Below are 46762 nucleotides of genomic sequence, written 5' to 3' on the forward strand. Positions count from 1 at the left end.
TCCTACCTGATCAGCGACCACCAGGGCACCGCGATGACTGCCATCGCCGCCGGAACCCTCGCTATCACCCGAAGAAAGCAACTCCCCTTCGGTCAGCTCAGGTCCGAACAGTCAACAGCATTCGGCAACCGCGGCTTCGTCGGCGGAACCAACGACCCAACCGGCCTGACCCACCTCGGCGCCCGCGAATACGACCCCACCCTCGGCCGCTTCCTCAGCGTCGACCCCGTCATCGACATCAATGACCCCGCCCAAATGAACGCCTACAGCTACGCCCACAACAACCCCCTCACCAAATCCGACCCCGACGGCCTCCGCCCCGACGGCCCCGCCGGCGGCGCAAGCTACAACGACGACCGCTGGTCCGAGGACCGAGGCGGCAACTCCGGCTACACCTACAAGAGCGGCAAGTGGGTCTGGCACTTCACCCCCAAGTCCTGGTTCGACCCCCGCTACCAGGCATACCGGGCGAATCCCAGCACCTACAAGGTGTATCACTACAATGCTGCGGAAGCTGCTGCCGCCAAGAAGCAGGCGGAAAAAGATCGCATCGCACGCGAGGAAAAGGTGGCCCAGGAGCGACGCGAGATGGGCGTCAAGGAGACGCTCTCGGCGATGACCGTCGGGAACTTGAAAAAGTTGTGGAACAGCTATTCTGCGGGAGATTCTGCGGGGCGTTGCATTAGCCTTTCGGCGGGATTCGTAGTCGGGGGGACTCTTCAAGGCTGTCTGGTCACTACTAAGCGCCCCGACGGAAAGACCGACTATGGACTGTCTGGCAACTACGGCGCGGAGTTCATGTCATTCGGGACTGGCGTGCAGTACGAGATGTATGGCAGCAACGCTGACGATTTCGATCAGCTGCGAGGAGACAGTACCGGAGCTAACGCATCCATTGGACTAGGGGTGGAAGTCTCCGGCAGTCATGAATACGCCATAAATCGGTCAGGGAATTCTGTTAATGTAGTATCAAACAGTCGCGGAGAGCCCGTCACGGCCACCTCCTTGTCCGTAGGAGTCGGACTCGGGGTCGAACTTGGCGTACAAAGCTCATACGCCAATGGCATAATACCCCTGTTCACCTGGTAACTTCGGCGATCACTTGAGGCGCGCGGGCTACTGGCCCGCGCGCCTGCGGAGGTAAAAATGTACGAAATTATCCTTGCGGCTAGAACCTCACATTCTGTGAACTATGGAGAACTCATCGGGGGGGTAGTTGTCGCCATTATTGGATTCCTCCTGGCGCTTAACGTTCGAGGCTGCGCCGAGGTGGTCGCCGATTTCTTGGGGGATAAGGTGTTCTCGGCCTTCCATCACAATGACATCATCCTGAGGCTTCCTGCCGCATTCGCTGTGATAATGGGAGCGGTATTCGCTGTAAAGAACATCAAAATCCTATTCTTTGGGTTCTAGCCAATGGGGAATTCTGTACGCATACGATCCTCGCTTTGGCGACTGGAACGCACGTTGAACCAAATGAGGAAGGATGCAAATGGGAGCTAGAGCTCCACTCCGGTATCGATGGAAAATGGCCATTGGAGGAATGGTAACCATCGGCGTTTTCATCGCGTCCAACCCACTGCCGAACCCCTTCAATATTGTTGTTCCTGTGACTTTCGGGATAGGTTTCGGGAGTGCGATCGGCAGATCCCGAGAACAGGGATAGGCTGCGGCAGGCGAGAAATGTGCTACGGACACCGCAGCGCGGGCCCACGGCGTTCCCACCGCCCTCGCCGCAGAGGACATCAAGTGATGGGCCGACGGTGATGATGGGGGATGGCGTCACCGGCAGGTCTGCACCTTGGGCTGACTGACCGAAATTCCGTGTCCTTGCCTTGATCCGTCGCTCTGCCGCCCGCCTTCGCCAATGGCTTCGCTCTGATCGGCGGCCCTCTTGGGGCGATCCCTTCAACGACGCTACGCAGGCAAGGCAAGGCAAGGGATGACGGGCCCTTTTGAGGCGCCCGTCCGCTCCACGCCCCGGCGCGTCCCCGCGCCCCCTCACATTCGGCTGGGGAACGCCTCGTCCTGCGTAGGCACCGTCAGTTGGCCCGTCGTCAGGGCGTCCAGGACGTCGTCCAGGCGGAGGTAGCGGCCCTGTTTGATGCTCGGCGTGATGTTGGCAATCGTGCCGGCCTCGCGGATGTGGAAGATCGTCCAGCGTGTCCCGAAGGTGTCCTGCCGTTCACCGTCGCGCACGATGGCGCGGGTGCGGGCGCTCGCGGGGCGGGTTCCGTCGATCTGCTGGTTCACCGTCTCGACCGCGTCGACCCCGAAGACCAGGCCCGCGCCGCCCCGCTGGTACATGACCAGCATCTTGGGGCGCGCGAGCCCCACATGCGCGCCGCTGCCCAGTTGGCACACGTACGCCCCGTGCTCCTTCAGGTCCGCCGTGGTCCGGGCGTTCGCGGGCACGATCACCGCGTGCTCCTGGAGGGAGCGGAACCAGGCCAGGGCGGGCGCCTCGTGCCACACCAGCTTGCCGCGGTTGCGGTAGGCGGGGGCGGCGAGGAGGCCCCGTGCCGCCATCCGCTCGGCGCCGCGTGGGGGACGCCCCACCAGGGACCCGAAGTCGGCCCGTGTGATGACTTCCGGCAACCCCTCGAACCAGGCCGTCGAACCCTCGTTGCCGCTCATGTTCCCCCCGTACCTCGTTTCGGTTTCGCTCGTACGTGCATGCGTTCCCCCTGCGGTCCGAACAGGCTCAGGAACTCCACCGGGTCCGGGCCCGCCGCGCCCCACCAGTGCGGGGTGTGGGTGTCGAACTCGGCCGCCTCCCCCGCCGTGAGGATCAGGTCGTGGTCGCCCAGGACCAGGCGGAGCCGGCCGGAGAGCACGTACAGCCACTCGTAGCCCTCGTGCACCCGTTGTTCGACCGGGCCCGGAGGGGCCGTCGCGCCCGGCATGACCTGCTTGTACGCGTTCACGCCGCTGAGGTGGCGGGTGAGCGGGACGAAGGTCATGCCGTGGCGCTTGAAGGGCCGAAAGGTGACCCGGGGGTCACCCGTGTCCGGGGCGCCGACCAGTTCGTCCAGCTGGACCCCGTACGCCTTGGCGAGCGGGAGCAGTAGTTCGAGGGTCGGTTTGCGGCCCCCGGACTCCAGGCGGGAGAGCGTGCTGAGCGAGATCCCCGTCGTCTCGCTCAGCTGCGTCAGCGTCGTCCCGCGCTCGGTGCGCAGCGCCCGCAGGCGCGGGCCGACGCCCGTCAGGACGGACGTCAGTTCGTCGTCCTTCATGGGCCCGTCGCTGCCGCCGTCGTTCCGTTCCTTCTCTGCCATGCTTCCATTTGCCGACCCGGCAAGCGGCCTTGTCAACCGGAAGGGACACCGGAGGAGACCCCGGAGGCCCGTCAGGAAGCCCCGGAGGCCGCCCCGGTGGCGCCCACCGACCCGTCCGCCGGGCCGATCATCGCCATCGAGAGCCTGGTCAGCTCGCTGGTCAGCAGGTCCGGCGGCATCTGGCGCGGGTGGCGGCCGTGGTGGGCGAGCAGCTCGTCCACGGACCTGGTCAGGACCTTCACGACCACCTCCAGGTCCCCGTCCACCGCGTGCCCACGCCCTCGGGCGCGCTCCGCCTCGTGGCCCAGGAAGTCCGTCCACACCTGGCGCCACATCGTGAGGTGCTCGTCCATCGCCGGACTCACGCCCAGCACCTCCACGAACGCCACCCTGGCCGCGTGCGGGTCGGGCGTGACGGCCCGGACGTAGGCGGCGAACAGCCTGTGGACCCGCTCCTCCGTCGGACAGGTCTCCATGCCCTCGGCCGCCAGCTCGGCCTGCGACGCCTGCATACCGGCCATCGCGACCTGGTCGTACAGGTCGGTGAGCAGCGCCTCGCGCGACTCGAACTCACGGCGGAATTCCCTGACTTCCACCTGCGCCTCGGCGCACAGATGCTCGACCGACGTATGGGCGTAGCCGTACACCGCGAACAACGTCCGCCCGGCCGCCATCAGTTGCGCCCGGCACCACGCGGGGTCACGCACCGCCCTTACTCCGTCCCAAAGTTCCACCACGGCATCCACCACGGGTCCTCCTCAGTCCGTCCAGGCCCCCGCCGCCCACTCTGCTCGTTCCACCGCGTCTACGGCGGAACCGCCACACCGGCGAACAGCCTTACGCCTCACCGTTCCCCGGCATCCTTCTCAAGGACCGCCGCGACCCGCTCCCGCCAGGGCAGCCGGTCCGGCTCCTCGAAGTCCTCTCCCGGCCGCGACCGCGGCCACCTCGCCTCGTGCGCCTCCCAAGCCTCCGCCCGTGCGCACGTCGGGCACACCGTCTCGTCCGCCCGGGGCCGGAACACATGCTCCGGCCCTCCCCCCGCGCACGGCACGTGCGGCCGTACCGCAGGCGCGTACGCCGGTTCCTCCGGCAGCTTCTGTACGAGCCGGTGCCGTACGAACCCGAACGCCGACCGCACCCCGTCCGCGGGCAGTTCGCTCACCAGCGCGAGCCGCAGCTCCGCCGCCTTCACGCCGCGCCGCAACCAGTCGGCCGCCGCCCCGGACAGGGTCCGCGCCTCCCGTACGCCCAGGTGCAGTTGCGGGCTGGCGTGCCGCAGCGACAGCAACACGCGCTCCGCCTCCGCGACTTCGGGGGCCCGCACCACGGGCTCCGCCGGGTCGGCCGGTCCGGCTGGTTCGTCCGGTTCGGCTGGTTCGGCCGCATGCGCTTCGGAGGGTGGGTGGGAGAAGTTCTCCTCACGTTCTTCAACCTCCGGTTGGTAACCACCGACCGACCGAGTCCCCGGTTCACCGACCGTCGGATACTGATCACCCGGTGCCACCTGGGCGTTTGCGTCTCTCAGCCGCCGCGCCTCGTGGTCGGTGAGCGGTACGTTCGAGAACAGCTGGTCCGTCACCCACAGCCCGCCCTCACCCTGGCGGCGCCACTCGTGGACGAACCCGCATTTCTTCAACTGCTCCTTGGCCTTCTGGTACGCCCGCCCCTTGATCCCCAGCCTCTTGGCATGGTCACTCAACGCCAGGCCCGCACACCTCTCGGGCAGTCCCTGCACGTACGTGATCAAGATCTTCGCGTCACTGCTGAGCTTCGGATTGCGCACGATGTCGTGCGCCGCCTTCACATAGCCGTAGGAAGGCGAGATAGCATGCCAAAGCATTCTCGGTGGACCTCTTGCATCCATCGTTGGGTGAAGGCCCTCGGACCGGTGTTGGTAGCACCCCCGGGGGCCGCCCCATGCGCTGAAGCGCACGGAGCGTAATGACTCCGTCACCGTACAGCAGGAATCTCGTCCTCAACCACCTTCATCAGCAGCTCGAACAGCAGTGCCGTTTCCACGAACGGATCCTGCGCCGTCGGCCGCGAACGCCAGTCCAGCGGGTACGTCAGCCCGTCCAGCGCGGGCACTCCGACGAAGTCCGACCCCTTCCGTACGAGCGCGTCGACCCCCGCCGGCCACAGATGGGCACTCGCCGTGCCGGGCGGGACGAGGAAGTACATGCTCCGCTCCCCGATCCGAGACCGGATGATCGGGCCCGCCTGGAAGTCCGTGAACTGCATGATCTCGTACGCCACTTGCTCGCCCAGCAGCCCGGAGACCCGGATGGCGTCGAAGTGAATCCCCGCGTGCCGCAGGGCGTGCCCGCTCGCAGGAATCCACGAGGGCATCAGGTCCGGTGAATTTTTCGGTTCCATACGGAAAGCGTCGACGCCCGCACGTACCGTGACCAGGGACACAAGGCGTCTGTGCACTGTTGTGCACTTGGAGGTGGGGCTGTGCACTCCAGTAGTACCGGTGGCGGGACAGCCGAGATGTTCGGGGCGTTGTTGCGGCACTACCGCGAACTGGCCGGGCTGTCGCAGGAGGCATTGGGGCTCAGGATCGGCTTTTCCAAGTCGCAGGTGGCGATGGTGGAAAGGGGGCAACGCCCGCCGAAGGGGGACTTCGTCTCGAAGGCGGACGCGGTGTTGGACGCGCGCGGTGCGCTGATCAAGACGGCAACCCAGTTACAGTTCAGTCACCTGGCCACTTGGTTCGAGCCGTTCGCCGAAGAAGAGGCCAAGGCAACGATGAGGTACGAGTACGAGTGCCACGTCATGCCCGGTCTGCTCCAGACTGAGGCTCACGCGCGGGCCATGTTCCACGGAGCCTGCCCGCCCATCGAGGATGATGTGATCGAAGGCCGTGTCGAAGCCCGCCTGGCGAGGCAGGCTCTGTTGACCCGCACGCCGCTGCCGGACATCAGCTTTGTGCTGGAAGTCAGCGCACTTACTCGCCCCATCGGCGGGCGAGAGGTGCACCGCGCACAGCTCCAACACATTCTCGATGTCAGTCAGCTGCGGCATGTGCACATCCAAGTGATGTCGCCGCGTCGCGAGACACACGTCGGCCTGAGTGGTCCATTCGTCCTCCTGGAGACCGACGACCGGCGGCGCCTGGCGTACCTGGAGGTCCAGAGCCGGAACTTCCTTGTAGGCGAACAGCCGCACCTGGGAGACTTGTTCGCCACGTATGGCATGCTGCGAACCCAGGCTCTTGACCCTGAAGAGTCACGCGGGCTGATCAAGCAGATGGTAGAAGGACTATGAGCACTGACCTGACGTGGTTCAAGAGCAGCTACAGCGGCCCTGACAGCGGAAACTGCGTAGAGGTCGCCGCCTGCCCCCACACCGTCCACGTGCGTGACTCCAAGGACGTCACCGTCCCCGCCCTCACGCTCTCCCCCGGCGCCTGGTCCGCGTTCGTGCAGCACACCGCCGCCTGAGGCGCGCTTCCCGCAGTCGGCGCGGCCGGAAATTCGTTACGGTCCGCGCCCCGGCGCTGCCATCATGAGCCGATGGACGCCCCCGCTCCCGCCCCCATCGACCTGCGCACCTGGCCGCGCGCGCAGCACTTCGCGCACTACCGGGACCGCGTGCCGTGCACGTACTCGATGACGGTGGAGGTCGACGTCACCGGGTTCACGGCGGCGCTGCGCCGGTCGCCGCGCAAGTCGTACATCGCGCAGGTGTGGGCGCTGGCCACGGTGGTCAACCGGCACGAAGAGTTCAGGATGTGCCTTACGGGGTCGGGCGCCCCGGCGGTCTGGCCGGTCGTGCACCCGGCGTTCACGGTGTTCAACGCGGAGCGGGAGACGTTCGCGTGCGTATGGGCGCCGTACGACCCCGACTTCGGGGCGTTCCACGACCTCGCGGCCCCGCTGCTCGCGGAGCACGGACGGGCCACGGACTTCTTCCCGCAGGGGGCGCCGCCGCCGAACGCGTTCGACGTGTCGAGTCTGCCGTGGGCGTCCTTCACCGGGTTCAACCTCAACATCGGTGGCGGCTGGGACCACTTGGCGCCGATCTTCACCCTCGGCCGGTACACCGAACGCGAGGGCCGCACCGTGCTCCCCCTCTCCGTACAGATCCACCACGCCGCCGCTGACGGGTTCCACACGGCGCGCCTGGTCAACGAGCTGGAGGAACTGATGGCGGAGCCTTCGGGGTGGCTGACCGCACGGCGCGAGGACGAGGGCGCGTAAGAGGGCCTGACGCGGCTGAGCGAGACGCGACGCGGGGTGGTGCCGTCTCGCGCAGCCGCGAAACAGCACCACCCCGCTTCCTTCGGGTACGTCAGCCGATGTCCGGGCCGTTGTCGTTGGCCAGGTTCAGACCGAAGCGGGAGTTGAGCACCGGGGCGCCCAGGTCGACCGGGTTGAAGGCGGACGCGCCCGTCGCGGTCAGGCCCGTCGCGGTGCCGCGCAGGGACCACACCGCGCCGCCGTCCGCGACCGCGTCGAGGTCCTCGTCGGGAGCACCGGCCGCCAGGTCCGCCTTGCCGTCGTTGTCGATGTCGAGCAGCCGGACCGATGCGCCGAAGTGGTCACCGGTCTCCGCCACGCCCGGCACGCCGGCGGTCTCCTGGTGGAAGGCCTGCGAGCCGGTGCCGCTCAGACCGCCGGGGCCGCCCTTCAGCAGCACCACCGCGCCGGCTCCCTGGACTTCCCCGATGGCCTCGAACGGCACGCCTGCGGCCAGGTCGGCGTAACCGTCGCCGTTGACGTCACCCGCGCTGAGCCGGGCGCCGAACTGGTCGCCCTTCTCGCTGACCCCGGGCACGCCCGCGGTGTCCTGGGTGATCGTCGTGGTCCGGGTGGTGCTGGGACCGGACGCGGAACCGTAGTGGATCTTGATGGTTCCGGGGTCCGTGGCCAGGTCCGCCACGTTGCCGTTGGGGATCACCCGGGTGGCGAGGTCGGCCTTGCCGTCGTTGTCGAAGTCACCGACGGCGGTGGCCCCGGCGCTCGGGAGCGCGGTCGGTGACTTCGACAGGCCGTTCGGGGTGCCCAGCCACAGCTTGCCGCCGTCGGCGTGGTTGTCGCTCACGAAGAACGTGCACAGGTCGTCGATGCCGTCGCCGTTGAAGTCGCCGGCCGCGGTGTCCGACATGCGGCTGCCCGTGTCGGACATGAAGATCCGCTGCTCGCGGGTGGGTTCCCCGTCCCGGGTGAACGGCCCGTAGAGCACGCTGCGCTGGTCCCCGTCGTCCCCGCGCAGCATCATCAGGTCCGTCGTCCCGTCACCGTCGAAGTCACCGGCGGTGAGGTTGTCTCCCAGCTGGGTGTCGGGGGCATCCGGGATACGGACCGCGCCCTGCCCGGTGATGCCGCCGGTGTCGCCCCACAGGATGATGACGGAGCCGTTGACGGCGGCACCCGGGAGCATGAACCTTTCGTGGGTGACCAGTGCGAGGTCGGTCAGCCCGTCGTGGTCGAGGTCTGCGGCGAGCAGTCGGTAGCCGAAGCCGTGATCGTCACCGGGCGCCCCCGGCACGCCCGGGGTGTTCTGATCGATGACCGTGGTGTTCGCTGCCGTCAGACCGTTGGCCGAGCCGTAGCTGACGGCGATGTAACCGGCTCGGGCATGGCCGTCGACCGTGGCGGCGGGGGCGGCGACGGCGAGGTCCTGATAGCCGTCCCCGTTGAAGTCCTCGCGCACGGTGGTGGTGGCTGTGCTCCCGGGCGCGGCCGTACCCGCGGACGTACCGCCGGGAGCCGCGACGGCCGTACCGGCCGTACCGGCCGACAGTGCCGCGGCTGCGCAGACGGCTATGGCCAGCGTGGTGCGCATGCCCACAAAATCCTCCTTGGTCGCGTACGCGGAGCCAATGGCGTACGAGGTATGAGGGCTCGCATGGGAGACACGTACGACGGGGAGAAGGTTGCACGGCGAACGGACGGTGAACTCGGTTGCCGGGCAAGGCAGTCGGGGCGGTCGGGGGGCTGTCCTCGCCCCCCGCGCCGCTGTTGGGAGGGCCGGAAACGTCGGTACTGCGGTCATCCCGATCGCGTCATGGCTTCGTAACCGCGGCTCCCGTTGGTCGCCGCATCGGGCAGAGTCATGATCAAGTACGGATGCGAGCCAGCCATGACCAAGCTTCGGCCGCATCACCACGACCGTTCACGACCCGTTGGGGGAACCCGCCATGCTTCGCAGCCACCTTCGCAAGACCGTCCTCACCGCCTCCGCCCTGCTGGCCACGACGCTGCTGCTCACGTCCTGCCAGGACGGGGACGCGGAAGGCGTCGGCGCGTCGGACGCGCCCTCGGCGTCCGAGTCGGCAGCCACGGGCGGGGCCGGCGGCAAGGACGGCGGCGACGGCGCGCAGTCGGGCAAGGGCTCGGGCGACAAGGTGAACGGCACTTGGGCCGGCGCCGTCTCCTACGTGGCGCCGGGCAAGTACTTGGTGACCCGCAAGGGGGAGGCGGGGCAGGCGTTCTTCACCTCGGAGGACACCGACATCGAGGGCGCGGGCAAGATCTGCGGCGACGCGGACGGCCAGGCGGCGACCCCTTGCAGCGAGGACCAGCTCGAAGCGGCGGCCAAGAAGGGCTTCGGCGCGACGGTCAAGCTCGAAAACGGTGTCGCGGTCAGCATCATCGAGGACCACGCCGACAGCGGCGGCGGGACCGACGACGACTCGGGCAAGGGCGAGGCGTCCGGTCTCTTCACCGGGACGCTCGGATACATGGCTCCGGGCAAGTACACCCTGACGAAGACGTTCGAGGGCCCGGACCGCATGTTCTTCACCGCCACCACCACCAAGATCAACGGCGCCGGGTGGATCTGCGGGGACCCGGACGGCCAGTCCACCAAGCAGTGCACCGAGGACGAACTCGAAGCGGCGGCCAAGAAGGGCGGCATCATCGTCGTCGTCGATGTGAAGGACGGTGTCGCCGTCGCGATTGACGAGAACCACAACTGAGTCCCCGCGAGCGCGGGTCCGGAGCCCGAGCCGCCGAGTGACTGCCGCCGCCTGCCCTTCCCGGGCAGGCGGCGGAGGTCATTCGGCGGCCTGGTGGGCGGAGAGTATGCGCACCGCCTCCCGGGGACTGTCCACGGCGAACCGGACTTCCCGTACGTCCTGTGGCGGCTTTCCGGGCTTGGGCGCGACGGGGCAGGGCTCGCGCAAGGTGACGCTCAGGGTGGTGGAGTCGCTGATGGGCATCGCGAGGACACCGTCGTGGATCTGCACGGCCCTTCGGTAACCACTGTGGCGGCTCATGCGGACGGACTCGACGTGGGCGAGAGGGATCTCGATCCGCACGAAGTGGGCGAAGCGGAGCACCATCCTGCCGCCACCGACGACATGCGGGCGGACGGACAGCGCCGCGACGAAGCCGAGGACCCAGAGGGTCCCGTAGACGGAGATCACGAGCAGCACGACACGCACGCCGGACCAGGGCACCAGGAACTCGACGGCGCCGATCTCCAACGGTACGAGGAAGACCATCGCCCACATGACCGGCTTGATCTCCGAGCCATAGGTCAGAACGGCATACCCCGCCGGTGTGTCCGGCTTACGACGTATCCACAGCCAGAGGGCGCGGAACAGGCCGAACTCCAGGCCCACCGCCCTGGCGACGGGGGACGGCAGCACAGCGGCCAACGCCCTGTCGAGGGCTTCCTGCCCGTCGGCGCCCCGGGCCCTGGACGCCTTGTAGGCCCGCCCGGCCAGGGCGAACTCGGTGAGGACGATCCCGGCCAGCAACAGCTCGACCAGCAGCCCCACGGCCACGGCCTCACCCGGGCCGAAGACCCCGCCCCACACGAGGCAGACCTCGGCGACGACAACGGCGGGCGCCACCCACCGGGCCCCGGCCCTCCACGCCCTCCGCACCGCCAACCGCCCTCCCCCGCCGGACATCCCCCTCCCACTGTTCCCCGAGCGCGCCGCGCGCGTCGAGGCCGCGGGCAGGATCACGCCAGGAGCAAGGGCACGCCCGGCCGGGCGGTCAGCCCCGCAGCTCGGCCACGTCCGCCTCGCCGAGGACCAGGTCGCCGGCCGCCATGTTCTCCTCCAGGTGGGCGAGGTCGCCCGTGCCGGGGATGGCGAGCATCACCGGGGACGAGGCGAGCAGCAGGGCGAGCTGCACCTGCGCGACCGTCGCGCCGAGCCGGGCCGCGACCTTCTCCAGCCGCCGCGTGTCGAGGGGTTCACGGCCACCGCCGAGCGGGAAGAACGGCACGTACGCGATCCCGGCGGCCTCGCACTCCGCGAGCAGCGCCAGGTCGTCGGCGTACGGGTTCTGTACGCACGCCACGGGCCCCACGGCCCGCGCCTCGGCGAGCTGGGCGGCGTCGACGTTGCTGACGCCGAGGTGCCGGATCAGGCCCTCCTCGCGGAGTTCGGCCAGCACGGCGAACCGCTCGGCCACGGACTCGCCGCCCGGTGCGCTCAGGCCGCCGACCCGGAGGTTGACGAGATCGAGGCGGTCGACGCCCAGGGCGCGCAGGTCGGCCTCGACCAGGCCGCGCAGCTGGTCGGGGGTGGCCTGCCCGCTCGGCATGCCGTCCGGTCCGGGGAGCGGGCCGACCTTCGTCGCGATGACCAGGCCGTCGCGGTAGGGGGCCAGGGCCTCGCGGATCAGCGTGTTGGCCCGTACGTCGCCCCGGGCGTAGAAGGCGGCCGTGTCGATGTGGTTCACGCCCAGCTCCACCGCTCGGCGGAGCACCGCGATGCCGTTCTCCGGGGTGCGGGTGGGGCCGTCGAACGTGCTCATCGGCAGGCGCATGGCGCCGAAGCCCAGGCGGTTGACGGGGAGGTCGCCGCCGAGGTCGAAGGTGCTGGGGTGCGTGGAGATCGTCATGGCCTCATGGTGTCGCGGGGGTCCCGGCGCGTCCCAATCCGTGGCAGTTTGCTGCCAGACTCACGGTATGCGGAACGAACAGATCTTCTCCGTCCGCGGGGACGCGGAACTCCTCGCGCGCGCCGGTCACTTCTTCGAGTCCGCCCGCACCGACTTCCTGTGCGCCGCCCGGGACCTGAGCACCTGGGCGCAGCCGGAGGCCAGGGCCGCGATCCAGCGCCGGATGCGTCCCGCGGCCTCCCCGGGCTTCACCACGCGCAAGCTGCTCAGCCCGGTCGCGCTCACCGACGAGGGATCCCGCGCGCACCTGCGGCAGGTACGGAGCAACGGGGCTCAGGTGCGGATCACCGACTCGGCACTGCCGCACGAGACGATCATCATCGACCGGCGCGTGATGATCCTGGCCGGCCGGGACTCGCCGACCGGCCGCGAGTACTCCGTCACGACGTCACAGAACATGATCGACGGCGTCCACTCGTTGTTCTCCGCGATGTGGGACCAGTCGACGGACTACGACGCCTATCTGCGCACCGACACCCCGCACCTGGACGCCGACGCCCGTGTGATCCTCGAAGCCCTCGGCTCCGGCCTCACCGACGCGTCGGCCTCCCGCCGCCTCGGCCTCTCCCTGCGCACGTACCGGCGCCGCGTGGCCGACCTGATGGTCACCCTGGAGGCCGGCTCCCGCTTCCAGGCGGGGCTGCGGGCGGGCGAGCTGGGGCTGCCGGGGCGAGTGGGGCGCTGACCGGTTCGCGGGCGCCTCATCCCTGCGGGATCGGCTGGGTGAGGTTCACCGCGTTGCCGTCGGGGTCGCGGATGTGGGCGACGCGCTGTCCCCACGGCATGTCGCTGGGGCCACCGCTGACCGAGCCGCCCAGCGCCTCCACCCGGTTGAGCGTGGCGTGGACGTCATCGACGCCGATGCTGAGCAGAATGCGCGGCGCCGCCCCGGGCTCCAGGTCCGGCTTCGCGACCACCCCGAGGTCGGTGTCGCCGATGCGCAGGCCGAGGTAGAAGGCCGGGCCCTCCGCAGGCACCCGGAAGATCTCCTCGGCGCCGAACAGATCCGTATAGAAGCCGACCAGAACGTCCTGGTCGGCGGTCAGGATGACGGGCTGGATGGTGGACATGGCACTCCTGTCGTGAACGATCGCGTCACTGGATGGACCGTTCGCGAACGCTGAACTCATCGGCGGGACTCCTCGGCGGACGCCTTGCCGCTGAGGGACCGGCCTGCCGGACGGCGTGCGGCGGGTTGGCTCAGGAAGGCGCGCCCGGGGCATCGGCACGGCCGGTCAGCTGACGCAGCCGGGTGAGTGCGGCCTGCGTGGACGCGATCAGCTCGCCGTCCCCCCTGGCGATCCGCAGCCGCAGCGCCTCCCGCAGAAGGGCCTCCGCGTCCGCGAGGTCCCCGTGCTCCATCAGGTGCTTGCCGGTGTGCTGGAGCGCGAAGTCGACAAGCTCCGGGTGCCGGCTCCGGGCGGTGTCCAGGGCACCGCGGTAGAACGCTTCCGCGGCCCGCCACTCCCCGGTGTACCGGTACGAGTCACCGAGGTTGATCCCCGTGGCGACGACCGCGTGCGTGTCGCCGATCACCTCGGCCAGGGCGAGCGACCGCCGGAGATACGTACGGGCCTCCTCGTGACGGCCCAGGCACATCTGCCCGACGCCGATCCACCGGGTCAGCACCCGGACGCGGGCGGGGCCGGCCCCCTTGGGCAAGGCCGCCAGCTCCTGCCGCAGTCGGCCGACCCGTGCGATCAGGGCGCCCCGGTCGACCGGGACCATCCGCAGGTCGGCGTCTTGGGTGATCAGATGGTCGAGCACGGGTCACCTTCCTCTCGGCCGGTTGGGGCGACGACGCGGGCCGCCCGGCGCGCGCCCGCTGGTGCGCGACAAGCCTTCGGCCCGCGAGTGGGCGGCGGATCAGACGCGCAGGCGATTCATGGCCGCTTCGAGGCGAAGGGTCGAACTCGTCAGCAGGCTGTCCAACCGCGAGGAGAGCGAGGCGTCCAGGACTTCCATGGTCATCAGCGTGGTGATGTTTCGCCCCATTCGGATCCTGTAGATATCCCACCGGATGAGGGACTTGCCCTTCGTGTATCCCTCAGTAGTCGATTTGCTCTCTATCTCGAACGCCTCGATGTCGTCACCACGCCTGCTGGTGCTCAGTTCGGAGATGTCCGCAGACGCTCCCTTTTCGCCCCCCAGAGCGAACTTGACGCCGTCGCAGCGGAGCGGGACTTCGGACAGCTTGTCGAAGATGTCGAGGGCGGAATCATCTCGATAACTTTCCACGATCGACCACACGAACCGACTCTCGTCCTTACTGGTGTACCCGGCACCGGCCTGAGCGGCCCGATGCGACTGAAAACCGGACTCCGGGAACAAGGCCGCATCACATCCCGCGTCGCCGGTCTTCATTTCCCCGATGCCACCCAATTCGGGCTCATCGGATCTTTCGACCCGCCACCCCGCCCCGATGTCCGCCGGTTGCAGCACGGCTCTCCGCGCCCACGCAGAAGTCAGCGCCGGAGGAACTTGAGGGGTGGCCTTCGCCGTCGAGTCACCCACAGATCCCTCATCCGTGGTCGCGCCCGAGCATCCGACCCCCAGGAGTAAGACTCCGAGAGCGATGAGTGCCTTGACCTTCCGATGCATCACGATTCCCCCGTCGCCGAGTATGGGCGTGTGCCCATACTGTATGGGCGCACGCCCATACAGGCAATACTCAGGAGCGGACACACCGAACGGCCGGAGGAAAAGACGTATGTCACCACGTGGAGTAGTCACCCCGGACGTTCGCGAACGGCTGTTCTCAGCTGCTGAAAGGGTGCTGGCCGCAGGCGGGTCGAGCGCTCTGACGAGTCGGGCCGTGACCACCGAGGCGGGCTGCGCCAAGGGGCTGATCCACAACCACTTCGCCGGCCTCGACGAGTTCATCGCCGATCTGACCCTGGACCGGATGGCGCGCACCGTACGCGCGATGGAACCGCTGGCTCAGCGAGCGGGGCAGAACACAGTCGCCGAGAACCTGCTGTTCGCCACCCAGGCCCTGATCCACTCGCCGGGCCCCCTACTCGGCGGGCTCGCGGCCGGCCGGCCCGCTGCCTTCGCCCGGGTCCGCGCGGCGATGGAATCAGGAGCCCCCGGCTTCTCCACCGCACAGGAACTCATCGCCGACTACCTCCGGGCGGAACGCGCCCTCGGGCGCATACCCGAGCACGCCGACACAGCGACCATGGCCATGACCCTGGCCGGCACGGTGCACCACCTCCTGATGACGGGCCCCGTGGACGGCCTCGACATCACCGAACAGACAGAGCGGCTCGTGACCTTGCTGCTCTCCACGTTCCAGGACCGAGCCGGCGGTGCCGGGACGGGCGAGGACCTCCCCGTATGACTTGTCACCGCGACGCGATCCACGCCACGAGCGCGCTCCCTACGCACGCGGAGGGGGCTGCCACCAGCCACCCGGGGATGCGCTGAACGGTCACGGCCACATGGAGCGCGTTGGGAGGCACGCGCCATCACCCGGCAGACGGCAGAGCGCTTCGGCGTGACAGAACCCTCGGACGTTCTCGGCGCACTCGCCTTCCGCGACGTGACGGGAACGCTGACCGAAGAGGACACCCGGCGCGCGGTGGACTTGCCGCAGAACCGAGAGCAGACGCTCTACGCGGCGGCGCTCCGCGGCTACGAAAGGGGTGTCAACCGGCGTACACGCACTTCCTTGAAGAGTTCGCCCCTGGAGAAGGCAGCGAGTGCCACACGCGTCTACTCGCGGCCATCATCAGCGGCGTTGTCTGGGCGCTGGGAGCATGGCTGGATGAGCGGCACGGCCCGGGAACATTCACGGGCCTGTTCCGGACCCCCGGCTATTTCGGCCCCGGCTTGACGGCGTAGGGGGCTCCTCCGGGCCTCGACCGTGAACTGTCCGATACGTGAACTGTCCGATATCCGTCCTACGGCGCCAGCGTCCGCAGCACGCAGAATTCGTTGCCCTCCGGGTCCGCCATCACGACCCAGTTGCGGTCGGGGCCCTGGCCCACGTCCGTGCGGGTGGCGCCGAGCGTGAGGAGGCGGGTGACCTCCTCCTCGGTGGTGCGGTCGATGGGGCTGACGTCGAGGTGGAGGCGGTTCTTTCCGGCCCTGGACTCGGGCACCTGGAGGAAGACCACCGTGGGCGGCATCTGGCGGGCCCGTACCTCCTCCACGGTCGGCACCCAGGAGCCGATCTCGACCTTGCCCTCGGCGCGGTCGATCACCGTGAAGTCCAGGACCTCGCACCAGAAGGCGGCGAGGCGTTCCGGGTCGTGGCAGTCGACGGCGAGTTCAGTGAACCTGCTGGTCATGGCCGCGCCTTCCGGAGCGTGAACTCGTTGCCGTCCGGGTCGAGCATCACAGCCCCGTCCGGTCCGCGTCGCGCGCCCAGGCCGGTCAGGCGGGTGGTCTCCGTGGCCTCGTCCGCGTCCGGCGGGAGTGTCAGCTCGAAGTACAGGCGGTTGGTGTCCGTCTTCGGGGCGACCGGCGGGCCGCCCCAGGTGAGCTTCGTGCCGCCGTGCGGGGACTGGACCGCGGTCTCCTCGTCCTGGTCCCAGACCAGGGGCCAGCCCAGCGCCTCGCTCCAGAAGTAGCCGACCGCCCGGGTGCCGTCGCAGGCGACCGCCCCGATGGCTCCGGTGTCGGCGAGGAACTTGTTGCCGGCCTCGATCACGCAGAACTCGTTGCCCTCCGGGTCGGCGAGGACGATATGGCCCTCCTCCGGCTTCTGACCGACATCGATGTGCCGGGCGCCCAGCTCCAGCGCGCGGGCCACCGTCCGCTGCTGGGCCTCCGGTGTGGCGCTCGTCAGGTCGAAGTGGCCCCGGCTCGTGAGGTCCTTGGCCTCCTGGTTCGCGACGAAGCGGAGGTCGAAGCCGTGGGCGTCGGGGGCCAGGACCGTGAACTCATCGGTTGCGGGGCCCGGTTCGGCCTGCTCCCGGTTCAGGAGCGCGGCCCAGAAGCGGGCCAGGTCCGCCGGGTCGGTCGCGTGGAAGCCGATCGCTGACAGGTGGGGCGTCATGTTCCGTACGTCTCCGAATCGTTGGCGGGGCGCGCCCGCGCAGCCTAGGGACGGGGTGCGGAGGACGCATCCTGTTTTCGGGCACCCCTCAGTCCAGCGCCACCCGTGCCGTCACCGGCAGGTGGTCGCTCCCCGTGGCCGGGAGGGTGTGGATGCGGCCGACCGTGGCTCCGCGGGCCATCACCTGGTCGATCCTGGCCAGCGGGAAGGACTCCGGGAAGCTGAACGCGAAGCCGCGTTCCGGGACGTTGAGCCGGGAGGTCAGAGGGGTCAGGCCGCGGTCGTCCACCGTGGCGTTGAGGTCGCCCAGCACGATCACCGCATGCGTCTCCTCGGCGGCCAGGGCGTTGCCCAGCAGGCGGGCGCTCTCGTCGCGTCGGGCGGAGGCGAGGCCTCCGGGGCCGATCCGGATGGACGGCAGGTGGGCGACGTACGCGGCGACCTCGCCGTGCGGGGTGTGGGCGAGCGTGCGCAGGCCCCGGCTCCAGCCCTCCGTGATGTCCTTGGGCTTAATGTCGACCACCCGGGTGCCGGAGAGGCGGTACCTGGACCAGATGCCGACCGTGCCCCGGACCTCGTGGAACGGGTAGTGCGCGGCGAGGGCCTTCTCGTACCGGGGCAGCGCCTCGGGCACCAGTTCCTCCAGTGCGATGAGGTCGGCGCCCGCGGCGTCCAGCGCTCGGGCGGTCCCCGCCGGGTCGGCGTTCACATCGCTGACGTTGTGCTGCACCACGACCAGGTCGCGCGCCCCCGGGTCCGGCGCCGGGAGGAGGAGACCGCCGAACGCGTACGCCCAGGCCGTCACCGGCAGGAGCAGCGCCGACAGCGCGACGAGGGACCGGCGGAGCACGGCGAGGGTGAGCAGGGGGACGACGGCCAGGCCCAGCCAGGGCAGGAACGCCTCAAGGAGGCTGCCCAGGTGGCCCGGGGTGTTGGGCACCGCCCGGTGGGCGACGAGCAGGAGCGCCGTCAGCGCGGCGAGCGCGGCCAGGACGCGCCCCCGCCGCCACCGGCCGGGGCGGTCCCACGCCCGCCGGGAGAAGGCGGACCCCACCACCCCAGCCGCACCACTGACCGCCTGCTTCACCATGTCCCCATGTGTCCCGTCCGCCCCTGTCGTCGCTCCCGAGGACGGGTCTACGGGTGCGGGCGGTTCCCCCCGGCCCTGCGCAGCCTGGAGCGTACGGCGCGCTGCGCGACCGGGCCGAGGCCCTCCAGCGCGGCGGCGAGCGCGGCGAGCTGGTCCAGTGCGGCCAGCGCCTGACCGGCCCCGTCCGGGTCGACGCCCTCGTACAGCTCCAGGCCGACGAAGGCCGCGGAGGCCGCCTTCGCGAGGCCGGTGACGTCCACGAACTCGGCGAGCGGCGTTCCCCCCAGGACCCGGCCGAGGACCCGCTCGATCTCCTCGGTCCACAGCGTGAGGCACGCGGCCGTGGCGGTCGCGAGGCGCGGCTGCGTCTGGCCTCCGGCGAGCAGCTGCCCCAGCACCGCGACATGGCCGCCCGCCCGTTCGGAGGCGTTCAGCTCGCGGGCCACGGCCAGGAGTTCGCCCAGGGAGCGGACCCGGTCCAGGCGTTCGCGGTAGGTCGCGAGGCGCTGCTCGGCGCCGTGGCGGCAGGCCGCGGCGAGCAGTTCGTCGACGGTTCCGAAGTGGTAGAAGACCAGCGCCTGGTTGACCCCTGCGGCGGCGGCGATGCTGCGCGCGGAGGTCTTGGCGATGCCCTGCTCGGTGAGCGTGGCGAGGGCACCGGCGAGCAGCTTCGTCCGGGTGTCCTCGCCGGAGGGTGTCCGGCCGGTGCCGGTCCGCTTCGCCTCGCTCACGCCCGTGCCTCCTCGCGTACCGGGCGCAGGTCCGGGCGTACGCCGTGCGCCTCCACGTCCGCGTACTCCGCGGTGAACGACCCCTCGTAGCCGAACAGCGGGCCGAAGCGGCGGTTGGTGACCGAGACCTGGATGCGGAAGCGGCCCGCCGCCTCGTCGAACGATTCCCTGACCACCGCGTCGCCCCCGATCAGATCCGGCACCCGGGCGTCCACCGGGCCCTCGCGGAAGCGGTGTTCGCCGGAGCGGATGACCAGGGCGCCGGCCTCGTCCACCGCCAGGTGCAGATCGGTGGCCAGGTGCTGATGCGTACCCAGGTAGTCCACCACGCAGCCGCGCTCCGGACTGTGGACCATCGTCGCGTCGAACCGCCGGGGCCCGTCCGGGAAGGCGAACGTCCTCACGAAGGTGACCGTCTCGCGGCCGAAGGAGTCCGTGAAGGGGACGTTCTCGATGGTGAACGGGACATCGCGGCCGGCGCGCGGGACGAGGATGTGGCGTATCCCGCCCAGCGCGAGGAACGGCCGCACCCACGGGCCGCCGTGCCACACCCGGTCCATCACGCCGCGCCCGACGCAGGATTCGCCGCTGTCGAGGCCGACGGAGAAGCGGCGCCGTACGCGCGGGTGGAGGCGGTCGAAGTCGGCCCCCAGGGCCTGCTGGAAGATCGAGGTCATGGTCGCTCCAGACGGTGGAGAAGGGCGGGCGGCGCGGTGGCACCGCGCTCGGGCGGGCGGCGCAGGCAGCGAGCGGCCGACGGGGTGCCAGGCAGCGGCGGCAGGAGGACGGCGGCGAGCAGGACCGGTACGGCGAGCAGGAGGGCCGGTACGCCGCCGAGCTGCGACGGCACGGGGGCGACGGACGCCGACCACGCCGCCAGGGCCACCGCCGCCAGCCGGACCGCCGCCTCCGCGAGTCCACGCCGCAGCGCGCGCTCCGGCGTGATCCCCCGCTCGCACCACAGCCGCAGCCGGTCGAACGACCAGGCGGTGGCCCAGCCCATCAGCGGGCGGAAGAGCAGACGGTCGGCGAGTCGGCCGGGGCGGCCCCAGCGGGGCTCGTAGTCGTAGCCGGTGAGGAAGCGGATGCCGCCGCCCGCCCGGGTGCCGCCGCCCTCGTCCTCCGGGCCGCCGCCGCCTTCCCGGCTGACCTCGCCCGCCCGGCCGCCCTCGTCCGCCCGGCCGCCCTCGTCCTCAGGGCCGCCCTCGCAGGGCACGGGCATGGGCACGTACCGCCAGTAGCCCCGGCCCTCGGTGAGGAACGACAGCGGGTGCGCGCAGGCGAAGCGGAGGGCGGACGTCCGGGTGCCGTCGGGGCGGTGGCGTTCGCCGGCGCTGGTTCCGGTCCCGGCGACGAGGAGCCCCGGCAGCACCCGTACCCCGTAGGTGAACCGCTGCGGCTCCCCCTCGGCGCGCGGCAGGTAGGCGATGCGGGTGAAGCGCAGGTCCCAGCGCTGGTGCTGTGCCGGGTCCTGGGTGCGTTCCCAGACGCACTCCAGACCGGCCCGTATCCGCGCCTCGATGTACAGACCACCGCCCACTCCCGCACCCCCTCCAGCGATTTGAGCGGTCGCTCAAATCGCGGTGCGGCAGAGAGTAGGGGAGTTTGAGCGAGTGCTCAAGTCGATGGGCGTGCGGACACCGGGGGCACATACGGCCAGGGCCTGTCCGGCGGATGCTCGCGGGCCCGCGAAGATCCGCCGGACAGGCCTTGAGTGCCCCCGGGCGGGGAAGGCTCAGCGGTCCGGGAAGCGTTCCCCGCACGCGCCGCAGTACACCGGCGCGGACTCCTGGGACATCCGCCCGCACTCGGGGCAGACCCGGTCCAGCGCGCAGGGCGCCTCGCCGCCCTCCCGTACCGGCACCGCCGACTTGATCGTCAGCCCCGGGCGGCGGCGGTGCACCGTCAGATAGGCGAGGCCGTCCGGGCCCGCCTTCAGGGAGCGCCGGGAGGTGCGGGGCAGCCAGGTGGCGGTGGTGGCGGTGAGGGTGAGGGGCGCACCGCCGTCGCCGGGGACGAGGCGTCCGCTGCCGGCGAGGACCACGAGAAGGACGTCGAGCACGTTCTCCTGGTGCTCCCCCACCTCCGCGCCCGGGGGCAGCCGCACCAGATTGGCGTCCAGCTCCCTCCCCTGCCGGTCGAGCTGCCACAGCGCCCCGCGATCGTCGGGGGCTGCGGCGGCGAGCAGATCGTCCAGTACGGCCAGAACCTCAGGAGTGGCATTCACGCAGCCAGGCTACGACCGCCCGGCCCCCCGGACTGCCCTTAGGCTGTGCCCCTTTGCCGACGAGTACCCACGAGCGCCATCGAGTACCCACGAGTGCCGACGAGTGCCGACGAGTGCCGACGAGTGCCACCGAACCAGACCGAACAAGGGAGACAACGCCATGGGGCGCCTGCCCGATGAGAAGTACCCGCCGATCGAGCCGTACGACCAGGGCCTGCTGGACGTCGGCGACGGCAACCTCGTGTACTGGGAGGTGTGCGGCAACCCGGCGGGGAAGCCGGCGGCCGTCGTCCACGGCGGGCCCGGGTCGGGGTGCACCGAGCGGGCCCGGCGGAACTTCGACCCGGAGCGCTACCGCGTCGTCCTCTTCGACCAGCGCAACTGCGGCCGCTCCACCCCGCACGCGAGCGACCCGGCCGTGGACCTGCGGCACAACACCACGGACCACCTGATCGCCGACATGGAACGCCTCCGCGTCCACCTCGGCATCGACCGATGGCTGCTGTACGGGGGCTCCTGGGGCTCGACGCTGATCCTCGCGTACGCCGAGCGCCACCCGGAGCGGGTCACCGAGATCGTGATCCCGGCCGTCACGACGACCCGGCGCTCCGAGATCGACTGGCTGTACCGGGGCGCGGGCCGCTTCTTCCCCGAGGCGTGGGACGACTTCCGGGCGGGTGTGCCGGAGGCCGCGAGCGACGCGACCCCGGACGTGCTCGCCGCGTACGCCCGGCGGACCGCGGATCCCGACCCGGCCGTACGGGCGCGGGCGACGGCCGGCTGGTGCGCCTGGGAGGACGCGGTGCTCTCGCAGGAGGCGTACACGGGACCGCCCCCGTACAGCGGCAGGCCCGGCCGGGACCGGGCGGCGCTGGTGCGGATCTGCTCGCACTACTTCTCGCACGGCGCCTGGCTGGAGGAGGGGCAGCTGATCCGGGACGCGGGGCGGCTGGCCGGGATTCCCGGGGTGCTGGTGCACGGGCGGATGGACATGGGCGGGCCGCTGATCACCGCGTGGGAGCTGGCGAAGGCGTGGCCGGACGCGGAACTGACGGTGATCGGGGACGCGGGCCACCTCGGCGGCGCCGCCGCCACCCGCGCCGTGCTGGCGGCCCTGGACCGGTTCGCGGGGGCATAGGCCGTGTCCCCCGGGGCGGTGCTTGCTTCGAGCGCGCTCGAAGGAGTTGGGTTGGGCTCCATGAAGTACACGCAGCTCGGACGCACCGGACTCAAAGTAAGCCGCCTCGTCCTGGGGACGATGAACTTCGGCCCCCAGACCAACGAGAGCGACAGCCACACGCTCATGGACGCCGCCCTGGACGCGGGCGTCAACTTCTTCGACACCGCGAACGTCTACGGCTGGGGCGAGAACAAGGGCCGCACCGAGGAGATCCTCGGCACCTGGTTCGCGCAGGGCGGCGACCGCCGCGACAAGGTCGTGCTCGCCACCAAGGTCTACGGGAACATGGGCCCGGACGGCGAGGCGTGGCCCAACCACGACAAGCTGTCCGCCGTCAACATCCGCCGGGCCGTCGACGCCAGCCTGAAGCGGCTCCAGACCGACCACATCGACCTGTACCAGTTCCACCACGTCGACCGGTCGACCCCGATCGAGGAGATCTGGCAGGCCATCGACGTACTGATCCAGCAGGGCAAGATCCTCTACGCCGGCTCGTCCAACTTCGCCGGCTACAAGATCGCCCAGGCCAACGAGGTCGCCCGGCAGCGGGGCAGCTACGGGCTGGTCAGCGAGCAGTGCATCTACAACCTGATGGAGCGCGGCGCCGAGATGGAGGTCATCCCGGCCGCCCGGGAGTACGGCCTCGGCGTCATCCCCTGGTCGCCGCTGCACGGCGGGCTGCTCGGCGGCGCGATCCGCAAGGAGCGCGAGGGCGGCGGCGCCCGGTCCACCTCCGGCCGCTCCGGCGAGGCGCTGGCCGACCCGAAGGTGCGGGCGCAGGTGCAGGCGTACGAGGACCTGCTGGACAAGCACGGTCTGGAGCCCGGCGAGGTGGGCCTGGCGTGGCTGCTGACCCGGCCCGGCGTCACCGGTCCGATCTCGGGTCCGCGCACGCGGGAGCAGCTCGACTCCGCGCTGCGGGCGGTGGAGCTGGAGCTTTCGGCGGAGATGCTGGCGGCCCTGGAGGAGATCTTCCCCGGCCCTGGCCCGTCGCCGGAGAACTTCGCCTGGTAGACGCGTAAAGGGTTCCTGGGGCCTGTCGTCACATTCCCGTCCGCCGGCCGACGACGGGCCCTAGCCGAGGGCGGCCGCCACGGCGACGACGGCGAACATCAGCACGAGCACGGCTGCCATGATGCGGTTTCTGGTCTTCGGGTCCACCCGACGAGCGTAACCGGCCCGGCATACGTGAACGCGACGCGGCCCCGTCCCGGATGATCCGGGACGGGGCCGCGTCGCGTTCACGCGCGGTGTCCGGGCCGACCGCGTGGCGCAGCCGCGCGGGGCCGGCCGGACCCGGACGGACCCGGACGGGGCCCCTGCGGGGCTGCGAGCCTATGGCCGGATCGGCACCACGTCCCTAAGGTCTATGCGGGTAGATATTTTGGCGTGCCCACTTCAATACTTGTTCCGCGAAGTGGTCACGCCGACAGCCGGTGCCCGATTCAGTGGACCTGAGGGAGCGAACATGTGCGATTCCTGCTCAACGGCGGACGAGGCGACGGCGGACGGGGCGACGACGGACGGAAGGGAACAGCGCGGCGGGCTCTCCCGCCGCGGGGTGATCGCCGGAACGGGGCTGGGACTCGCCCTTTCCGCGCTGGGACTGCTGACGGGGGCCACCACGGCCTCGGCGGCCACGGCAAAGGACGGGAAATGGATCAACCCCGCCCTCGGCCGTTTCCCCGCCGGCGGACAGTACGGCGCCCCCCGGGGCGGCGCCGCACACGCCGGGCAGGACGTCTCGAACTCGACGGGTACCGCGGTCTACGCGGCGGCGGCCGGCACGGTCGTCCGCCGGTCCTGGGGCGGCGGCATCGCCGGCCGGACCGGCAACGCCCTGGTCATCTCGCACGGCAACAGCCAGTACACCTACTACGGCCACCTCAGCGCGTACCGGGTCGCACTCAACGCCACGGTCGCCGCCGGGCAGCGCATCGCCGACATGGGTGCCACCGGCAATGTGACCGGACCTCATCTGCACTTCGAGACCCACTCCGGAGGGCTCGGCGTGACGGTCAACCCGGTCACCTTCATGGCCACCCGGGGCGTGGACCTGGGCGGCGGCTGGCCCAGGATCGACCCCGGCGCGAGCGGGAAGACGGTCGTCGTCATCCAGTACCTGATGACGCAGCGGGGCTACAGCCTGGTCGCCGACGGGCAGTACGGCTCGGTCTCGTCCACCGCCGTGAAGCAGTTCCAGAAGGCCAAGGGCCTGGTGGCCGACGGCCAGGTGGGCCCGGCGACCTGGCCCCATCTCGTCTACACCCTGCGGCAGGGCGGCAGCGGATCGCACGTCCGGGCCCTCCAGAACGCCCTGAACCGGCGCAGCGCCGGCCTGCTGGTCGACGGTACGTTCGGCACGGTCACCACGTCCGCCGTGCGCACCTACCAGAGCCTCAACCGGCTGGTGGTCGACGGCGAGGCGGGTCCGGTGACCTGGAAGGCGCTGGTCGGCTGAGGGCACGCCGCCCCGCACCAGCAGTGCGCCCGCTCCACCCCCGCTCGGGGGCCTCCCGGTCCCCGGCGGTCGGTGCCGGACCGCGCCGGACCACACCATCCAGCGGGCAACGCGAACGCGGCCCCGGACCGCACCACCCACCGGGCAACGCGAACGCGGCCCCGCCCCGGATCATCCGGGCGGGGCCGCGTGGCGTTCACAGCGGTGTTCAGGCCACCGTCGCCAGCCGTTCGCGCGGGACGAAGCGCACGTGCGGGCGGCCCGGACGCAGGTCCACCTTCAGGCGCAGCCCGCCGACGCGGGCCAGCATCACGGCGACACCGATCGCGGCCACCAGCGACAGCGCGCCGCCGGCCACCATGCTGGTGCGGGGGCCGTACGCGTCGCTGATCCAGCCGACGATCGGGGCGCCCACCGGCGTACCGCCGGCGAAGACCATCATGTACAGGCTCATCACCCGGCCGCGCATGGCCGGGTCGGCCGCCATCTGGACGCTGGTGTTGGCGCTGATGTTGGTCGTCAGACCGATCATCCCGATCGGCACGAGCAGGATCGCGAACATCCAGACGGACGGCGCGAGCGCGGCGATGATCTCCAGCAGGCCGAAGGCCGTACCGGCGGCGACCAGCATCCGCAGCCGCGAGGAGCGGCGGCGGGCGGCGAGCAGCGCACCGGCCAGGGAGCCGGCCGCCATGAGGATGTTGAAGAACGAGTACATCCCGGCACCGCCGTGGAAGATCTCGTCCGCGAAGGCCGTCAGCCAGATCGGGAAGTTGAAGCCGAACGTGCCGACGAAGCCGACCAGGACGATCGGCCAGATCAGCTCGGGGCGGCCCGACACATAGCGCAGCCCCTCCCGGAGCTGGCCCTTGGCGCGTGGCACGACGACGGCCTTGTGCAGCTCGCTCGTCCGCATCATCATCAGGCCGACCAGCGGCGCGAGGAACGACAGGCCGTTGAACATGAAGGCCCAGCCACTGCCGACGGTGGTGATCAGCACACCCGCGACGGCAGGACCGATGAGGCGGGCGGACTGGAAGTTCGCCGAGTTCAGGCTGACCGCGTTGCGCAGCTGCGCGGGGCCGACCATCTCGGAGACGAACGCCTGCCTGGCCGGGTTGTCCACGACCGTGACCATGCCGAGCAGGAACGCGATCAGGTAGACGTGCCACACCTGGACCACGCCCGAGAGCGTGAGGACCGCGAGCACGACACCGCAGGCGCCGAGGGCCGCCTGGCTGACGAGCAGGAGCTTGCGCTTCGGCAGCCGGTCGGCGATGACGCCGCCGTACAGGCCGAAGAGAAGCATCGGGAGGAACTGGAGTGCCGTGGTGATGCCGACGGCGGCGGCGGACCCGGTGAGGCTCAGGACGAGCCAGTCCTGCGTGATGCGGGACATCCAGGTACCGGTGTTGGAGATCACGGCGCCCGTCGCGAACAGGCGGTAGTTGCGGATCTTCAGCGACGAGAAGGTCCCGCCGGGCTTGCTCTCGTGGGTGGAAGTCGGTGCGGGGGCGGAGTCTGCTCCGGATCCCGTACTCAAAAGGGTTCGCCTCCTCGGGCGTGGACATTGCGCGTGCTGACGGGGATGCGGCGGCGGGGTCGGGCGCCGGTGCTGCCCGGCGCGGCCCCTTCCGCTACAGGTGGGCGAGCTTCTCCAGCACGGGCGCCGCGTTGCGCAGCGTCTCCCACTCGTCCTCGTCCAGGCCTTCGGCGAGGGTGGTCAGCCAGGCGTTCCGCTTGTCGCGGCTCTCGGCGAGCATGGCCTCGGCCTGCTCGGTCTGGCTGACCATCTTCTGGCGACGGTCATCGGGGTGCGGTTCCAGCCTGACCAGACCCTTCGATTCCAGCAACGCGACGATGCGGGTCATCGACGGCGGCTGCACATGCTCCTTGCGGGCCAGCTCACCGGGGGTGGCGGAACCGCAACGGGCCAGTGTTCCGAGGACCGACATCTCGGTCGGGCTCAGCGACTCGTCGACGCGCTGGTGCTTGAGGCGCCGGCCGAGCAGCATGACGGCGGAACGAAGGGAGCTCACGGCGGCGGCACTGTCGCTGTCGTGGATCAGGTCAGGCATGTTTGTTAGCGTAACTCATTACTTACCCTAAATACCACTTGGTGGTACACGCGCGAGAGCCGGATCACAATCGATCACCCAAAAGAGTGAGTCTGCGGCGGAAAATCACGCATGGCGGGCCCGCGGGACGTAACCCTGCTTGCCATGGGATCGACAGTGCTCAGCCTGCGCATAGACGGTGAGCTGCTCGACCGGCTCAAGCAGCACGCCGCCAAACGCGGAATGAGCGTCCAGGACTATGTGGTCCGGACGCTCATTCGCGATGACTTCGACGAGCGCTTCCAGTCGGCGGTCGACGAGACGGAGAAGTTCTACGGGGCGGAGGGGGTGCCGGCCGAGGAGGTCACCTGACCTCCCGGGCCGGGCCCCCGCGCCGCCCTTACGTGAGGCCGAGCGCGGGCATCAGGTAGTAGAAGACGAAGACCGCCGACACCGCGTACATCGCGGCCGGCACCTCGCGGCCACGCCCAGCGGCCAGCCGCAGCACGCTGAACGCGATGAAGCCGATGCCGATGCCGTTGGTGATCGAGTACGTGAACGGCATCATGACCATGGCGAGGAAGGCCGGGACCGCGAGCGTGTAGTCGCTCCAGTCGATGTCCCGCACGGAACCCGCGATGATCAGGAAGCCCACCGCCAGCAGGGCCGGAGTGGCCGCCTGCGAGGGAACCATGGTCGCCAGCGGTGTGAGGAACAGCGAGACCGTGAACAGCAGCCCCGTGACGATGCTCGCCAGGCCCGTACGGGCGCCCTCGCCGACCCCCGCCGTGGACTCCACGAAGCAGGTCGAGGCGGACGAGGAGGTCGCGCCGCCCGCGGCGACGCCGATGCCGTCGACGAACAGCACCCGGTTGATGCCGGGGAAGTTGCCGTCCTTGTCGGTCAGCTTCGCCTCGTCGCCGACGCCGAGGATGGTGCCCATCGCATCGAAGAAGCAGGACAGCAGCACGGTGAAGACGAACAGGATGCCGGTGAGGATGCCCACCTTGTGGAAGCCGCCGAACAGGCTGAAGTGACCCAGCAGCCCGAAGTCCGGGGTGGCGACCGGATTGCCCGGCCACTCCGGCACGGTCAGCCCCCACGCCTCGGCCGGCAGACCGGCGATGGCGTTGATGATCAGCGCGAGGACCGTCATCGCGACGATGGAGATCAGGATCGCGCCCGGCACCTTGCGGACGATCAGCACGAGGGTGAGCAGCGCGCCGAGGACGAAGATCAGGATCGGCCAGCCGTTGAGGTGGCCGTCGGCGCCCAGCTGGAGCGGGACGGTGGTCTCCGACTTGTCCGGGATGCGCGAGACGAAGCCCGAGTCGACCAGGCCGATCAGCAGGATGAACAGGCCGATGCCGATCGCGATGCCCTTGCGCAGCGAGCCCGGCACCGCGTTCATCACGCGTTCCCGCAGCCCGGTCGCGACGAGCAGCATGACGACGATGCCCGCGAGGACGACCATGCCCATGGCGTCGGGCCAGGTCATCCGGGGGGCGAGCTGGAGGGCGACGACGGTGTTGACGCCGAGGCCCGCGGCCAGCGCGATCGGCACGTTGCCGATGACGCCCATGAGCAGGGTGGAGAACGCGGCGGACAGCACGGTCGCGGTGACCAGCTGGCCGTGGCTGAGGTACTTCTCGTTGATGTCATGCGCGCTGCCCAGGATGATCGGGTTCAGCACGATGATGTAGGCCATCGCGAAGAAGGTCGCGAATCCGCCGCGGACCTCGCGGGCCACCGACGACTTCCGCTCGGAGATCTTGAAGAAACGGTCCAGGCCGCCGGTGGGCTGTGGAGCCGGGGGAGGCGTGGCGTCGACCGGAGCGGTGGCCGAGGGGGACATGTATGACCTCAGTCGTACGTAGAGGGGGTTAAAAGTGGTCAGCTTTGGACGTTCACACGAATAATTCGAGCCAGCCGTAAGCAGATTCAGTATGAATACATAAGGCGAAGATCGCTATCTCCGCGCGTAGACCCATGGGCCGACTGACCCGACGGCGCTTGCATACGCGCCGCATACACTGACCGCATGGCGAAGTGGACACCGAAGCACGAGGCACCCGAGCCCCTGGAGGGGCCCGTCGTCGCGACCATCACCGGCGGCACGATCCTCTGGTTCGTCCTCTTCCTGGTCCAGATCCCGTTCTACGGCTGGTTCGACGACCACGGCCACCTGTGGTGGGTGTGGACCTGCCTGGCGGGCGCGGGCCTCGGCCTGATCGGCATCTGGTACGTGCGCGGACGCGACGCGGCCCTCAAGCGGGCGGCGGCAGCGGCGGAGGGCGCCGGACCGTCCGGATCAGAGGAAACGCCGGGCGCGACCGCCTGAGCGGGGGGCCCGCGCACCGGCCCCGTACGACCAGGGGACCATCCCGCTCCTCCCCCGGTCTGATCTTCACACCCCCGGCGGGTGCACCGGACGTTCCGCCCGTACCGTCGGAACCATGACGCAGCGGGCATCCGACCCCTCCGGGGAGCAGCGAACCGGTCCCTTGGGGACCCCGGCGACGATCGACGCGGGGGCGGAGCTCGACCCGGTCCACCCCGTCGAGCTGCCGGACCCGCCGGCCGGGCGCGGGCTGACCGCCGCCGAGGTCGCCGAGCGGATCGCCCGGGGCGAGGTCAACGACGTACCGGTGCGTTCCTCGCGGTCCCTCACCGAGATCGTCCGGGCCAACGTCTTCACCCGGTTCAACCTGATCATCGGCGTGCTCTGGCTGATCATGCTGTTCGTGGCGCCGATCCAGGACAGCCTCTTCGGCTTCGTGATCATCGCCAACACCGGCATCGGCATCGTGCAGGAGTGGCGGGCCAAGAAGACACTGGACAGCCTCGCGGTCATCGGCGAGGCGAAGCCGACCGTCCGGCGCGACGGGGCGGCGGCCGAGATCCACACCTCGGAGATCGTCCTGGGCGACCTGGTCGAGCTGGGCCCCGGCGACAAGGTGGTCGTGGACGGCACGGTCGCCGAGGCGGACGGACTGGAGATCGACGAGTCCCTGCTCACCGGCGAGGCGGACCCGGTCGTCAAGCGGACCGGCGACCCGGTGATGTCCGGCAGCTTCGTCGTCGCGGGAGGCGGGGCGTTCACCGCCACGAAGGTCGGGCGCGAGGCGTACGCGGCGCAGCTCGCCGAGGAGGCGTCCCGCTTCACGCTCGTACGGTCCGAGCTGCGCACCGGCATCTCCACGATCCTCAAGTACGTCACCTGGATGATGGTGCCGACCGCGATCGGCCTGATCATCAGCCAGCTGGTGGTCAAGGAGCACAACTTCAAGGACTCGGTCGCCCGGACCGTCGGCGGCATCGTCCCGATGATCCCGGAGGGCCTGGTCCTGCTGACCTCGGTCGCCTTCGCGATCGGGGTCGTACGGCTCGGCCGCAAGCAGTGCCTCGTCCAGGAGCTGCCCGCCATCGAGGGCCTGGCCCGGGTCGACGTCGTCTGCCTGGACAAGACCGGCACGCTCACCGAGGGCGGCATGGACGTCACCGAGGTCCGCGCGCTGAACGGCACCGACGAACCGTATCTGCACCGCGTGCTGGCGGCCTTCGGCGCGTCCGAGCCCCGGCCCAACGCCAGCCTCCAGGCCATCATCGACGCCTACCCGGTCCCGGCGGACGGGAAGGACTGGGACGTCACGGGGACGCTGCCGTTCTCCTCCGCCCGCAAGTACAGCGGGGCCGCCTTCACGGAGGGCGGCGGCACGTCGTCGGCCTGGCTCCTCGGCGCCCCCGACGTGCTGCTGGCGGAGGACGATCCGGCGCTGGACGAGATCGGGCAGCTCAACGAGCAGGGGCTGCGGGTGCTGCTGCTGGCCCGTGCGCGGGGCGAGCTGGACGCCCCGGACGCGGCCGAGGGGGCCGAGCCGGCCGCCCTGGTCGTCCTGGAGCAGCGGCTGCGGCCCGACGCGGGGCGGACCCTCGCCTACTTCGGCGAGCAGCGGGTCGCCACCAAGGTCATCTCCGGTGACAACGCCGTGTCGGTCGGCGCGGTGGCCGCGAAGCTCGGCATGCCGGGCGCCGAACACGCCCTGGACGCGCGCCGGATGCCCACGGACCCGGACGAGATGGCGACCGCGATGGAGGAGAACGCGGTGTTCGGCCGCGTCACCCCGCAGCAGAAGCGGGAAATGGTCGCGGCCCTCCAGTCGCGCGGCCACACCGTGGCGATGACGGGCGACGGGGTCAACGACGTCCTCGCGCTGAAGGACGCCGACATCGGCGTCTCGATGGGCTCGGGCTCCGAGGCGACCCGCGCGGTCGCCCAGATCGTGCTGCTGAACAACAGCTTCGCGACGCTGCCGTCCGTGGTCGCCGAGGGCCGCCGGGTGATCGGCAACATCACCCGGGTCGCGACCCTGTTCCTGACGAAGACCGTGTACTCGGTGCTGCTGGCCGTCCTGGTGGTCTGCTTCCAGGTCGAATACCCGTTCCTGCCCCGCCACCTGACGCTGCTGTCCACGCTGACGATCGGCATCCCGGCGTTCTTCCTGGCCCTGGCCCCCAACAAGGAACGCGCGCACCCCCACTTCGTGCGGCGCGTCATGCGGTACGCGGTGCCCTCGGGCGTCATCGCCGCCGCCGCGACCTTCGTGACGTACCTGATCGCCCGCCACCACTACACCGGCACGGGCGCCCTGGAGGCGGAGACGAGCGCGGCGACGCTCACGCTGTTCCTGGTCTCGATGTGGGTCCTGGCGATCATCGCCCGCCCCTACACCTGGTGGCGGATCTGCCTGGTGGCCGCGATGGGCCTGGCCTTCCTGATCGTGCTCGCGGTGCCGTGGCTCCAGGACTTCTTCGCGCTGAAGCTGGTGGGTACGCAGATGCCGTGGGCGGCGGTGGCCATCGCGGTGGCGGCGTCCGTGCTCCTGGAGTACGCCTGGCGGCTGGTGGGCCGCCGCTTCCCGGTGTAGCGGCGACCCGTCCCCGGCGCGGGCCCGTCCCCGGCGGGCCCGTCTTTGGCGCGGCGGTCAGCCGAACCAGCGGTCACAGGCCCGTACCTGGCGCGGGCCCGTACCCGGCGCGGGCCCGTACCCGGCACCGCGTCAGTCGAACCAGCGGTCCCGGGCCAGCTCCGCCGTACGGGAGGGGTCCTCCAGCAGGGCGGCGACCTCGAAGCGGCGGGGCCACTGGCCGGCCGCCCAGGCCAGGCCCGCCGCGACGCCCTCCAGCGTCGCGGCGTGCACCACCCCGTCCGGGGTGCGGCGCCAGTCCAGCTCGACGCCGCCCGCGCGCAGCTCACCGTGCTCGATGTACGTGTCCGGCGTGTCGGCGCCCAGCAGGACGCGGACCGGCTCGGGGACCTCGTGCTCCTCGCCGTCGCTGGTGACCCGGGCCTCGACGCTCTCGCCGAGCCGCCGCACCTGGAACAGCTCGGCCAGCTCCGCCGCGTGCGCCGGGGCGACGGGCAGCAGCGGCAGCCCCTCGGTGAGCGGCAGCAGGTCCGGCGCGTCCGCGATGACCGCGTCCGCAGCGTCGACCACCCGCACCTCGCCGTCCACGACCGCCCGCAGGTCGTCGGGGAGCGTGACCTGTTCCGGGTCGAGCGCGGCCAGCGCCGTGTACAGGGCGTGGAGTTGCACGGAGCCGACCGGGCGGTCCTCGTCGGCGAGCCGGCCGAGGAGTTCGGCCGCGCCGCCCGGCTCGTCCAGCAGGGCGTCGAGCGAGGTCCGTACGCCGAGGGCGCGCAGCACCTCGGCGTCGTCGAAGCCGGTCGCGTCGGCGGAGTCGTACAGGCCGGCCAGCCGGGGGTCGCCCCCGTGGGCGCGCAGCCCTGCCGGGCGGCGGCCGTCGAGTACCGGGTGGCCGCGCAGCCACCAGGCGGTGTACGGGCGTACGGACCGCGTGGTGCCGTCCGGGAGCAGCACCCGCACCGGCTGGGTCAGGGCGTCGCGCAGCGGGGGCCTGGCGAGGAGGGCGAGGGCCTGGGGCCAGGCGTCGTCGTCCACGAGGTCGAGGTCGCGGACGGCGACGAGTTCCGTGGCGACCGGCGGCACCGGACTGTCCGGCAGCTGGTCGAGGATGTCCTCGCACCACACGTCGACGGCGTCGAGCAGCCCGGCGTCGTCGGGTTCGGCGAAGTCGCCGTCGCGCGGCTCCAGTTCGTCCGGGTCCAGGACGACATCGGTGGCGCGTACGAGGGCGAAGGTGGCGAGCACCCCGCAGGCGGTGAGCGGCTGCTCGCCCCAGCGATCCGCCAACTCCGTGTCACAAAAGGCGAGTTCACCTTCGCGCATGACGGAGGCGAACGCACTGCCGGGCAGCACCAGCTCACCGGCCGGGGCGGGTTCGCCGTCCTCGTCGGTCAGCGCGAGCGCGCCGAGCCAGGGCTCGTCGCCCGGCTCAAGACCGGCGTCCCGGACCAGCGTGAGCACGGTGTCGGCCAGCTCGTCGCCGTCGAGCGCGTCCTCGTCCCAGATCTCGCCCGCGTCCAGCGAACCGGCGACGGCGGCCCGCACCTGCGGGGTCGTCAGCACGGCGCGCGGGGTGGCGGGCAGGGCGCCCAGCTTCTCCAGGAGCGGATGCGCGGCGTCCGGGTGGGCGACCTTCAGCCCGAGCCGGGCGAGCCGGTCCAGGACCGGTCCGGTCAGCGCGTCCGGGAGCGGGAGGAGGACCTGCCGGGGGCCGATCGTGGTGCGCGGCAGGACCGGGACGTCCGGGTCGGGCCCGGCGGACTCCGTACCGGCGAGCGGCACGGGCAGCCCGGACAGCCGGTCCGGGTCGACCCCGGCCAGGCTGTCGTACAGCCGCCGCCACCAGGCCGGATCGCGCTCAAGTCCGGCCAGCCGGTCGATCGCCTCGGTCAGCGGGACCCGGGCGACGCCGAGCGTCCGCAGCTCGACACGCCGCTCAAGACCGGCGGGCAGCAGGCACGGGAGCACCTCGGCGAGGACCGCGACGGTCCGCGCGCCGACGCCCTCCACCACCTCGGCCTCGACCGGCCGCAGCGCGACGGTGTCCTTGCGGACGGTCTCGTCCCCGTCCCAGCCGTCCCACCGGTCCTCATCGGCGGCCGGATCGCGCGGGGCGGCCGGCTCCAGGAACGCCACGCGCGGCAGCCGCTCCAGGATCGCGCCGCGCAGCGCGGCGTCCAGCCCGCCCTGCCCGAGCGGGCCCGGCACCAGCGCGATCGTCGCGACGGACACCGGCTCCCAGGCACCGAGCAGCTCCGCGTAGGCGTCGGCCGCGCGCTCCACCAGGAAGTCGGTGAGCGGCCCCGGCGCGGGGTGCCTGCGGGTGGTGTCCAGCGGCAGGGAGGCGATGAGCAGCGCGGGCAGGCCGAGCGGTTCGTCGGTGGGCGTCGGCGCGTGCACCACGGGTGCGGTACGGGGAGGCACCGGGGCGCCGGCCTCGTCCACCGGGACGGCCCAGGTCACCGACCAGTGCGGGCGCAGCCGTTCCTCCAGCGGGCGGCCGGCGAGCAGGGCCGGCTCGACGGGGCCGTGGTGGGCGGCGGTGCGCCAGCGGTTCGTGCCGTGCGCGGAGTCCTCGACGTGTGTGTACGGGCCGTGCTGGGAGCGGCGCAGCGTCCGTACGGTCTCCGGGGTCTCCACGACGACCTCTTCGAGCCCGGCCAGCGTGAGCAGCAGCGCGTCGTCCACGGCGGCCAGCAGCCGGCCCACCAGGTCCTCGGCGACCCCGTCGCGCAGGGGCAGGACGACCACGGTGTCGTAGCCGTCGGGTGCGGTGCCCTCGGCGGGCAGCGGGAGGCGCAGCAGCGGTACGTGGCCGTCGCGGCGGCGCAGCTCGTCGCCCAGGCCGGGGCTGCCGACGGCCGCCTCGCGGGCCAGCGCGCGGGCCTCGGCGAGTGACCAGCGCACGCCGCCGTGCCGGCCGACGATCGCCGGCTCGTCGCTCACCGCGAGCACGGCGGCGAACCCGACGCCGAACCGGCCCACGGCTCCCTCGTGGCCCTCGCGCTTGGCGGAGGCCCGCAGCGTCGACAGCGACTCGACGCCGGTCGCGTCCAGCGGTGCGCCGGTGTTCGCGGCGGCGAGCACGGCGGGGGTGCCGTCGGCGGCCGGGTGCAGGGTGAGGCGGAGCCGGCCGGGGACCTGGGCGCGGGCGGCGGCGTCGGCGGCGTTCTGGGCCAGCTCGACGACGAGGCGGTCGCGGTAGCCGCCGAGCGCGAGGTCCTCCTCGGCGTTGGCGTCCTCCCGGAAGCGGGCGGGACCGGCGCCCCAGGCGTCGAGCACCCCGCGCCGCAGCCGCGCGGTGCCGAACGGGTCGGCGCCCTCGGTCGCATTGATGCCCACGCGCTGACTCCCTCTGCCGGCTTCCAGTGTGCGCCCGAAGCTACCGGGTGCGCGGGGGTGCGGGTCGCGGCCCCCGCCACAACGCCCACCCCGGGCCGGCGCCCCCGCCCCGAACACTTCCGTCCTCAAACGCCGGACGGGCTCGGTCTCCCACGCGCAGCCGGCCACGCCGAGCCACCCGGCCCGGCCCGAGGCTTCCGTCCTCAAACGCCGGACGGGCTGGGGGTTGACGGGCTGGGTTGGACGGGCTGGGGTTTCACCGGCACCCGGCCGCACTCATCGAGACCGGCCGGCCACATCAAGCCCGTCCGGCGATTGAGGACGGAACCGGTCCGCCGGAGCACCCGAGGTCACGGGCGCCCCGAGCCCCAGCCCCGGCTACCCCTTGCCCAGGTCCTCCGCGGCCTCCTCGGCCTCCGCCCGGAGCGAATACTCGTCCACCCGCATCGTGTCCAACGCGTGCGCCGCCGGCTTCGGCGGCTTCGGCATCACCGCCGCCTCCGAGTGCCCCCCGCACCCGTACGCCAGCGACACCACATGCCCGTCCGCCGGCCCGAACTCGTTCGCGCACACCCCGAACGCCTGCCGCAGCGAGCCCGCCAGCGGCATCAGGAAGGCGCACGACACGCACGAGGCCGGCGCCGCCTGCGCCATCGGCGTCTTCGCGCCGAACTCCTCGTCCCAGCGGTCGGCCGCCGCGTGCAGCCCGTAACGGGACAGCACCCGTACCCGCCGTACGCCCAGTTCCTCCGCCACCGCCGCGATGGAACCGCGCCGCGGCGGCTCCGGGCGCGTCGTCAGCTCCGCGTCCTCGACGTCGACCAGGTCGGCCATCTCGCCGGTGACCACGGAATTCGGCGGCGGCTCGTCCGCGCCGGTGTACCCGGGCTCCAGACGCAGATCGTCCGCCTCGGTGGGCAGCAGGTCGCCCGGCCCCATGTCGCCCGGCCGCAGCCGCTCGCTCCACGGCACCCACTCCGGCGCGAGCAGCGCGTCGTCGCCCGGCAGCAGCACCGTCTCGTCCAGCGTGACGTTCTTCGCGCGGGAGGCACGGGCGACGGTCACGGCCCAGCGCCAGCCCCGGTAGCCGGGGTCCTCGCACTCGAAGTAGTGCGTGACGACCCGGTCCCCCTCGGAGACCACGCCCACATGCTCACCCACGACCCCTGGCGCGGCGGCCTCCTCGGCCGCCGCGCGGGCGAGGTCTACCGCCTCGGCGCACAAACGGTCGGGAGCAGGGGTCCGGGCGGTACGGGCCGTACGGCCTCGTGTCGTCGCAGCACTCACAGGTCTCGCTTCTCTCCTACGCCAGTCTCACGAGCGCGCCAGCACATCCATCGGTTCCAGCCATACGGTCGCGGACGGAGCGGACCTGGGGGCCGCGTCGACGTCCACACCCGTTGGGCCAGCCTCGGGCACGCCTTCCGCAATCCATTCTGCGGGATCGCCGAGAGGCGCGCGGCCGAGAACAACCGCCGGTGGCGCGCTACGCACGCTACCCTCTCCGCCGCTCCCCGCCCACCTGCCCGTCCCGAACGACGCCGTATCCGGCACCGAGTCCCGCCCCCGGCAGGACCTTCCGCACCCCCCACCACCTGGTCGATCACTGACCCGACGGGGCGGTCCCGCCCGCGCCCCGCACCGATCCCGGTTCGCATCGCCCGGTACTGGGGCAGTATGACCAAGTGGCTTCTGCCAGGTCGCACGACGGTCCCAGCGCGCTCCGCAGGACGGGGCGGACGATCGGTCATGCCCTGAGGACCCCGTTCACCGGAACCGCCCGCTCCATCCGCAAGGCGACGCACGCGCACGGCGCCGGCGAGAGCGGCCTCGGCAAGCTGATCGAGCTGCACGCGGTGAACGGCGCGGGCGACGTGATGATCACCGTGGCGCTCGCGTCGACCGTGTTCTTCTCCGTACCGACGGACCAGGCGCGCGGCCGGGTCGCGCTGTACCTGGCCGTGACGATGGCGCCGTTCATCCTCCTCGCCCCGGTCATCGGCCCGCTCCTGGACCATCTGCCGCACGGCCGCCGCGCCGCGATGGCCGGTGCCATGCTGGCCCGCGCGCTGCTCGCGCTCACCATGTCGGGCGCGGTCGCCACCGGCGGCCTGGAGCTGTACCCGGCGGCGCTCGGCGTGCTGGTCTGCTCGAAGGCGTACGGGGTGGTGCGCAGCGCCGTCGTACCCCGGCTGCTGCCACCGCGTTTCTCGCTGGTGAAGGCGAACTCCCGGGTGACCCTCGCCGGTCTGCTCGCCACCGGGGCCGCCGCGCCCATCGGGGCGGGACTCCAGACCATCGGCCCGCCGTGGCCGCTGTACGGGGCGTGCGCGATCTTCGTCGGCGGCACGGTCCTCGCGTTCACCCTGCCGCCGAAGGTGGACTCGGCCAAGGGCGAGCGCAAGGCGCAGCTGGTACCGCCGCACGGCGAGGGCGCGCCCCGGCCGGAGCCGCTGCGGATCGCCTCCCGGCAGGCCGGGTCCAGGGAGCGGAAGAGGAAGGAGAACGGCGAGCGGCGCCCGGGGCTGCGCTCCGTCGGCCCGTCCGTCCTGCACGGGCTCCAGGCCAACGCCTCGCACCGCGCGCTCTCCGGCTTCCTGATCTTCTTCCTGGCGTTCCTGCTGCGCGAGCACCCGCTGGCCGGGCAGAGCGCCGCGATCTCGCTGGGCATCGTCGGCGTGGCGGCCGGCGTGGGCAACGCGCTGGGCACGGCGGTCGGCTCCTGGCTCAGGGCGCGGGGCCCCGAGATCATCATCGCCTCGGTGCTGGGCCTGGCCCTGGGCGTCGCGGTCCTGGCGGCCGTCTTCTTCAGTACGGTCATGGTCGCCGCGCTGGCCGCGACGGCGGGTCTCACCCAGGCCCTGTCGAAGCTGTCGCTGGACGCGATGATCCAGCGCGATGTGCCGGAGGAGGTACGGACCTCGGCGTTCGCCCGCTCCGAGACACTGCTCCAGATGGCCTGGGTCGTCGGCGGCGCGATCGGGATCGCCCTCCCCCTCAACGGAGTACTCGGCATGTCGGTCGCCGCGGGCCTCCTGGCACTGGGCGCGTCCACGTCCGTACGGGGGCTGCTGGGCGCCGCGCGGCGCGGCTCGCCGCACCCCCGCGTGGCGTGAGCCGGGACGACCGATAGCCTTCGGCCCATGACCGTTGCGTTCTTCTCCGGTAAGGGCCGTCGAATCGGCGTCGCTCTTGGTGCCGTGTCCGCGGGACTCCTTGTCCTCTCCGCCTGCGACAAGCCGACGCCGCTCGCCACCGTGACGGTCGGCGACAACTCGGTGAGCGCCGAGGCCGCCTGCTACAACGACGGCAAGGCCCTCAAGGAATCCGAGTACAAGAGCTGCCTGAACAAGAAGGCGGAGAAGACCGTCAAGGTCTCGATGGACGACAAGGTCCGCTTCGGCGTCGACCCCGACATCGCGGACAACGGCTGGACGATCTTCGTCAACGGCCAGCAGGCCGAGCAGGAGCCGAACAAGAAGACCTACCGGTCCATCCCGGGCAGCGCCTTCTTCTCCAGCCAGACCGGCGAGACCACGGACAAGACGCAGATCAGCATCGTGGAGACCAAGGGCAAGGACCTGCTGGGCATCTGGCACTTCGAGCTCAAGAAGACCGACTGACGCCCCCTGGGCCCTGTCCCGCCCCCCTGCTCCGCCCCCTCCTGACCTCGGAGGACCGCCCTCGTGCGTGTGCTTGTCGTGACCGCTGTCCCGGTGGAACGGGACGCGGTCACGCGTGCGTACGGGGCCGGTGAGATCCCCGTACGCCGGGTGCCGGGCGCGGAGATCCACCGCGCGGGCCCGCTCGACGTCCTCGCGGGCGGTGCGGGACCCGCCGCGGCGGCGGCCTCGGCCGCGTACGCCCTGGCGGCGGGCGGCTACGGCCTGGTGGTCTCGGCCGGCATCGGCGGCGGCTTCGCGGGCGTCGCCCCGGTCGGCTCCCTCGTCGTCGCGAGCGAGATCGTGGCCGCCGACCTGGGCGCGGACACCCCGGACGGCTTCCTTCCGGTGACAGCGCTCGGCTTCGGCCGCGACCGGTTCGTGCCGCCGCCCGCGCTGGTACGGGAGACGGCCGCCGCGACGGGCGCCCGGCCCGGCGACGTCCTCACCGTCTCCACGGTGACCGGCAGCGCCGACCGCGCCACCGCCCTGCTCGCCGCGCACCCCGGCGCCGTCGCCGAGGCCATGGAGGGCTTCGGGGTCGCGGAGGCGGCCGGACTGCGGGGCGTGCCCGTCCTGGAGATCAGGGCCGTGTCGAACGCGGTCGGCCCGCGCGACCGCGACGCCTGGCGCATCGGCGACGCGCTGTCCGCGCTGACCGAGGCGTTCGGGAAGCTCATACCCGTATTGGAAGGCTGGACCCGCCATGACCGAGACGAAACCGCAGGCTGACGCGCTGCGCATCGCTTTCTCGCCGTGCCCGAACGACACGTTCGTCTTCGACGCCTGGGCGCACGGCCGGATCCCCGACGCGCCCGCGCTGGATGTCACCTTCGCCGACATCGACCTCACCAACGGCATGGCCGAGCGCGGCGAGCTGGACGTCCTCAAGGTGTCGTACGCGGTGCTGCCCTGGGTCCTCGACGAGTACGCGCTGCTGCCGTGCGGCGGGGCGCTGGGCCGGGGCTGCGGCCCGCTCGTCCTGACCCGCGAGCCGGGCGCGGACCTGACGGGGAAGACCGTCGCCGTACCGAGCGAACGCTCCACCGCCTACCTGCTGTTCCGCCTCTGGGCGGCCGAGGTGGTGCCGGGCGGGGTCGGTGAGATCGTCGTCATGCCGTTCGACCGGATCATGCCGGCGGTACGGGACGGCGAGGTCGACGCCGGTCTCGTCATCCACGAGGCCCGCTTCACGTACCAGAACTACGGCCTGCACAACCTGGCCGACATGGGCCGGCACTGGGAGGACACCACCGGCCTGCCGATCCCGCTCGGCGCGATCATCGCCAAGCGGTCCCTGGGCGCGGAGACCCTGAAGGTGCTCGCCGAGTCGGTGCGCGCGTCGGTACGGATGGCGTGGGACGACCCGGAGGCGTCCCGGCCCTACGTCCAGAAGCACGCACAGGAGATGGACCCGTCCGTCGCCGACCAGCACATCGGCCTGTACGTCAACGAGTTCACCGCCGACCTCGGCGAGGACGGCTACGCGGCGATCCGGGGCCTGCTGACCCGCGCGGCAGCCGAGGGCCTGGTACCGCCGCTCGGCCCGGACGCGCTGTCGTTCGTCTGAGCGCCCCGCGGCTCCGCGCCCCGCGGCCGGGTCCGTGCGGAACAGGCCGCGCCGGCCTCCGGCTTCAGGTTGGGGTAATCGAGCCTCTCGACCAGTTCGACCCGGTAGCAGGCCGTCGTCTTCTTGAGGTCGCCCGGACGGCCGTAGAGCGCGTGCAGGGAGAAGATCACCACCGTGACGTCGCCCTCCCGGGAGAGTCCGGCGACTTCGACGGCCCCCTCGGCGGGCAGCGGAACGGCGGCGAGTCCCGCCTCGGTGAGCGGGCCGCTTCGGGAGGCGTCGAAAAGAGAGTGGGCGTACTCCCCGGCACCGCGCTCCATGCTGTAACGCAGCTGCCTCTCGTCCGTCGTACCGGGCGGCGGCGGGCTGGGCCACGTCGCCACCGCCACCCCGAGAACGAGAAGGGTGACGGCCACGGCGATCCCGCCGCAGACGGCGATGGTGCGGTAGACCACCGACTGGCGCGCCGGAACGCGGCCCGCCGCGTGGGGCGGTCCGGATCTCACGGCGCCCAGGAACGGACGCGGCCGTCCCGTCGCGTCCCGGAAGCGGTGCGGGACGCCGTGCCCGGGTTCCGCACCCGTAGGACCTCCCGCACCCTTCGCGCCGGCACTCAGACGTCGAGCTGGTCCGCGACCGCCCTCAGCAGGCCGGCGATCTTGGCGCCCGCGGCCTTGTCGGGGTAGCGGCCGCGCTCCAGCATCGGTGTGATGTTCTCCAGCACGGTGGTCAGGTCCTGGACGATCGACGCCAGCTCGTCCGGCTTGCGGCGCTGGGCGGCCGCGACGGACGGTGTGGGGTCGAGGATCACCACGGAGAGCGCCTGGTCACCGCGCTGACCGGCGACCACGCCGAATTCGACGCGCTGGCCGGGCTTGAGAGCGTCGACCCCGGCCGGGAGCACGGACGAGTGCACGAAGACGTCGCTGCCGTCGTCGCGGGAGAGGAAGCCGAAGCCCTTCTCACTGTTGAACCACTTGACCTTGCCAGTCGGCAAAGCACGCACCCCATCTCAACCCGTATGCCGGAACCGGAACAAAGCCCTCAGCAGGTCAGGCCGTCCTGTGGTCGTGCTCCCCTGCTGGCTGAAGCCTCCACAGGTGAAGTACCCCTCGTCAAGCCTGGTCATCCGGACTGTGTCCGGAAACGACACCTGCTTCACCCGCAGGCCGCCCGGCGCACGGTCGCGCCGCATCCGGGAACTACCCTGGCGGGGTGAGCACTCCATCTTCCGGCCCCGGTGACCGGCTCGTCCGGATCGGCGCGATCGTCTTCCTCATCGGCGCCCTCAGCACCCTCGCCACCATGGCCCCCCTCTTCCTCGGCACCCATCCCCTGCCGTCCGTCTTCTGGTCCCTGTGCATGCTGATGGGCGTCGGTTTCCTGATCGCCGCGGCGGGTGTGGTGCGGTCGGTACGGGCGGGGGCGCGGGCGCGGGCCGCGGACTAGGGCCTGTCCTCAGGCGGCGTACGTCTCCAGCCAGGCCGGCAGCTCGGTCAGCGACGACAGGACGATGTCCGCACCGGCCTCCCGGAGGGCGTCCGCGTCGCACGGGCCGGTCGTGACACCCACCGAGACGGCGTTCGCCGCGCGGGCGCCGCGCACGTCGCCCACGTGGTCGCCCACGTAGATCCCTGCGCCGTACTCGCGCAGGGCCACCGCCTTGCCCTCCGCCCAGAGGCCGCCGACGGTCACGTCCGGTTCGATGCCGAGGTACGACAGGTGCAGCTTGGCGCTCGGCTCGTACTTGGCGGTGACGACGATCGTCCGGCCGCCACGCTCCCGTATCGCCTCGACCGCCTCCCGGGCGCCCGGCATGGCGAGCGACGGGGTGATCGCGTACTCCGGGTACATCTCCCGGTACCGGTCCACCATGGCGGGCACCTCGCTCGCCGGGAACCAGTGTGCGAGCTCGTGGTCGAGCGGCGGACCGAGCCGGCTCACCGCCAGATCGGCGTCGATCACGGCGCCCGTCTCCGCGGAGAGCGCCAGGAAGGCGGCCTTGATGCCGGGGCGGGAGTCGATGAGCGTCATGTCCAGGTCGAAGCCGACCGTGAGGGGGAGAGCCATGGCATCCATTGTGCCGGGTCCCCTCCGGGGGGGGGTGTGGGGCCTTGGGGCGGACGGTTCCGTCCTCAAACGCCGGACGGGCTGGAAGGGGCGACGGGCGGGCGGGGTGCGGAGGCGCGGGGGCCCCGCGGCGTCCGCGCACGTGAGCCCCGGGACACCCCGGCCGACGGTTCCGTCCTCAAACGCCGGACCGGCTGGAAGGGGCGACGGACGGGCTGGACGCACGACGCGGGTGCGGGGTCATCTGCGTCTCGCTCGCCACACCAGGAACGCCGCTGACGCCACCGCCGCCGTGCGGAGCGTCACCGGCCATACGTCGCTCAGCGCGTCCGCCATGCCGTGTTCCGGGATGGGGGCGCCCCAGCGGCCCTCCATACGGCCCCACAGCCAGACCACAGCGGCAGCCGCGACCACTCCGGGCAGACCCATGACGGCCCACTTCGCCTCCGCACGCGACAGCTTGCGGGAGAGGTACGCGAGCAGCCAGCCGCCCCCCAGGACCGGCAGCGAGCCCATCACCGCCCCGGTGACCAGCAGGGCGGCCGCCAGCAGGAGCATGGGGTGGGCGAAGCCCCGGGGGGAAGCGGCGGCCGCCTCCCCCCGGGAGCGGCGCACCTTCGGCAGCCAGCGCCTCCGCCGCCGCTCAGGGAGCGCGGCCTCCTCCTCGTCGTCCTCCTCCGGCTCCGCCGGTTCCTCGTCCTCGTCCTCGTCCTCGTCCCCCTCCGGCGCCGGGGGCCTCAGGAGCGCCGGGATCTCCACCCCGCCCCGGAACCCGGGGACCTCCGTACCCGGCCCGAACTCCCCGAACGGGCCCGGCTCCACGCTCCACCACTCCGGCTCACCGCCGTCGGCACCCAGCTCGTCCGTGCCGGCCCGGTGCGGGGCGGAGGGCTGTGCGGGTGCCGGCGGAGCCGGCTCCGGCTCCGGCGACGCGCCCTTGCGCAGAAGGTCCTTGCGCAGGGGGGCCTTGCGCAGAGGGTCCTTGCGCAAGGGGTCCTTGCGGCGGAGCTTCGGTCGGCGGGGGGCCGGGATGCCCGTGGCTTCCGGCCGAGCCTCCGGCCTGCCCTGCGGGCGGTCCTCCTCCCGGGCCTCCGGGACCGGCGCCGCCACGCCCGTCCGCGCAGCCGCCTCGACGAGTTCGTCCGGCGTGCCGAGCGTGCCGATGATGCGGCGTACCGCCCCCGGCGTGTCCGCCGCCTGCGTCCTGCGCTGCCGTTCGATCTCGCTCCGGAGCTCCGACACGAGCCGCATCCGGGTGCCCGACGACAGTTGTTGCTGCTGCGCCAGGTCCCCGACCCGGCTCAGATAGTCGTAGACCAGCTGGTCGCTCTCGATCCCCACGCGATGGTTCCCCTCGGTTCCCCGCTGCCGCCTGCACCGACGGTAGCGCCCTCGCGGCTGTCCGGAGCGACTACCGTGGGGCGGATGGGGACGACCACACCACCGCGGACGCTGGCCGAGGCTCTGCGCGCCCGGGACGACGAGTCACTCGCCGGGCTGCTGCGGGCGCGGCCCGACCTCCTCTCCCCCGTGCCGGGCGACATCACCCAGCTCGCCACGCGCGCCGGCACCCGTGCGTCCGTCGTACGCGCTCTGGAGCACCTCGACCGGTTCTCCCTCCAGACCGCCGAGGCGCTGGCGGTCGCTCCCGACCCCGCCCCGTACACCACCCTGCTCGGCCTGCTCACGGGTGACGGGCAGGACGACGGCGAGCACCGCGACGACGCGGGCGCCGCGATCGTGGCCGCGCTGCCCGGCGCGCTGGGGACCCTGCGCGAACAGGCCCTCGTGTGGGGCGAGGACGACCGGCTGCGCCTGGTGCGTACGGCCAGGGAACTGCTGTCCCCTTCGCCGCAGCACCCCTCCCCCACCGGTCTCGGGCCGACCGTCGCGGAGGCCACCGCCGGTATGTCGCCCGGCCGGCTCCAGGAGATCCTGGCCGCCGCCGGGCTGCCCGCCACCCACGACCCGGTCTCCGCCGTGACCGCCCTGACCGCGCTGTTCACCGACCGCACCCGGATGGGCGAACTCCTCGACACCGCCCCCATGGAGGCCCTCGCGGTGCTCGACCGGCTCGTCTGGGGCCCGCCGTACGGCGAGGTGACGCCGAACCCGACCCCGCCCGTGAAGTGGCTGCGCGACCGGGGCCTCCTCCTGCCCGTATCGACCCGCACCGTCGTCCTGCCCCGCGAGGCCGCCCTGCATCTGCGGGCCGGGCGCGCCCACCGGGTACCCGAGCCGCAGCCGCCCGCCGTGGCCGCCGCCGCCGAACGCGATCCACAGGCTGTGGACAGTGCCGCGGCCGGCCAGGCGTTCCTGGCGGTCACCACCGTCGAGGAACTACTCAAGACCTGGGACGGCGGCGGCCCCACCGTCCTGCGGGCCGGCGGCCTCAGCGTCCGCGAGCTGAAGAAGACCGCCGCCGCGCTGGACGTCCCCGAACCCACCGCCGCGTTCTGGATCGAACTCGCCTACGCGGCCGGGCTGCTGGCCTCCGACGGCGAGGCCGACGAACGGTACGCGCCGACGCCCGCGGCCGACGACTGGACCGAGCTGCCCGCCCAGGACCGCTGGGCCGACCTCGCCACCGCCTGGCTCGCCGCCACCCGCACCTCCGGTCTGGTCGGCGGACAGGACGCCAAGGGCCGCGCCCTGTCCGCCCTCGGCCCCGACCTGGACCGCTCCGCCGCGCCCGAGGTCCGCCACCGCGTCCTCGCCCTGCTCGCCGAGCTGCCCGCCGGCACCGCGCCCGACCCCGAGACCGTGCTCGCCCGGCTCCGCTGGGAACGCCCCTTGCGCGGGGCCGCCACGGCCGCCGGGGACGCGATGGACCTGCGGTCCCGGATCGCGCTGTGGACGCTGAACGAGTCCGAGCTCCTCGGCATCACCGGGCGCGGCGCGCTCGCCTCCCCGACCCGTGCGCTGCTCGCCGGCCACCCCGCCGATGCCGCCGCCCGGCTCGCCCCGCTCCTCCCCGAGCCCCTCGACCACGTCCTCCTCCAGGCCGACCTGACCGCCGTCGCGCCCGGCCCGCTGGAACGCCCCCTCGCCGAGATGCTCGGCGCGCTCGCGGACATCGAGTCGAAGGGCGGGGCGACGGTGTACCGGTTCACGCCCGGGTCCGTACGGCGCGCCCTGGACGCCGGGCAGACCGCCGCCGACCTGCACGCCTTCCTCGCCGCGCACAGCCGTACGCCCGTTCCTCAGCCGCTCAGCTACCTCATCGACGATGTGGCCCGCCGCCACGGGCACCTGCGGATCGGCGCCGCGTCCTCGTACGTGCGCTGCGACGACGAGGCCGTCCTCAACGAGATCCTGGCCGACAAGCGGTCCGCCGCGTTGCGGCTGCGCCGGCTCGCCCCCACCGTCCTGGCCGCCCGCACCGATCCGGCGTCCCTCCTCGACGGCCTGCGCGACATGGGTTACGCACCCGCCGCGGAGTCCGCCGACGGCGACGTCCTGATCACCCGGGCCGGCGCGCACCGCACCCCGCCGCGCACCGCGCCCGTCCCCGTCCCCGAGGGCCCGCCCGTCCCCGACCCCACACTGCTCGGTGCGGCGGTCCGGGCGATCCGGGCCGGGGAGACCGCCGCGACGGTCGTCCACAAGGACGCCGAGGCCACCGCGCCGCCGGGAGCGCTGCCGCGCACCTCCTCGGCGGAGACCCTGGTCACCGTCCAGGCCGCCGCGATGACCGGCTCCGCGGTCTGGATCGGCTACGTCAACGCGGAGGGCACGGCGAGCCAGCGCGTCATCGCCCCGGTCCGGGTGGAGGGCGGCTTCGTCACCGCGTACGACCACACGGCGGACGAGATCCGCACGTATCCCCTCCACCGGATCACGGGCGTGGCGGAACTGGCGGAGTAGCGGGGGCCCCTTGCGGGGCCGGGTCCTCGTTGTTGCTCGCCCCGGTCCGGGGCCCGGGGTTCCGTCCTCAATCGCCGGACAGGCTTGAATGCGGCGCCGACCCCCGCGGGTTTGCCCCCTCCCCGGCCGACCGGTTCCGTCCTCAAGCGCCGGACAGGCTTGAGTGGGGCGCCGGCCCCCGCGGGTTTGCGGCAGACGTACCACCGGCGTACAGACGCAGGCGATCGTGGGTGGGGGCGTGCAGGGCAGTCCCCGCAGAAAATGGCGTACGACCCGGGTACCTGTTCGTCGTCGGGTGAACACGCCATTTTTGAGGAGTCTGCCCGGAGGGACCCCACCCCCACCCACCGGACGGTGGGCGACCCGCACCCCACGGACGACGACGCCCCCCCAAGCCCGTCCGGCGATTGAGGACGGA

General features: G+C 71.7%; 47 protein-coding genes. 20 read left to right on the top strand and 27 right to left on the bottom strand.

Annotation, left to right across the window (positions count from 1 at the left end):
• Both B082_RS36510 and B082_RS0123935 read left to right on the top strand, forming a co-directional pair.
• Positions 1–1089 (top strand): RHS repeat-associated core domain-containing protein (locus B082_RS36510; RefSeq protein ID WP_037710782.1); only part of this gene is annotated, 1089 nt, incomplete at its 5' end.
• A 57-nt stretch (positions 1090–1146) separates the two neighbouring features.
• Complete coding sequence (locus tag B082_RS0123935) at positions 1147–1413, top strand: hypothetical protein (RefSeq protein WP_018554331.1); 267 nt, start codon at positions 1147–1149, stop codon at positions 1411–1413.
• 588 nt (positions 1414–2001) lie between these two features.
• Here B082_RS0123935 and B082_RS0123940 read toward each other — a convergent pair.
• From B082_RS0123940 to B082_RS0123960, 5 genes are all read right to left on the bottom strand, one after another.
• Positions 2002–2637: a hypothetical protein gene (locus B082_RS0123940; RefSeq protein WP_018554332.1), complete on the bottom strand. Its 636-nt coding sequence runs from the start codon at positions 2635–2637 to the stop codon at positions 2002–2004.
• Complete coding sequence (locus B082_RS0123945) at positions 2634–3236, bottom strand: helix-turn-helix domain-containing protein (RefSeq protein WP_026250138.1); 603 nt, start codon at positions 3234–3236, stop codon at positions 2634–2636. The genes B082_RS0123940 and B082_RS0123945 overlap by 4 nt, the downstream gene beginning before the upstream one ends.
• Before the next feature lie 113 nt (positions 3237–3349).
• Positions 3350–3985 (bottom strand): TetR/AcrR family transcriptional regulator, encoded by a 636-nt coding sequence (locus B082_RS40285; RefSeq protein WP_267885847.1) that lies wholly within the window; start codon positions 3983–3985, stop codon positions 3350–3352.
• Between the two features lie 137 nt (positions 3986–4122).
• On the bottom strand, positions 4123–5121 hold the full coding sequence (locus tag B082_RS0123955) for a hypothetical protein (protein WP_026250139.1): 999 nt from the start codon (positions 5119–5121) through the stop codon (positions 4123–4125).
• Between the two features lie 110 nt (positions 5122–5231).
• Complete coding sequence (locus B082_RS0123960; RefSeq protein WP_018554336.1) at positions 5232–5630, bottom strand: hypothetical protein; 399 nt, start codon at positions 5628–5630, stop codon at positions 5232–5234.
• Between the two features lie 108 nt (positions 5631–5738).
• On the opposite strand from B082_RS0123960, the gene B082_RS0123965 reads away from it, so the two are divergent.
• The 3 genes from B082_RS0123965 (at position 5739) to B082_RS0123975 (ending at position 7486) form a co-directional block, all read left to right on the top strand.
• Positions 5739–6551: a helix-turn-helix domain-containing protein gene (locus tag B082_RS0123965; RefSeq protein ID WP_420707693.1), complete on the top strand. Its 813-nt coding sequence runs from the start codon at positions 5739–5741 to the stop codon at positions 6549–6551.
• A complete protein-coding gene (locus B082_RS0123970; RefSeq protein WP_018554338.1) occupies positions 6548–6727 on the top strand; it encodes a DUF397 domain-containing protein in 180 nt (59 codons plus the stop codon). Before B082_RS0123965 ends, B082_RS0123970 begins: the two co-directional genes overlap by 4 nt.
• Positions 6728–6799: 72 nt before the next feature.
• Complete coding sequence (locus B082_RS0123975) at positions 6800–7486, top strand: chloramphenicol acetyltransferase (protein ID WP_018554339.1); 687 nt, start codon at positions 6800–6802, stop codon at positions 7484–7486.
• A gap of 91 nt (positions 7487–7577) precedes the next feature.
• Here the strand turns inward: B082_RS0123975 and B082_RS0123980 are convergent, their stop codons facing one another.
• On the bottom strand, positions 7578–9074 hold the full coding sequence (locus B082_RS0123980; RefSeq protein ID WP_078622642.1) for an FG-GAP and VCBS repeat-containing protein: 1497 nt from the start codon (positions 9072–9074) through the stop codon (positions 7578–7580).
• Between the two features lie 355 nt (positions 9075–9429).
• On the opposite strand from B082_RS0123980, the gene B082_RS0123985 reads away from it, so the two are divergent.
• A complete protein-coding gene (locus B082_RS0123985) occupies positions 9430–10209 on the top strand; it encodes a hypothetical protein (protein ID WP_018554341.1) in 780 nt (259 codons plus the stop codon).
• A 78-nt stretch (positions 10210–10287) separates the two neighbouring features.
• On the opposite strand, the gene B082_RS0123990 is transcribed toward B082_RS0123985, so the two are convergent.
• Together B082_RS0123990 and B082_RS0123995 are read right to left on the bottom strand one after the other, a co-directional pair.
• The gene (locus B082_RS0123990; protein WP_018554342.1) at positions 10288–11091 is read right to left on the bottom strand and encodes a hypothetical protein; all 804 of its coding nucleotides are present in this window, start codon (positions 11089–11091) and stop codon (positions 10288–10290) included.
• A 148-nt stretch (positions 11092–11239) separates the two neighbouring features.
• Positions 11240–12094, bottom strand: a complete 855-nt coding sequence (locus B082_RS0123995; protein WP_018554343.1) for an oxidoreductase — start codon at positions 12092–12094, stop codon at positions 11240–11242.
• A gap of 67 nt (positions 12095–12161) precedes the next feature.
• On the opposite strand from B082_RS0123995, the gene B082_RS0124000 reads away from it, so the two are divergent.
• Positions 12162–12839: a response regulator transcription factor gene (locus B082_RS0124000; protein WP_018554344.1), complete on the top strand. Its 678-nt coding sequence runs from the start codon at positions 12162–12164 to the stop codon at positions 12837–12839.
• Positions 12840–12855: 16 nt separating this feature from the next.
• On the opposite strand, the gene B082_RS0124005 is transcribed toward B082_RS0124000, so the two are convergent.
• The 3 genes from B082_RS0124005 to B082_RS0124015 all read right to left on the bottom strand — a co-directional run bounded on the left by B082_RS0124005 (position 12856) and on the right by B082_RS0124015 (position 14518).
• A complete protein-coding gene (locus tag B082_RS0124005; protein WP_018554345.1) occupies positions 12856–13224 on the bottom strand; it encodes a VOC family protein in 369 nt (122 codons plus the stop codon).
• A gap of 130 nt (positions 13225–13354) precedes the next feature.
• Entirely contained in the window at positions 13355–13921 is a 567-nt protein-coding gene (locus tag B082_RS0124010) for a tetratricopeptide repeat protein (RefSeq protein ID WP_018554346.1), read from the bottom strand.
• Positions 13922–14020: 99 nt separating this feature from the next.
• Complete coding sequence (locus tag B082_RS0124015; protein ID WP_158688897.1) at positions 14021–14518, bottom strand: hypothetical protein; 498 nt, start codon at positions 14516–14518, stop codon at positions 14021–14023.
• A 346-nt stretch (positions 14519–14864) separates the two neighbouring features.
• On the opposite strand from B082_RS0124015, the gene B082_RS36515 reads away from it, so the two are divergent.
• On the top strand, positions 14865–15497 hold the full coding sequence (locus B082_RS36515; protein WP_051094676.1) for a TetR/AcrR family transcriptional regulator: 633 nt from the start codon (positions 14865–14867) through the stop codon (positions 15495–15497).
• Positions 15498–16059: 562 nt separating this feature from the next.
• On the opposite strand, the gene B082_RS0124025 is transcribed toward B082_RS36515, so the two are convergent.
• The 7 genes from B082_RS0124025 to B082_RS0124055 form a co-directional block, all read right to left on the bottom strand.
• Positions 16060–16449 (bottom strand): VOC family protein, encoded by a 390-nt coding sequence (locus B082_RS0124025; protein ID WP_018554349.1) that lies wholly within the window; start codon positions 16447–16449, stop codon positions 16060–16062.
• Complete coding sequence (locus B082_RS0124030) at positions 16446–17159, bottom strand: VOC family protein (protein ID WP_018554350.1); 714 nt, start codon at positions 17157–17159, stop codon at positions 16446–16448. The genes B082_RS0124025 and B082_RS0124030 overlap by 4 nt, the downstream gene beginning before the upstream one ends.
• 88 nt (positions 17160–17247) lie before the next feature.
• A complete protein-coding gene (locus B082_RS0124035; RefSeq protein ID WP_051094677.1) occupies positions 17248–18249 on the bottom strand; it encodes an endonuclease/exonuclease/phosphatase family protein in 1002 nt (333 codons plus the stop codon).
• Between the two features lie 47 nt (positions 18250–18296).
• Positions 18297–18980, bottom strand: a complete 684-nt coding sequence (locus tag B082_RS0124040; RefSeq protein ID WP_018554352.1) for a TetR/AcrR family transcriptional regulator — start codon at positions 18978–18980, stop codon at positions 18297–18299.
• The gene (locus B082_RS0124045; protein ID WP_018554353.1) at positions 18977–19657 is read right to left on the bottom strand and encodes a DUF4166 domain-containing protein; all 681 of its coding nucleotides are present in this window, start codon (positions 19655–19657) and stop codon (positions 18977–18979) included. Before B082_RS0124045 ends, B082_RS0124040 begins: the two co-directional genes overlap by 4 nt.
• The gene (locus tag B082_RS40015; RefSeq protein WP_018554354.1) at positions 19654–20520 is read right to left on the bottom strand and encodes a hypothetical protein; all 867 of its coding nucleotides are present in this window, start codon (positions 20518–20520) and stop codon (positions 19654–19656) included. The genes B082_RS0124045 and B082_RS40015 overlap by 4 nt, the downstream gene beginning before the upstream one ends.
• Positions 20521–20715: 195 nt before the next feature.
• Complete coding sequence (locus tag B082_RS0124055; protein WP_018554355.1) at positions 20716–21207, bottom strand: hypothetical protein; 492 nt, start codon at positions 21205–21207, stop codon at positions 20716–20718.
• Between the two features lie 160 nt (positions 21208–21367).
• Here B082_RS0124055 and pip point away from each other — a divergent pair, with 160 nt between their 5' ends.
• From pip to B082_RS0124075, 3 genes are all read left to right on the top strand, one after another.
• Positions 21368–22345 (top strand): prolyl aminopeptidase, encoded by a 978-nt coding sequence (gene pip / locus B082_RS0124060; protein WP_018554356.1) that lies wholly within the window; start codon positions 21368–21370, stop codon positions 22343–22345.
• Between the two features lie 60 nt (positions 22346–22405).
• Positions 22406–23401, top strand: coding sequence for an aldo/keto reductase (locus B082_RS0124065; RefSeq protein WP_018554357.1), 996 nt, complete (start codon positions 22406–22408; stop codon positions 23399–23401).
• A gap of 454 nt (positions 23402–23855) precedes the next feature.
• Complete coding sequence (locus B082_RS0124075; protein WP_026250141.1) at positions 23856–24848, top strand: peptidoglycan-binding protein; 993 nt, start codon at positions 23856–23858, stop codon at positions 24846–24848.
• A gap of 208 nt (positions 24849–25056) precedes the next feature.
• Here the strand turns inward: B082_RS0124075 and B082_RS0124080 are convergent, their stop codons facing one another.
• Both B082_RS0124080 and B082_RS0124085 read right to left on the bottom strand, forming a co-directional pair.
• Positions 25057–26391, bottom strand: coding sequence for an MFS transporter (locus tag B082_RS0124080; RefSeq protein ID WP_018554359.1), 1335 nt, complete (start codon positions 26389–26391; stop codon positions 25057–25059).
• Positions 26392–26485: 94 nt separating this feature from the next.
• A complete protein-coding gene (locus B082_RS0124085) occupies positions 26486–26926 on the bottom strand; it encodes a MarR family winged helix-turn-helix transcriptional regulator (protein WP_018554360.1) in 441 nt (146 codons plus the stop codon).
• A 144-nt stretch (positions 26927–27070) separates the two neighbouring features.
• On the opposite strand from B082_RS0124085, the gene B082_RS0124090 reads away from it, so the two are divergent.
• Positions 27071–27277 (top strand): hypothetical protein, encoded by a 207-nt coding sequence (locus B082_RS0124090; protein WP_199783847.1) that lies wholly within the window; start codon positions 27071–27073, stop codon positions 27275–27277.
• Positions 27278–27305: 28 nt separating this feature from the next.
• Here B082_RS0124090 and B082_RS0124095 read toward each other — a convergent pair whose 3' ends face one another.
• A complete protein-coding gene (locus B082_RS0124095) occupies positions 27306–28760 on the bottom strand; it encodes an NCS2 family permease (RefSeq protein ID WP_018554362.1) in 1455 nt (484 codons plus the stop codon).
• 186 nt (positions 28761–28946) lie between these two features.
• On the opposite strand from B082_RS0124095, the gene B082_RS0124100 reads away from it, so the two are divergent.
• A complete protein-coding gene (locus B082_RS0124100) occupies positions 28947–29246 on the top strand; it encodes a DUF2530 domain-containing protein (protein ID WP_018554363.1) in 300 nt (99 codons plus the stop codon).
• A 115-nt stretch (positions 29247–29361) separates the two neighbouring features.
• On the top strand, positions 29362–31833 hold the full coding sequence (locus tag B082_RS0124105; RefSeq protein WP_026250143.1) for an HAD-IC family P-type ATPase: 2472 nt from the start codon (positions 29362–29364) through the stop codon (positions 31831–31833).
• Positions 31834–31965: 132 nt separating this feature from the next.
• Here B082_RS0124105 and B082_RS0124110 read toward each other — a convergent pair whose 3' ends face one another.
• The gene (locus B082_RS0124110) at positions 31966–35175 is read right to left on the bottom strand and encodes a sacsin N-terminal ATP-binding-like domain-containing protein (protein WP_018554365.1); all 3210 of its coding nucleotides are present in this window, start codon (positions 35173–35175) and stop codon (positions 31966–31968) included.
• A 378-nt stretch (positions 35176–35553) separates the two neighbouring features.
• The gene (locus B082_RS0124115) at positions 35554–36462 is read right to left on the bottom strand and encodes a DUF3027 domain-containing protein (RefSeq protein WP_026250144.1); all 909 of its coding nucleotides are present in this window, start codon (positions 36460–36462) and stop codon (positions 35554–35556) included.
• Between the two features lie 398 nt (positions 36463–36860).
• Here B082_RS0124115 and B082_RS0124120 point away from each other — a divergent pair, with 398 nt between their 5' ends.
• The 4 genes from B082_RS0124120 (at position 36861) to B082_RS0124135 (ending at position 40407) form a co-directional block, all read left to right on the top strand.
• A complete protein-coding gene (locus tag B082_RS0124120) occupies positions 36861–38291 on the top strand; it encodes an MFS transporter (protein WP_018554367.1) in 1431 nt (476 codons plus the stop codon).
• Positions 38292–38318: 27 nt separating this feature from the next.
• The gene (locus B082_RS0124125) at positions 38319–38798 is read left to right on the top strand and encodes a hypothetical protein (RefSeq protein WP_026250145.1); all 480 of its coding nucleotides are present in this window, start codon (positions 38319–38321) and stop codon (positions 38796–38798) included.
• 63 nt (positions 38799–38861) lie between these two features.
• Positions 38862–39569: a futalosine hydrolase gene (locus tag B082_RS0124130; protein WP_018554369.1), complete on the top strand. Its 708-nt coding sequence runs from the start codon at positions 38862–38864 to the stop codon at positions 39567–39569.
• Positions 39544–40407 (top strand): 1,4-dihydroxy-6-naphthoate synthase, encoded by an 864-nt coding sequence (locus tag B082_RS0124135; RefSeq protein ID WP_018554370.1) that lies wholly within the window; start codon positions 39544–39546, stop codon positions 40405–40407. Before B082_RS0124130 ends, B082_RS0124135 begins: the two co-directional genes overlap by 26 nt.
• Here B082_RS0124135 and B082_RS0124140 read toward each other — a convergent pair.
• On the bottom strand, positions 40320–40913 hold the full coding sequence (locus B082_RS0124140) for a hypothetical protein (RefSeq protein WP_018554371.1): 594 nt from the start codon (positions 40911–40913) through the stop codon (positions 40320–40322). The two genes, B082_RS0124135 and B082_RS0124140, sit on opposite strands and share 88 nt — an antisense overlap.
• Before the next feature lie 107 nt (positions 40914–41020).
• Complete coding sequence (locus B082_RS40415) at positions 41021–41404, bottom strand: cold-shock protein (RefSeq protein WP_018554372.1); 384 nt, start codon at positions 41402–41404, stop codon at positions 41021–41023.
• A gap of 218 nt (positions 41405–41622) precedes the next feature.
• Here B082_RS40415 and B082_RS0124155 point away from each other — a divergent pair, with 218 nt between their 5' ends.
• The gene (locus B082_RS0124155) at positions 41623–41856 is read left to right on the top strand and encodes a hypothetical protein (RefSeq protein WP_018554374.1); all 234 of its coding nucleotides are present in this window, start codon (positions 41623–41625) and stop codon (positions 41854–41856) included.
• A gap of 9 nt (positions 41857–41865) precedes the next feature.
• Here the strand turns inward: B082_RS0124155 and B082_RS0124160 are convergent, their stop codons facing one another.
• Positions 41866–42486 carry an HAD family hydrolase gene (locus B082_RS0124160; protein WP_018554375.1) on the bottom strand — a complete coding sequence of 207 codons (621 nt, stop codon included), beginning with the start codon at positions 42484–42486 and terminating at the stop codon, positions 41866–41868.
• Positions 42487–42717: 231 nt separating this feature from the next.
• Complete coding sequence (locus B082_RS0124165; protein ID WP_018554376.1) at positions 42718–43818, bottom strand: hypothetical protein; 1101 nt, start codon at positions 43816–43818, stop codon at positions 42718–42720.
• 84 nt (positions 43819–43902) lie between these two features.
• Between B082_RS0124165 and B082_RS0124170 the strand changes: the two genes are divergently transcribed.
• Positions 43903–46344, top strand: a complete 2442-nt coding sequence (locus B082_RS0124170; protein ID WP_018554377.1) for a helicase C-terminal domain-containing protein — start codon at positions 43903–43905, stop codon at positions 46342–46344.
• Positions 46345–46762: the final 418 nt, after the last annotated feature.

Source organism: Streptomyces sp. ATexAB-D23, assembly GCF_000373645.1.
In the GTDB taxonomy this organism is placed as follows: domain Bacteria; phylum Actinomycetota; class Actinomycetes; order Streptomycetales; family Streptomycetaceae; genus Streptomyces; species Streptomyces castrisilvae.

Bases quoted from the DNA above. Each gene is read 5' to 3' on its own strand.
- B082_RS0123935 (WP_018554331.1), top strand. From the start codon at position 1,147: ATGTACGAAATTATCCTTGCGGCTAGAACCTCACATTCTGTGAACTAT.
- B082_RS0123940 (WP_018554332.1), bottom strand. From the start codon at position 2,637: ATGAGCGGCAACGAGGGTTCGACGGCCTGGTTCGAGGGGTTGCCGGAA.
- B082_RS0123945 (WP_026250138.1), bottom strand. From the start codon at position 3,236: ATGAAGGACGACGAACTGACGTCCGTCCTGACGGGCGTCGGCCCGCGC.
- B082_RS0123955 (WP_026250139.1), bottom strand. From the start codon at position 5,121: ATGCTTTGGCATGCTATCTCGCCTTCCTACGGCTATGTGAAGGCGGCG.
- B082_RS0123960 (WP_018554336.1), bottom strand. From the start codon at position 5,630: ATGCCCTCGTGGATTCCTGCGAGCGGGCACGCCCTGCGGCACGCGGGG.
- B082_RS0123970 (WP_018554338.1), top strand. From the start codon at position 6,548: ATGAGCACTGACCTGACGTGGTTCAAGAGCAGCTACAGCGGCCCTGAC.
- B082_RS0123975 (WP_018554339.1), top strand. From the start codon at position 6,800: ATGGACGCCCCCGCTCCCGCCCCCATCGACCTGCGCACCTGGCCGCGC.
- B082_RS0123980 (WP_078622642.1), bottom strand. From the start codon at position 9,074: ATGCGCACCACGCTGGCCATAGCCGTCTGCGCAGCCGCGGCACTGTCG.
- B082_RS0123985 (WP_018554341.1), top strand. From the start codon at position 9,430: ATGCTTCGCAGCCACCTTCGCAAGACCGTCCTCACCGCCTCCGCCCTG.
- B082_RS0123995 (WP_018554343.1), bottom strand. From the start codon at position 12,094: ATGACGATCTCCACGCACCCCAGCACCTTCGACCTCGGCGGCGACCTC.
- B082_RS0124000 (WP_018554344.1), top strand. From the start codon at position 12,162: ATGCGGAACGAACAGATCTTCTCCGTCCGCGGGGACGCGGAACTCCTC.
- B082_RS0124005 (WP_018554345.1), bottom strand. From the start codon at position 13,224: ATGTCCACCATCCAGCCCGTCATCCTGACCGCCGACCAGGACGTTCTG.
- B082_RS0124015 (WP_158688897.1), bottom strand. From the start codon at position 14,518: ATGAAGACCGGCGACGCGGGATGTGATGCGGCCTTGTTCCCGGAGTCC.
- B082_RS36515 (WP_051094676.1), top strand. From the start codon at position 14,865: ATGTCACCACGTGGAGTAGTCACCCCGGACGTTCGCGAACGGCTGTTC.
- B082_RS0124025 (WP_018554349.1), bottom strand. From the start codon at position 16,449: ATGACCAGCAGGTTCACTGAACTCGCCGTCGACTGCCACGACCCGGAA.
- B082_RS0124030 (WP_018554350.1), bottom strand. From the start codon at position 17,159: ATGACGCCCCACCTGTCAGCGATCGGCTTCCACGCGACCGACCCGGCG.
- B082_RS0124035 (WP_051094677.1), bottom strand. From the start codon at position 18,249: ATGGTGAAGCAGGCGGTCAGTGGTGCGGCTGGGGTGGTGGGGTCCGCC.
- B082_RS0124045 (WP_018554353.1), bottom strand. From the start codon at position 19,657: ATGACCTCGATCTTCCAGCAGGCCCTGGGGGCCGACTTCGACCGCCTC.
- pip (WP_018554356.1), top strand. From the start codon at position 21,368: ATGGGGCGCCTGCCCGATGAGAAGTACCCGCCGATCGAGCCGTACGAC.
- B082_RS0124065 (WP_018554357.1), top strand. From the start codon at position 22,406: ATGAAGTACACGCAGCTCGGACGCACCGGACTCAAAGTAAGCCGCCTC.
- B082_RS0124075 (WP_026250141.1), top strand. From the start codon at position 23,856: ATGTGCGATTCCTGCTCAACGGCGGACGAGGCGACGGCGGACGGGGCG.
- B082_RS0124085 (WP_018554360.1), bottom strand. From the start codon at position 26,926: ATGCCTGACCTGATCCACGACAGCGACAGTGCCGCCGCCGTGAGCTCC.
- B082_RS0124090 (WP_199783847.1), top strand. From the start codon at position 27,071: ATGGGATCGACAGTGCTCAGCCTGCGCATAGACGGTGAGCTGCTCGAC.
- B082_RS0124095 (WP_018554362.1), bottom strand. From the start codon at position 28,760: ATGTCCCCCTCGGCCACCGCTCCGGTCGACGCCACGCCTCCCCCGGCT.
- B082_RS0124100 (WP_018554363.1), top strand. From the start codon at position 28,947: ATGGCGAAGTGGACACCGAAGCACGAGGCACCCGAGCCCCTGGAGGGG.
- B082_RS0124105 (WP_026250143.1), top strand. From the start codon at position 29,362: ATGACGCAGCGGGCATCCGACCCCTCCGGGGAGCAGCGAACCGGTCCC.
- B082_RS0124125 (WP_026250145.1), top strand. From the start codon at position 38,319: ATGACCGTTGCGTTCTTCTCCGGTAAGGGCCGTCGAATCGGCGTCGCT.
- B082_RS0124135 (WP_018554370.1), top strand. From the start codon at position 39,544: ATGACCGAGACGAAACCGCAGGCTGACGCGCTGCGCATCGCTTTCTCG.
- B082_RS0124160 (WP_018554375.1), bottom strand. From the start codon at position 42,486: ATGGATGCCATGGCTCTCCCCCTCACGGTCGGCTTCGACCTGGACATG.
- B082_RS0124170 (WP_018554377.1), top strand. From the start codon at position 43,903: ATGGGGACGACCACACCACCGCGGACGCTGGCCGAGGCTCTGCGCGCC.